Origin of the sequence: Agathobaculum hominis (assembly GCF_014288055.1) — a bacterium.
GTDB lineage: Bacteria > Bacillota > Clostridia > Oscillospirales > Butyricicoccaceae > Agathobaculum > Agathobaculum hominis.
In genome coordinates this window covers 1-56,063 of the sequence record NZ_JACOPK010000009.1, presented here as the reverse complement: position 1 = coordinate 56,063, position 56,063 = coordinate 1, and the positions used below count along the sequence as shown (strand labels likewise).

62 protein-coding genes and 5 pseudogenes (1 of these 67 running past the window's edge) are annotated in these 56,063 nt (G+C 49.6%); 42 read left to right on the top strand and 25 right to left on the bottom strand.

Annotated elements, in window-relative coordinates:
* From H8S02_RS10055 to H8S02_RS10035, 5 genes are all read right to left on the bottom strand, one after another.
* A protein-coding gene (locus tag H8S02_RS10055; RefSeq protein WP_456236876.1) for a tyrosine-type recombinase/integrase crosses the window boundary here: on the bottom strand, positions 1–1,154 show its 5' portion. The gene continues 259 nt to the left of window position 1, outside the view; the window shows 1,154 of its 1,413 coding nt (coding positions 1–1,154); it begins with the start codon at positions 1,152–1,154; its stop codon lies beyond the left edge, outside the window.
* Positions 1,144–1,941, bottom strand: a complete 798-nt coding sequence (locus H8S02_RS10050; RefSeq protein ID WP_186970393.1) for a helix-turn-helix domain-containing protein — start codon at positions 1,939–1,941, stop codon at positions 1,144–1,146. Before H8S02_RS10050 ends, H8S02_RS10055 begins: the two co-directional genes overlap by 11 nt.
* A 108-nt stretch (positions 1,942–2,049) precedes the next feature.
* Positions 2,050–2,250: a helix-turn-helix domain-containing protein gene (locus H8S02_RS10045; RefSeq protein ID WP_118648727.1), complete on the bottom strand. Its 201-nt coding sequence runs from the start codon at positions 2,248–2,250 to the stop codon at positions 2,050–2,052.
* A gap of 5 nt (positions 2,251–2,255) precedes the next feature.
* A complete protein-coding gene (locus H8S02_RS10040; protein ID WP_207722108.1) occupies positions 2,256–2,657 on the bottom strand; it encodes a type II toxin-antitoxin system PemK/MazF family toxin in 402 nt (133 codons plus the stop codon).
* Positions 2,658–3,105: 448 nt separating this feature from the next.
* Positions 3,106–3,342, bottom strand: coding sequence for a helix-turn-helix domain-containing protein (locus H8S02_RS10035; protein WP_118722885.1), 237 nt, complete (start codon positions 3,340–3,342; stop codon positions 3,106–3,108).
* Positions 3,343–3,437: 95 nt separating this feature from the next.
* On the opposite strand from H8S02_RS10035, the gene H8S02_RS10030 reads away from it, so the two are divergent.
* The 4 genes and pseudogenes from H8S02_RS10030 to H8S02_RS10015 all read left to right on the top strand — a co-directional run.
* On the top strand, positions 3,438–3,965 hold the full coding sequence (locus H8S02_RS10030) for a helix-turn-helix transcriptional regulator (protein ID WP_186970392.1): 528 nt from the start codon (positions 3,438–3,440) through the stop codon (positions 3,963–3,965).
* Positions 3,966–3,983: 18 nt separating this feature from the next.
* Positions 3,984–4,145, top strand: a complete 162-nt coding sequence (locus H8S02_RS12840) for a helix-turn-helix domain-containing protein (protein WP_407926406.1) — start codon at positions 3,984–3,986, stop codon at positions 4,143–4,145.
* A gap of 43 nt (positions 4,146–4,188) precedes the next feature.
* Entirely contained in the window at positions 4,189–4,392 is a 204-nt protein-coding gene (locus H8S02_RS10020) for a type II toxin-antitoxin system Phd/YefM family antitoxin (RefSeq protein ID WP_186970391.1), read from the top strand.
* Positions 4,393–4,410: 18 nt separating this feature from the next.
* Positions 4,411–4,698: pseudogene (locus H8S02_RS10015) on the top strand (type II toxin-antitoxin system RelE/ParE family toxin); the annotation flags it as partial.
* Between the two features lie 74 nt (positions 4,699–4,772).
* Here the strand turns inward: H8S02_RS10015 and H8S02_RS10010 are convergent.
* Both H8S02_RS10010 and H8S02_RS10005 read right to left on the bottom strand, forming a co-directional pair.
* The gene (locus H8S02_RS10010; protein ID WP_186970390.1) at positions 4,773–4,949 is read right to left on the bottom strand and encodes a hypothetical protein; all 177 of its coding nucleotides are present in this window, start codon (positions 4,947–4,949) and stop codon (positions 4,773–4,775) included.
* Between the two features lie 168 nt (positions 4,950–5,117).
* The gene (locus tag H8S02_RS10005; RefSeq protein ID WP_186970389.1) at positions 5,118–5,516 is read right to left on the bottom strand and encodes a sigma-70 family RNA polymerase sigma factor; all 399 of its coding nucleotides are present in this window, start codon (positions 5,514–5,516) and stop codon (positions 5,118–5,120) included.
* A gap of 229 nt (positions 5,517–5,745) precedes the next feature.
* On the opposite strand from H8S02_RS10005, the gene H8S02_RS10000 reads away from it, so the two are divergent.
* The 23 genes and pseudogenes from H8S02_RS10000 to H8S02_RS09895 all read left to right on the top strand — a co-directional run bounded on the left by H8S02_RS10000 (position 5,746) and on the right by H8S02_RS09895 (position 29,265).
* On the top strand, positions 5,746–7,161 hold the full coding sequence (locus tag H8S02_RS10000; RefSeq protein ID WP_186970388.1) for a ParB/RepB/Spo0J family partition protein: 1,416 nt from the start codon (positions 5,746–5,748) through the stop codon (positions 7,159–7,161).
* 88 nt (positions 7,162–7,249) lie between these two features.
* Positions 7,250–7,921, top strand: a complete 672-nt coding sequence (locus tag H8S02_RS09995; protein WP_186970387.1) for a transposase — start codon at positions 7,250–7,252, stop codon at positions 7,919–7,921.
* Between the two features lie 21 nt (positions 7,922–7,942).
* Positions 7,943–8,608: a transposase gene (locus H8S02_RS09990; RefSeq protein WP_186970386.1), complete on the top strand. Its 666-nt coding sequence runs from the start codon at positions 7,943–7,945 to the stop codon at positions 8,606–8,608.
* 201 nt (positions 8,609–8,809) lie between these two features.
* Complete coding sequence (locus tag H8S02_RS09985) at positions 8,810–10,171, top strand: relaxase/mobilization nuclease domain-containing protein (protein WP_243166498.1); 1,362 nt, start codon at positions 8,810–8,812, stop codon at positions 10,169–10,171.
* Positions 10,172–10,293: 122 nt separating this feature from the next.
* The gene (locus H8S02_RS12780; RefSeq protein WP_330601945.1) at positions 10,294–10,752 is read left to right on the top strand and encodes a hypothetical protein; all 459 of its coding nucleotides are present in this window, start codon (positions 10,294–10,296) and stop codon (positions 10,750–10,752) included.
* A complete protein-coding gene (locus tag H8S02_RS09980; RefSeq protein ID WP_253096183.1) occupies positions 10,649–11,263 on the top strand; it encodes a TetR/AcrR family transcriptional regulator in 615 nt (204 codons plus the stop codon). The genes H8S02_RS12780 and H8S02_RS09980 overlap by 104 nt, the downstream gene beginning before the upstream one ends.
* Before the next feature lie 127 nt (positions 11,264–11,390).
* Positions 11,391–15,296, top strand: a complete 3,906-nt coding sequence (locus H8S02_RS09975) for an S-layer homology domain-containing protein (protein WP_186970384.1) — start codon at positions 11,391–11,393, stop codon at positions 15,294–15,296.
* 177 nt (positions 15,297–15,473) lie between these two features.
* Positions 15,474–16,313, top strand: coding sequence for a class B sortase (locus H8S02_RS09970; RefSeq protein WP_186970383.1), 840 nt, complete (start codon positions 15,474–15,476; stop codon positions 16,311–16,313).
* Between the two features lie 427 nt (positions 16,314–16,740).
* Positions 16,741–17,163: a sigma-70 family RNA polymerase sigma factor gene (locus tag H8S02_RS09965; protein WP_186970382.1), complete on the top strand. Its 423-nt coding sequence runs from the start codon at positions 16,741–16,743 to the stop codon at positions 17,161–17,163.
* 289 nt (positions 17,164–17,452) lie between these two features.
* Entirely contained in the window at positions 17,453–17,710 is a 258-nt protein-coding gene (locus tag H8S02_RS09960) for a DUF6870 family protein (protein ID WP_186970381.1), read from the top strand.
* Between the two features lie 121 nt (positions 17,711–17,831).
* Positions 17,832–19,522: pseudogene (locus H8S02_RS09955) on the top strand (recombinase family protein).
* A gap of 206 nt (positions 19,523–19,728) precedes the next feature.
* Positions 19,729–20,250, top strand: a complete 522-nt coding sequence (locus tag H8S02_RS09950; RefSeq protein ID WP_186970380.1) for a HipA domain-containing protein — start codon at positions 19,729–19,731, stop codon at positions 20,248–20,250.
* A gap of 272 nt (positions 20,251–20,522) precedes the next feature.
* Complete coding sequence (locus tag H8S02_RS09945) at positions 20,523–21,881, top strand: MATE family efflux transporter (protein WP_186970379.1); 1,359 nt, start codon at positions 20,523–20,525, stop codon at positions 21,879–21,881.
* 3 nt (positions 21,882–21,884) lie between these two features.
* The gene (locus H8S02_RS09940) at positions 21,885–22,712 is read left to right on the top strand and encodes a MerR family transcriptional regulator (protein WP_186970378.1); all 828 of its coding nucleotides are present in this window, start codon (positions 21,885–21,887) and stop codon (positions 22,710–22,712) included.
* A 12-nt stretch (positions 22,713–22,724) separates the two neighbouring features.
* Positions 22,725–23,057 (top strand): hypothetical protein, encoded by a 333-nt coding sequence (locus H8S02_RS09935; protein WP_186970466.1) that lies wholly within the window; start codon positions 22,725–22,727, stop codon positions 23,055–23,057.
* A gap of 397 nt (positions 23,058–23,454) precedes the next feature.
* Entirely contained in the window at positions 23,455–24,795 is a 1,341-nt protein-coding gene (locus tag H8S02_RS09930) for an MATE family efflux transporter (protein WP_186970377.1), read from the top strand.
* Positions 24,796–24,817: 22 nt separating this feature from the next.
* Positions 24,818–26,170 (top strand): MATE family efflux transporter, encoded by a 1,353-nt coding sequence (locus H8S02_RS09925; RefSeq protein ID WP_186970458.1) that lies wholly within the window; start codon positions 24,818–24,820, stop codon positions 26,168–26,170.
* Entirely contained in the window at positions 26,167–26,304 is a 138-nt protein-coding gene (locus H8S02_RS09920) for a helix-turn-helix domain-containing protein (protein WP_186970376.1), read from the top strand. Before H8S02_RS09925 ends, H8S02_RS09920 begins: the two co-directional genes overlap by 4 nt.
* A gap of 67 nt (positions 26,305–26,371) precedes the next feature.
* Positions 26,372–26,812 (top strand): GNAT family N-acetyltransferase, encoded by a 441-nt coding sequence (locus H8S02_RS09915; RefSeq protein ID WP_186970375.1) that lies wholly within the window; start codon positions 26,372–26,374, stop codon positions 26,810–26,812.
* Between the two features lie 150 nt (positions 26,813–26,962).
* Positions 26,963–27,229, top strand: a complete 267-nt coding sequence (locus H8S02_RS09910; RefSeq protein WP_186970374.1) for a hypothetical protein — start codon at positions 26,963–26,965, stop codon at positions 27,227–27,229.
* Positions 27,230–27,397: 168 nt separating this feature from the next.
* Positions 27,398–27,793: pseudogene (locus tag H8S02_RS09905) on the top strand (plasmid mobilization protein); the annotation flags it as partial.
* Between the two features lie 269 nt (positions 27,794–28,062).
* Entirely contained in the window at positions 28,063–28,332 is a 270-nt protein-coding gene (locus H8S02_RS09900) for a hypothetical protein (protein ID WP_118753577.1), read from the top strand.
* A gap of 132 nt (positions 28,333–28,464) precedes the next feature.
* Positions 28,465–29,265 carry a DUF4866 family protein gene (locus tag H8S02_RS09895; RefSeq protein WP_118760356.1) on the top strand — a complete coding sequence of 267 codons (801 nt, stop codon included), beginning with the start codon at positions 28,465–28,467 and terminating at the stop codon, positions 29,263–29,265.
* A 66-nt stretch (positions 29,266–29,331) separates the two neighbouring features.
* Here the strand turns inward: H8S02_RS09895 and H8S02_RS09890 are convergent, their stop codons facing one another.
* Entirely contained in the window at positions 29,332–30,660 is a 1,329-nt protein-coding gene (locus tag H8S02_RS09890) for a threonine/serine exporter family protein (protein ID WP_110436406.1), read from the bottom strand.
* A gap of 512 nt (positions 30,661–31,172) precedes the next feature.
* Between H8S02_RS09890 and H8S02_RS09885 the strand changes: the two genes are divergently transcribed.
* The 9 genes from H8S02_RS09885 to H8S02_RS09845 all read left to right on the top strand — a co-directional run bounded on the left by H8S02_RS09885 (position 31,173) and on the right by H8S02_RS09845 (position 38,451).
* On the top strand, positions 31,173–31,532 hold the full coding sequence (locus H8S02_RS09885) for an ArsR/SmtB family transcription factor (RefSeq protein WP_005330964.1): 360 nt from the start codon (positions 31,173–31,175) through the stop codon (positions 31,530–31,532).
* Positions 31,533–31,810: 278 nt separating this feature from the next.
* Positions 31,811–32,101, top strand: coding sequence for a DUF4491 family protein (locus H8S02_RS09880; RefSeq protein ID WP_015552777.1), 291 nt, complete (start codon positions 31,811–31,813; stop codon positions 32,099–32,101).
* Between the two features lie 24 nt (positions 32,102–32,125).
* Complete coding sequence (locus H8S02_RS09875) at positions 32,126–32,332, top strand: hypothetical protein (protein ID WP_186970373.1); 207 nt, start codon at positions 32,126–32,128, stop codon at positions 32,330–32,332.
* Between the two features lie 134 nt (positions 32,333–32,466).
* Positions 32,467–34,821, top strand: coding sequence for a heavy metal translocating P-type ATPase (locus H8S02_RS09870; RefSeq protein ID WP_186970372.1), 2,355 nt, complete (start codon positions 32,467–32,469; stop codon positions 34,819–34,821).
* Positions 34,822–34,837: 16 nt separating this feature from the next.
* Positions 34,838–35,356 (top strand): DUF6921 family protein, encoded by a 519-nt coding sequence (locus H8S02_RS09865; protein WP_186970371.1) that lies wholly within the window; start codon positions 34,838–34,840, stop codon positions 35,354–35,356.
* 10 nt (positions 35,357–35,366) lie between these two features.
* Positions 35,367–35,906 (top strand): hypothetical protein, encoded by a 540-nt coding sequence (locus H8S02_RS09860; protein WP_008703787.1) that lies wholly within the window; start codon positions 35,367–35,369, stop codon positions 35,904–35,906.
* Positions 35,903–37,447: an FAD-dependent oxidoreductase gene (locus H8S02_RS09855; RefSeq protein ID WP_186970370.1), complete on the top strand. Its 1,545-nt coding sequence runs from the start codon at positions 35,903–35,905 to the stop codon at positions 37,445–37,447. The genes H8S02_RS09860 and H8S02_RS09855 overlap by 4 nt, the downstream gene beginning before the upstream one ends.
* Positions 37,444–38,157: a succinate dehydrogenase/fumarate reductase iron-sulfur subunit gene (locus H8S02_RS09850; RefSeq protein WP_442865562.1), complete on the top strand. Its 714-nt coding sequence runs from the start codon at positions 37,444–37,446 to the stop codon at positions 38,155–38,157. Before H8S02_RS09855 ends, H8S02_RS09850 begins: the two co-directional genes overlap by 4 nt.
* 42 nt (positions 38,158–38,199) lie before the next feature.
* A complete protein-coding gene (locus tag H8S02_RS09845; protein ID WP_118360377.1) occupies positions 38,200–38,451 on the top strand; it encodes an MptD family putative ECF transporter S component in 252 nt (83 codons plus the stop codon).
* A gap of 186 nt (positions 38,452–38,637) precedes the next feature.
* Here H8S02_RS09845 and H8S02_RS09840 read toward each other — a convergent pair.
* The 11 genes and pseudogenes from H8S02_RS09840 to H8S02_RS09790 form a co-directional block, all read right to left on the bottom strand.
* Positions 38,638–40,145, bottom strand: a pseudogene (locus tag H8S02_RS09840) (recombinase family protein).
* Between the two features lie 89 nt (positions 40,146–40,234).
* Positions 40,235–40,411: a hypothetical protein gene (locus tag H8S02_RS09835; protein ID WP_165483719.1), complete on the bottom strand. Its 177-nt coding sequence runs from the start codon at positions 40,409–40,411 to the stop codon at positions 40,235–40,237.
* Positions 40,412–40,544: 133 nt separating this feature from the next.
* A complete protein-coding gene (locus H8S02_RS09830) occupies positions 40,545–40,814 on the bottom strand; it encodes a hypothetical protein (RefSeq protein ID WP_004064267.1) in 270 nt (89 codons plus the stop codon).
* A 442-nt stretch (positions 40,815–41,256) separates the two neighbouring features.
* Entirely contained in the window at positions 41,257–41,679 is a 423-nt protein-coding gene (locus tag H8S02_RS09825; RefSeq protein WP_186970369.1) for an RNA polymerase sigma factor, read from the bottom strand.
* 440 nt (positions 41,680–42,119) lie between these two features.
* Positions 42,120–42,581, bottom strand: coding sequence for a hypothetical protein (locus H8S02_RS09820; protein WP_186970368.1), 462 nt, complete (start codon positions 42,579–42,581; stop codon positions 42,120–42,122).
* Between the two features lie 7 nt (positions 42,582–42,588).
* Complete coding sequence (locus H8S02_RS09815) at positions 42,589–43,368, bottom strand: ABC transporter permease (RefSeq protein ID WP_186970367.1); 780 nt, start codon at positions 43,366–43,368, stop codon at positions 42,589–42,591.
* 2 nt (positions 43,369–43,370) lie between these two features.
* Entirely contained in the window at positions 43,371–44,156 is a 786-nt protein-coding gene (locus tag H8S02_RS09810; protein WP_186970366.1) for an ABC transporter permease, read from the bottom strand.
* A complete protein-coding gene (locus H8S02_RS09805) occupies positions 44,149–45,075 on the bottom strand; it encodes an ABC transporter ATP-binding protein (protein WP_007860248.1) in 927 nt (308 codons plus the stop codon). The genes H8S02_RS09810 and H8S02_RS09805 overlap by 8 nt, the downstream gene beginning before the upstream one ends.
* A 134-nt stretch (positions 45,076–45,209) precedes the next feature.
* The gene (locus H8S02_RS09800) at positions 45,210–46,127 is read right to left on the bottom strand and encodes a sensor histidine kinase (RefSeq protein ID WP_186970365.1); all 918 of its coding nucleotides are present in this window, start codon (positions 46,125–46,127) and stop codon (positions 45,210–45,212) included.
* Between the two features lie 5 nt (positions 46,128–46,132).
* Positions 46,133–46,825, bottom strand: coding sequence for a response regulator transcription factor (locus tag H8S02_RS09795; RefSeq protein WP_008705950.1), 693 nt, complete (start codon positions 46,823–46,825; stop codon positions 46,133–46,135).
* Entirely contained in the window at positions 46,818–47,006 is a 189-nt protein-coding gene (locus H8S02_RS09790) for a helix-turn-helix domain-containing protein (protein WP_024738628.1), read from the bottom strand. Before H8S02_RS09790 ends, H8S02_RS09795 begins: the two co-directional genes overlap by 8 nt.
* 147 nt (positions 47,007–47,153) lie before the next feature.
* Here H8S02_RS09790 and H8S02_RS09785 point away from each other — a divergent pair, with 147 nt between their 5' ends.
* Positions 47,154–47,519, top strand: coding sequence for a helix-turn-helix transcriptional regulator (locus H8S02_RS09785; protein ID WP_173762803.1), 366 nt, complete (start codon positions 47,154–47,156; stop codon positions 47,517–47,519).
* A gap of 169 nt (positions 47,520–47,688) precedes the next feature.
* On the opposite strand, the gene H8S02_RS09780 is transcribed toward H8S02_RS09785, so the two are convergent.
* From H8S02_RS09780 to H8S02_RS09760, 5 genes are all read right to left on the bottom strand, one after another.
* The gene (locus H8S02_RS09780) at positions 47,689–49,104 is read right to left on the bottom strand and encodes a relaxase/mobilization nuclease domain-containing protein (RefSeq protein WP_008401432.1); all 1,416 of its coding nucleotides are present in this window, start codon (positions 49,102–49,104) and stop codon (positions 47,689–47,691) included.
* A 79-nt stretch (positions 49,105–49,183) separates the two neighbouring features.
* Positions 49,184–49,474, bottom strand: a complete 291-nt coding sequence (locus H8S02_RS09775; protein WP_118564839.1) for a CD1845 family protein — start codon at positions 49,472–49,474, stop codon at positions 49,184–49,186.
* A gap of 175 nt (positions 49,475–49,649) precedes the next feature.
* On the bottom strand, positions 49,650–49,991 hold the full coding sequence (locus H8S02_RS09770) for a plasmid mobilization protein (RefSeq protein WP_186970364.1): 342 nt from the start codon (positions 49,989–49,991) through the stop codon (positions 49,650–49,652).
* Positions 49,991–50,173 (bottom strand): DUF4316 domain-containing protein, encoded by a 183-nt coding sequence (locus H8S02_RS09765; RefSeq protein ID WP_003500078.1) that lies wholly within the window; start codon positions 50,171–50,173, stop codon positions 49,991–49,993. Before H8S02_RS09765 ends, H8S02_RS09770 begins: the two co-directional genes overlap by 1 nt.
* A gap of 12 nt (positions 50,174–50,185) precedes the next feature.
* Positions 50,186–50,677: a defense against restriction DarA-related protein gene (locus H8S02_RS09760; RefSeq protein ID WP_456236875.1), complete on the bottom strand. Its 492-nt coding sequence runs from the start codon at positions 50,675–50,677 to the stop codon at positions 50,186–50,188.
* Positions 50,678–50,760: 83 nt separating this feature from the next.
* Here H8S02_RS09760 and H8S02_RS09755 point away from each other — a divergent pair, with 83 nt between their 5' ends.
* On the top strand, positions 50,761–51,840 hold the full coding sequence (locus H8S02_RS09755) for a MobA/MobL family protein (protein ID WP_407926404.1): 1,080 nt from the start codon (positions 50,761–50,763) through the stop codon (positions 51,838–51,840).
* Positions 51,841–51,908: 68 nt separating this feature from the next.
* Here H8S02_RS09755 and H8S02_RS09750 read toward each other — a convergent pair whose 3' ends face one another.
* Entirely contained in the window at positions 51,909–52,448 is a 540-nt protein-coding gene (locus H8S02_RS09750) for a DUF3795 domain-containing protein (RefSeq protein WP_112090066.1), read from the bottom strand.
* Between the two features lie 89 nt (positions 52,449–52,537).
* Here H8S02_RS09750 and H8S02_RS09745 point away from each other — a divergent pair, with 89 nt between their 5' ends.
* From H8S02_RS09745 to H8S02_RS09730, 4 genes and pseudogenes are all read left to right on the top strand, one after another.
* A complete protein-coding gene (locus H8S02_RS09745; RefSeq protein ID WP_186970455.1) occupies positions 52,538–54,415 on the top strand; it encodes an AAA family ATPase in 1,878 nt (625 codons plus the stop codon).
* A 122-nt stretch (positions 54,416–54,537) separates the two neighbouring features.
* On the top strand, positions 54,538–54,738 hold the full coding sequence (locus tag H8S02_RS09740) for a transposon-encoded TnpW family protein (protein WP_186970363.1): 201 nt from the start codon (positions 54,538–54,540) through the stop codon (positions 54,736–54,738).
* Between the two features lie 10 nt (positions 54,739–54,748).
* Positions 54,749–55,447: pseudogene (locus H8S02_RS09735) on the top strand (DNA topoisomerase); the annotation flags it as partial.
* Positions 55,434–55,913, top strand: a complete 480-nt coding sequence (locus H8S02_RS09730) for a hypothetical protein (RefSeq protein WP_186970362.1) — start codon at positions 55,434–55,436, stop codon at positions 55,911–55,913. The pseudogene H8S02_RS09735 and the gene H8S02_RS09730, both read left to right, overlap by 14 nt.
* Positions 55,914–56,063: the final 150 nt, after the last annotated feature.

The following is a 56,063-nucleotide window of genomic DNA, read 5'->3' as shown; positions in this document are numbered from 1 at the left end:
TTGATATCTCCGCCGGTCAACTGCAGTTTGTAAGTGATGCTGGAGTGGCGCAAGGAGTGAAAAACCACCTTCGGCAGATCGTTTTTTTCAATCAACGCGTTCAAAAGTGCAGCGATGCGTGTCCGCTCCATCGGATGACCCAAGCCGTTGGCGAGGACTAGGTTGTAGTCGGTGTACTCACCCCCGAGAGCTTCCTTGGTGCGTTCCTGCTCGCGCTTCCATGATTCAAGCTGATGGGCAACGGTCGCCGGAATGAAAACCTTGCGGACGCTGGATTCGGTCTTGGGCTTTTTCAGAACGAGCATGCTCGTGTTGCGCTTTGAGCTCTGAGGGAAGATGAAGAGGACGTCCTTTTGCTCGAGGGACTTCATGGCCGTCTTGTCGACACGCTGGAGCTCTTTGGTGATCATGATAGACGCTGTTCCGTCTGCGATGCTTTTCGGCGAAAAATCGACGCAGTCCCAGGTCAGGCCGAGAATTTCGCCGATGCGCATGCTGCACGCGAAAGAAAGGTTGATAGCCAGTTTAAGGCGGGCATCATCGCAAACATCGAGTGCGAGAAAAATCGTCTCAGCATCCCATACCTCGCGTTTTTGGGGTACAGCCTTAGGAACAGTGGCATGGATAGCTGGATTTTTCTCCATAAGCTCCCACTTGACAGCTTGATTGAAGGCGCTCCGCAGCAAACTGTGGACTTTGCGGACTGTCGCCGGCTGGATGAAACCGGTATCCTTTGTTCCACGTTTTTGCGTGATGCGGGAAATGGCGGGTGTTTGTAGGAGTTTCTGATAGTATTTTTCGAGAATGCGCGGCGATATTTCACACAAATCCATCTTACCGATGACTGGATTGATGTAATTCCGTATCAAACGCGTGTTTGAGGAATAGACCGATAGCGACCATGTAGTTGTCCCGTAAAGGGAGACATACTCTTTAAGCAGATCGGCCACCGTTTTGCAGGTGGGAACGTTCATAACGCCAAGCTCCTGACGACGCTCGATCTCTGCCTTGCGGCGCTTTGCATCAGCCAGGGTTCGATACGTTTCCCATTTTTGCTTGCGCTTTCCGGATACTTCATCATACTCGTAATGCACGACGAGAAAACGATTGTTTCTATGAACAATTGATGCCATTATTTTCACCTCAAATTTCATGTTTATTTTTCTGTTGAAGTAAAATCCACTGGATTTCATCTCGCGAAATCAAATATTTTGCACCGCATTTCTCCGCGGCGAGTTCGCCGCTTTGAATCATTTGGCGGACATCATTATATGTAATGTGCAGGAGGACAGATGCTTCCTGCATCGAAAAAACCGACTTTGTTTTGTCGATTTCGGTGCAAAACCTGCTCTGATCGGCATGCCAGCGCTCGAAACTCTCTTTGGTCACGCGCCGACGGCCGGCGATAAAAACGAAGTCGAATTTGTCTCGATCCGGGCCATAAAGGAGGATGTGGTAAACAGCCTTGCGAGGGATGCCTAAAATCTGTGCTATTTCGGGCATCGTCAGCGTTTCTGCTTCAAGAGCAGCATCTCGTGCTCGGTCGGCTCGGGTACGGTATCTGGTTTGCGTTTTATACCAATCTAAAAAATCGCGCTTGGAAATGCGAAGCCAGCTATCAACTTTAAAAGTTTTAATGTTGTAACGTTGAATAATATCGTATATGGTACTGAAGCCTATGCCTAGCTCTTCGGCAAGCTCTTGCGGGGAATAGGATTCTGCATGGAGTACTTTGCCGGGCGGCGGCCCATGGACCTTTTTGTGCTTGACTTGTCGGGCATACCAATGCTCGAAACTGTCTATTATGATTCGAATCTTGCCGTTGATAATAGCGGTCTCGAAGCATTGCTTTTTAACAAGCCAATACGCATCGGTTTTACCTAAGCCGAGCAGGCGCTGCATCTCCGGGACGGACATTGTAGTCTTTTTCTTTTTTGTCATGGGGATTCTCCTTCGAAAATAGTAGCCAGGTCATTTGACCTGGCTATATTTTAGTTGATGTATAGCGACATTGTTAGGATGTCGAACAGTTGAGCGACATCCTTGACATCAGCAGGATTGGCCATTAAGCCATTCGTCAAAGCTTTGCTTGGAAATTCGGATTGCGGTGCCGATTTTAAACCAGTGGAACTGACCGGTTTTCAGCAGCTGATAGACGCTTCCACGGCTAATGCCCAGCATTTTCTGCAACTCAGCGACCGTATAGCAACGCTTGTCGGTGCTGATAGGGATACTATCGATATTTTGCATAAAAATTACTCCTTTTGCTCGTTAGGTGGTATGATGCGGATGATGTGCTGTGGCGGCAGGCCTATGCTCTCGCGAATGCCTAGGTCGATGCACGACATATGGATTGGTCGCACATGACCCAAATAGCGGATGATTTGCGATTTACGTATTGTCTGGATCTGTTCGGCCAAGGCCATGCATGGCTTGTCCAGACCGCGTTGATGCCGCAAGACGTAGTGTGTTGGCATGTCTGTTTTTTTGATTTCAGTCGTAAGAGGAACGACGATCAGGGTCGGTGCAAATCTGTTGCCGTAGTCGTTCTGAACGACAACAACAGGGCGAGCGCCTCCTTGAATGTGACCATGATGCTCGCCGAGGTCAGCAAGGTAAATGTCACCTCTGCGAAAACTCCAATTTTTGTTAATCATAGATTTCCACTCCTATTATGTAACGTGGGCGGAGAAGATCCCGCCCACGGTGAATTTCTATTGCTAAAGATTATGTTTCCCGAGAATTTGTCTCTGACGCCCCCTCAGGATCGCAGGCATTAAGCCTATAGGGAGTCAATCAAGCGGTCGGCTGCGATAACCGACCTCATGGGAATTTCACCCCTTCACTTTCGCGTGAAGCCTCGTACGGAAGTATCTTTAAAAAACGTGAAGGATCGTTGCTGAATATCGCTCGCTCCGATACTTGCAGCGAAGTCACGCTCTTGCCAGTTGGCAATCGTGGCGATCGGTCGCTGATGTAGCTCCCCAACACGGGTTGGACTTGATTGACTGATATTGACTTGTCAAAGAACATGTAAGGATTAATGATCCTTACATAATAATTGTATATTATTGCGAAGGAAGTAACAGGTACAGGGAGTACGGATTACCCGAGTTCAGTTGTTCTACAATTGGCAAGAAGAATATAATCTGTGCTTGTATGGAAGAACTTGGACATGGCAATAACCAGATCAAGAGATGGTGTACGCTTCCCACGTTCAATTTTTCCAATATGTTCGAGACTGATTCCTAAAGCTTCGGCTAGCTTTTCCTGGGTTAACCCTTTTTCCGTACGCAACATTTTGATGCGCAGCCCGAGTTCAATTTGAGCGAAATAGTCCATTTGTTAAACTCCTAATTGTTTATTTTAAGGCTGTTTTAGCCTTTCAGTTAAACAATTCAGTTTTGCGGTAAGAAAAGTGAATTTTTGGCGCAACTTTGCTGGTAGAAAATATGGTCGATATAAAATTGAACACTGAAGATCTGCTTCGCTTGCTATTTGTGCGGATGGATGGTAAATGCTATACTATCGTAGCGGAACAATCGGCGGTTGAGGTGGCGGAACGGGTGCCTTTTGAGGCAAAATGGCGCCTGCTGGCGAGAGTGGGAGCCAGCTGCTATATTCTGATTTCCAATGTATCGGGAGCAGTAAAAGTAGCCCCGCTGCAAATTCTTCAGTTTCCGGTGTTGCTGCCGCACAAGTTTCAGGACGTAGAAAAGTTCAATTTGCAGTTCCCGGACTTCTCCGAAATCACCGAAATGGCGGACAAGCTTCGCTGGCTTCGATACCAGAAAGGCCTGCGGCAGAGAGACGTAGCCGACTACGCTGGTATAGACCGGAGCACTTATGTCCACTACGAAGAATACGGCAAAGACCTCTACCCGCTGGAGCATATGGAACGAATTGCTCAGCTCTTTGAGGTTCCGGTCGAAAGCCTTCTGGATGACTACAATCTATTTCTGTGAAATGGTCAGGGCAAACAGATTAAGGCAATTCGAATGAAACTGGGGTTGACGCAGAAAGAATATGCGGACAAGCTGGACGTCAGCCTTGGCAGTCTCAATCAGTGGGAACAAAACCGCAAGCAGATATTCAAATCCACATGGGAGAAGTATTTCAAACATAGCCTTGAAAGTTGCGGATAATTCCGATAGAATTATTACAGAATCATTCAGGAGATACAGACCCATGATTATCAAATCTTCGACTGCACTGTGTAATGACTACAGCATGATCTCTGATCTGGCGCATGAAAAAGCCGAACAGCGTGAGGAAACCTTGAAGCTGCGGGCAAAGCTGGAAGCAGCAGAGGTCGCTCGGCTTTCCGGCGCACCTGACTACACATTGGAGGAATCCAGAAAACGGTTGGAAGTAATCTATCAGCGTGACTAACCTTGCGCTCAGCGGGAGCTTGAAGAAATCGCACAGCTTCACTTGAACCTTGTAGGAGCAAACTCAGCGAGAAACATTACCAATCTGATTTTAGACACGCTTTCCCGGCTGGAGCTGTTTCCGCTGTCCGGCCATATCCCGCAGGATAAAGAACTGCGAAACGGCGGATACCGATATGTGATCGCCGGAAAGTATATCTGCGTGTACCGGCTGATCGCTGAAACGGTTTATGTGTACCACATTGCCCACGGCGCAAGCAATTATCCCACGCTGTTCAAGAGGCTTCTGAAAGAAGAAAATCAATAACGATTCGCAAGGAATATCCGAAAAGCAGGCAGACCGGCTTTCAATGCCAGTCTGCCTGCTTGCTTGCATATGTATCACTGCTGCGCTTTCAGATGCTTCACTGATGCGTCCACCAGTTCCAGCTTCTGCTCGGTGCCGCAGGGCAGCTTTTGGATGTTTTTCATCGCCTGATCCGCCTGAAATTTTGCAAGCTGTTGCCCCAGCTCCTTTTGTGCCTGCTGTGACTTGGGGAAGATCAAAAATACGTCCATGGCTGCCCTCCGTTCCAGAGCGTTTCCTGCTTCAATTTATGCGTGTTTTTCGGTGCGTATGTAGACAGATAGAACCTGTTTTCTTTATTGTGTTCTCCTGTTCTATAATGAAAATAGTCCCTCTACTAACCAGTTGCTGAATTTTTCCGTGAATTGTTAGTAACTGCCTTAAACATTTTCACTCAGCATTTCTCTGAGCTTCTCTAACGCACTTACTTTGTAATAGTGGACCGTGCACCTCTTGACACAGAAAGCCTTTTCAAACTCGTGTTCGGTCATAGGATCATCTGATAAATACAGATGGGTGATTACTTTCTGCTCAATCTCCGACAAATGGCACATTGCATCGAGCATATTCTCCGTGAGAATGCTGCGAAGGACATCGTCCTCCACATGGCAATCAGGGTTCTCCAGCAAGGCATCTCCAGTTACTTCCCGATCCTCAGCGTTAGGAGAAACATTGTAGGAGATCACCTCGATACCCAATGCATTCATGGTTTTCTGTAAATAACAGGCCCTGTTGTTTTCACGCTTCCACTCTTTTGCGGTTTGACTGTCAACTTCCATATGATTAGTTCTTATTAGGAACGCTGTAATATCAAGGCTTTCCGGGGCCTGCAATACCGGAAGAAAATAAAACAGAGCTATCACATTACGCAGAAAGCCGTCCGTTGAGGAAAACGGGCGGCTTTTTTGCGTGGATGGCCCGAAAAGGAGGCGAAAATTTTCAAAAAATAATAGCAAAATTTTCGGAGAAAACTTTGTGCAAAACGATGAAATTTAAGGAGGTTAGCAAATGGCAGAAGAAAAGCGCCCTCTGGAGTCAGAGCCGCAGGCGGCACCGGAGGCCAGTACGCCTGACGTCCCCGGTGCCCCTGCCCCGGACTTGTCGGGCGATATTTCCCAGCCGGTGCATGACGGCCCTGCCCAGCCGGACCCCGGCGACGTGGTGATTTCTTTTGAAAAGATCGACGAGTTATTGAAGGAGCGCCGCGATGCCGCCCGTGAAAAGGTGGAACAGGAATCGCCGCCTGAACCATCGGCTGAAGGCGGCAAAGAGGAAAAAACCAAGCCAGAACCCGAGCAGCCCAAGCCCCGCCGGGGCCGTCTCCCGAAGGAAAAGGCTGTGTCCGAGGACAAGGACACGAAGGCGGCGACGCCCCGCAGGGGCCGCCCACCCAAGGCTGACAAGGCGGCCCCTGACAAGGCCACGCCGCCCAAACCTCGAGACAAAGTGTCCCGAAGCGGCAGCGAAAAAGCTACCGCAGATAAGGGCGGAAGCATTTCCGCCGCTGCTCCCGCGCAGGAGCAGGCTCCGGCAGCGCCGACGCCCCCGCCACGCCCTGTGGAGGAGGGCAAGGTCATCTATCTGAAGCTCTATACCTTCCGGGACCACCCGTTCAAGGTGGAGGACAACGCGGCCATGACCGATTTGGTCAGTACCATCAAGGAGCATGGCGTTATGACCCCCGCCACCGTCCGCCCGGAAAAGGACGGCAGCGGCTATGAGATCGTGGCGGGCCACCGCCGCCATCGCGGCAGTGAGCTGGCCGGTCTGGACGAGCTGCCCTGTATCGTGCGGGACATGACCGACATTGAGGCCGTCCGCGAGATGAAAAACAGCAACAAGCAGCGCGGCGATCCCCTGCCCAGCGAACTGGCAAAGCTGCTGGATCTGGAAGTGGAGGCCATCAAGCACCAGGGCGGGCGGCTGGACAATGTAGCCCCCGGCGACATCGGCAAACGCTCCGTTGAGATCGTGGGAGAAAATAACGGCATGAACTATAAAAAGGTCATGCGTTATATCCGGCTCAACTCCCTTGTCCCGGAGCTGCTGAACAAGGTGGATGATAAAAAGCTGGGCTTCATGCCCGCTGTGGAGATCTCCTACATCAAGCCGAAAAACCAGCGGCTTATCGCCGTCTCCATTGACGGCGAGCAGTCCTCGCCCTCCCACGCACAGGCGAAAAGGCTGCGGAAACTGGACCAGGCGGGCAAGCTCAACGGCGACATTATCGACGGAATCTTATCTGAAAAGAAAAAGGAGGATCGCGGCGTGATCATTTCTACTGCGGAATTGGAAAAGTATTTTGGCAAGGAGGTCACTCCCGCCAAGATGAAAGAGCAGATCATCTCTCTGCTGGATGACTGGAAGGCCAAGCAGCCGCCCGAGCTGGGCAAGCCTGAAAAGAAAGCGGATCTGGAGAAGTAAACCTCGAGACAGATTGGGGCTGTTGACAAAGCCCACTTATCACTGGAAATATGATATAATGAGAAAAAGAGCGGAGAGGGGGATGGGAATGCAACTGAAACTGCAAATGGTAACGATAGAAGATTTGGTAACAGAAGGACATTTCCTGCGAAAATTGGAAGACACGCTGGACTTGTCCTTCGTCCGTGAAGAAACAGCCCATCTGTACAACCGCAGGTATGGCCGCCCGGCAATTGACCCTGTTGTGCTGGTAAAATATCTGCTGGTAGGATACCTGTACGGGATCCCATCGGAACGGCAGATCGAACAGCGTATCCAGACGGATGTGGCTCTGCGGTGGTATCTGGGTCTGGATCTGTTTGACCGGGTACCGGACCACAGCACCATCTCTCAACTGCGCCGGCGCAAGCCTTCTTTCCGCAAGGTTTTCCGTCGGCTGTTTGAGGAAGTGGTGCGTCAGTGCATTGAGAAAGGTCTGGTCAGCGGGCGGCTGGCAGCCACCGACTCTACCCATGTAAAGGCCAATGCCTCCCGGGCGTCGGAGCATCTGGTGGAAATGCGGTCGGAACCGGGCGCATACTGGGAACGGCTGGACAGCTACGAGGAAGAAGGACTGCAGGCACTGGAGAAAAGGACTGGACACCGCCGGAAGAAGCGGACAAAGCAGGTCAAGCGGGACAGCCGCCGCAGCCAAAAGCGAGTGAGCCGGACTGATCCGGAGGCAGGCCACATGAAACGGCCGGGGCAACCGGAGGGCTAGCACTACCTGAGCCACCAGACCTTGGACACGGACCACGGTGTGATCCTGGGCGTGACAGTGACACCGGGAGATGTGCATGATTCCGTGCCATACCTGGACCACCTGGAGCAGATCCATCGGAATGTCTTCCCCATTCAAGCAGCCACAGCGGACGCCGCTTACGATTTTCCTCTGGCCCATCGTGTACTGGAGGAGCAGGGAATCTCTTTTTGTGTCCGGCCGCAGCCTTCTGCTGACAGCACCAAGGCGGAATTCAAGCGGGATGCCTTTTCTTATGATGCGGAGAAAGATGTTTACCATTGCCCCAATGGGAAAGAGCTTCGAGTGAAGGGGCTGTACCGCAGCGCCAGTGGTGTGTACTGGGAGTATTGGGCGGACCGCGGAGACTGCCAAAGCTGTCCTTCCCGGGAGAAATGTTTGAGCGAAAATGATAAACGCGGTGCGCGAAAGTTGCTGGACACCTACTTCCGTCCCACAGTCCGACGGCATCTCGCCCGGCAAAACGAGCCGGACTATCTGGCTGCGCTGCGCAAGCGGCAGATCTGGTGCGAGGGCACGTTTGCCGCTCAGAAGTGGGGACATAACTTAACACGCGTCTTGCGACGGGGGTTAGAGGCAGCGGAGGACCACTGCCTCCTCTCGGCGACCGCTTTGAACTTAAAAAGGATGATAAGATGTATGGGATGACGCCGATGGGCGTCTTTTTTACTGCCATTTTTCCACTTGTAATAAATGATCAGGCACTTTGTCAACAGCCCCAAAGTGTCCCAAAGCTGCGGCGGCTGCTTCGGCAGCCGCCTTTCCTTTTGCCGTGGAGGAGGTGATCTTACGGCGACCACATTTCTCAAAGCCCATCATATCAGCAGAGGCGAAACCATAGCGCAGTCTCTGAAAGACCGTTTCGACTATGGACAAAGCCCGGAGAAAACCGGAAACGGGGAACTGATCTCCGCCTATGAGTGCGACCCGCAGACCGCTGATGCGGAGTTCCTGCTTGCCAAGGCCAGATACAAAGCCATCACGGGCCGGGAGCAGCGCCGGGACGCCGACGTGCTGTGTTATCAGATCCGGCAGTCCTTCAAGCCGGGAGAGATTACGGCGGAGGAGGCAAACCGCGTGGGCTATGAGACGGCCATGCGCTGGACGAAGGGGAAACACGCCTTTTTCGTTGTCACCCACACCGACAGGGCGCACATTCATAATCACATTTATTACAACTCCACCACGCTGGACTGCACCCGGAAATACAAGGATTTCTGGCGCTCGGCCAGCGCCCTGCGTCGGCTCTCCGACCGTGTATGTCTGGAAAACGATCTCTCCGTCATCACCGATCCCAAGCTCCACAGCAAGGGCCGCTTTCTGCATTATGGTCAATGGCTGGGGCCGGAGCGCCCGCCCTCTGCCAAGGTGCGGCTCAAGGCTGCCATTGGAGAAGCCCTTGCAAAGCGCCCCGCCGATTTTGCCGACTTCCTGCGGCTCATGGAGGAGGCAGGCTATGCGGTCAGGCGGGGACGGGGCGGCGCGATCTCCTTTCTTGTGCCGGGACAGGAGAAACCGATCCGGCTCCGGGCATCCACCCTCGGGGACGGTTACGATCCCGAGGACATCCGGGCGGTCATCGCCGGGGAGCGTTCGATCCCGGCTGCGGAGGATGCCGCCCCAGCGTCCCGGCGCGTGGGCCTGATCGTGGACATTGAGCAGCGGCTTCGGGAGGGAAAAGGCCCGGCCTATGAGCGATGGGCCAAGGTCTACAACATCAAGCAGATGGCCGCCGCGCTGCAATTCCTCCGGGAGCGGCAGCTTACGGACTATGCCGCGCTGAGTGCAAAAACGGATGGAGCGGTGGACCGCTTTCACCGGCTCTCTGATAAATTGCGGGCCACCGAGACGGAGCTGGCGCACACCTCCGAACGGATGGGCGCGGTGGTGCGGTACGCCAAAACTCGCCCCGTATTCGATGGGTACAAGGCGGCCCGGTACAGCAGGAAGTATCTGGCCGAGCATGAGGCGGAGCTGGCCGATTACCGGGCGGCGAAGGCTGCCATGAACGAACTGCTGGGCGGGGCAAAGCTGCCGAAAATGGACGCGCTGAAAGAAAAGCGCCGCGCTCTGGCAGCACGGAAAAAGAAACTGTACGCCGAGTACCGGAAAGCGCAGCGGGAAATGCGGGAGGCCGTGGCGGTCAAGACAAACATTGACCATCTGCTGGGCCTGACGGACGGGCAGAAAAATAAGGAACAGGAGCGATAAGCAACGGTGACGCAGATATAAGGCGCTTGCGCCGCTGACTTCGGGACAAAGTGTCCCGAAATGCCGGGTTTGGGGAGGCTCCCCAACAAGCATTTTTGCCGCCCCCTGCGGGCGAAAAAATCGTGAGTGTCTATACACTCACCCTGCTTGCCGAATCGCCCACCCCCGGAAATCCGGCCGTTTTCACAGGCGGCGCTTTCCTCCGAAACCGTATCGTAAAATGGAATCATGGGAAACTTATGACAAACGATATGGATGAGAAAACCATGATTTTGCAGGCATTAAAAGAAAAGATGCAAGTCGTTTTCTTTTTGTTATTGCATCCAGCCCTTTTCTGTGCTATACTAATGGTGTATACACCACAAGAGAAAGGAAGTGATCCTCATAGCCATCACAAGCGCAAGTTTGCCCACGAAAAAGCGGATTCTGACCGTTTGCGTGAAGCTGTTTTTGGAAAAGGGCTACAAGCAGACCACGCTGGCGGAAATCAACGAAAAGGCCGGTGTGTCTTTCAGCCAGTTCCAGAACATTTTTCGCGCCAAGGACGGCGTATTGACGGAGCTGGTGGAGTTCATGTTTGAAAACCAGTTCGCCATGGCGCGAAGCGCGGCGGGTGCGAAGCTGCCGCCGATCTATGTCTACGCGGTCGAAACGGCGATCCAGATGACGCTGACGGAGCTGAACGAAAACCTGCGGGAGATCTACATTGAAGCCTACACGCAGAAGGAAGCGTCTGAATTTATCTTCCGGGAAACGGCGAAGGAGCTGTATCAGATCTTCGGTCCGTATCAGCCGGAGTTGACTGCCCGCGATTTTTATGACATGGAGATCGGCTCAGCCAGCATCATGCGCGGCTACATGACCCACCCCTGCGACGAGGAGCTGACGCTGGAAAAGAAGCTGCGGCTGTTTCTCACCATGAGTCTGCGGGCGTACAACGTCCCGAAGGAGGAAACGGAACAGGCGATCCGGTTCGTGGAAGGGCTGGATATCCGCACGATCTCCGAACAGGTGATGCAGGCGCTGTTCCGTGCGCTGGCGATGCGCTTTGAGTTTTCCCTCGCGGGGATCACGCTGCCAGCACAAAAATAGAAGCCAATATGTATTGCAAGGGAGTACTCCCTTGCATCGGGATATATCCCGATGCAATCCCCTCTTGCTCCCAAACGCGCTTCCCACGGGGGACGGGAGGTGCGCGAGAAGAAAGTGAGGAATGACTATGAAAAAACGACTGCTCAGCGTCCTGCTCATGTGCTGTATGGTGCTGACACTGCTGCCAACAGCGGCCTTTGCTGAGGGCAGCGAGGAAGAACCGCCTGTTTGCAGCTGTGAAACAGCCTGCACGGCAGAAGCAATGAACGCAGATTGTCCCATCTGCGGCGCAGAGGGTGCTTCGGCGGAGAATTGCGCAAAATACATCAAGCCCGCAGACGATGCGGCAGTGCAGCCGGAGGGGGAAGTGTCCGACCCCCAGCCGAAGACAGCCTTGACGGCGTTAATTGGCGGGAGCGAGACGGCAACAGAAGTCAGCACCGCGGAAGAACTGACTGCAGCTATTGCTGATGTTAATTTCGACACCGTCAAGCTGGCGGCGGACATTAACATTGACACCACGCTGACGGTCAACCGCACTGTGACGCTGGACTTGAACGGCAAGGTGCTGCAAATGACCGGCAGCGGCAGTGTTATCAAGGTGGAGAGCAGCGGCAATCTGACGCTGACCGACAGCAACACCGCCGCCGAGCACAAATTCATGCCGAATGGCAAACTGTGGGTGCTGGACGAGGCAAACGGCAAGGAAACCGTCACCGGCGGCGTCATCACCGGCGGTAAAGGCTATCCGTTTCATCTCATCAGCAGCACAGTAAATTGTGGCGGCGGTGTGTATATCGCACCCAGCGGGCAGTTGACCATGACCGGCGGCAATATTATCGGCTGCTCCGCAGAGTTCGGCGGCGGTGTATGTATTTATCCGAGGCAAAACGGCGAACAGATTCAGTTCTCTATGTCCGGCGGCAGCATCGCCGGATGTGTCGCCTCCGACATCGGCGGCGGTGTTTGTGCTTACGGCACGTTCAAAATGTCAGGTCCGGCGGTCATTCGCAGCTCCGCCGTCGAAAGCGCGGACAATTTTGTTTGCGGCGGAGGCGTATATGTCGACGGTAGCTTTGAAATGTCTGGCGAGGCAACAATCAAAGGCTGTCAGGCAATCTCCGATTCTGCCAACGGCGGAGGCGTATTTGTCAACAGCAGCCGTAGCTTTGTGATGTCTGAGAAGGCAAAAATCGAAAACTGTCAGGCAATCTCCAATTCTTCCAGGGGCAGGGGCGAGGGCGGGGGCGTCTATCTCGCAAACAATACGAAGTTCACCCTGTCGGGCAGCGCCGTGATTCAAAATTGCACGGCAACAAATTCCGCCAACCACGGCGAAGCCTATGGCGGCGGCGTAAGCGCCGATTGTGTGAAGGAGATCACCTTGGCGGACAGTGCGCGCATCGTTGGCTGTACTGCGGCAAACGGAAGCGGACTATACATCACCGGCTCTCAGCAATCTGGCTATGGGATTCTTTATGCCAACAGCGGCTCGGTTGACGGCGACGTCGTGCTGGGAGATACAGAAGACGGTCCCTGTACCATTACAGGCTCCGGCGGGACTGTGTTCAATGGCAAAGTGACCGTTACCCCCGGCAGCACCATCGAAAGCGGCACATTCAACGGTGAGGTGACCAACAACGGAACCATCACCGGCGGCGTCTTTAACAACACAGTCTCCGGCAGCGGTATCATCAAAGGCGGCACATTTAACACCCCGATGACCGGCAGCGGCACGGAGACAGACCCCTATCAAATTGGCACCGCCGACCAGTTGAAGCTGTTCCGGGATATTGTCAATGGTACGGGTGGCCAGACGCAGAACCGTGGCGCGTGGGCTGTGCTGATGAACGACATCGTTCTCAACGATGGTACCTTTGCCGAGGACGGCAGCTACACCCCCGGCCCCAGCGGCAAGACCGCTGAGGAATGGACACCCATCGGCAAGTATACGGACGACGGCAATAATACCCCCTATACCGGCACCTTTGACGGAAAGCATTATGCCATTAAGGGTCTGTATGTTGTCAATTTGCCCGATGTCGCCGTCGGCCTGTTTGGTGGTCTGAAGGGCGCTGCCGTCCGGAATCTGACGGTAGATGGCTATGTACAGGGCTGCGACTTTGTCAGCGGTATCGCGGGCGATGCCAGCGCGAACTCAACCATTGAGAATTGCCGGAATGACTGCCATGTTGTAAGTGAATACGGCGTCGACAGCGGCAGCTTCCTGTACGCTGGTGGTATCGTAGGGAGTGCCGCAGACACCACCATTGCGGGCTGCGTCAATACCGGCGTTGTCGAGGCGAGAGGCAGCAACAACTTCGGCAGTGTGGCTGCCGGTATTGTAGGCATCCTGTATGGAAATGCGACCGTCATAAACTGTTACAACACTGGCGAGATCAATGTTACCGGCGACAAACTGAGAGAGGGCACCGCCGGTGGTATTGCGGGCAAAGACCTCTCTGCGCACAATACCGTATCTGACTGCTACAATGTGGGCGCAGTAACGGTCGAGTATACCGGCAACAGCGATAGCTATATCGCCATGGTAGGCGGTATCATGGGCAAAATCTACTATTCCGACACCACTGTATCCAACTGCTACAGCGTAGGCACGCTGACGTCGACGACAGGGACAGGAACAAGCTATATCGGCGGTGTTGTCGGCATAACCAAAGGCACCGTAGGAAACTGCTATTATCTGGATTCCACAGCCACAAAGGCCGTCTGGAACGATGGCGGCACAGTGGATGAAGCCACCGGCCCCAAGACTGCCGCACAGCTTGGCGACGGCACGGTGCTGGCGCTACTCATCAATAACCGCGGCGACAGCGAACACCCATGGAACAGCCAGTGTCAGTATCTGGCCGCAGCGCGTAAGACCCTGCCGGCGTTCAAGACCCAGACCGGCGACGAACATACCCACGATTGGAGTGCGTGGACATCGAATGGCGACGGCACCCACAGCCGCCACTGCACCTGCAACGCCGTGGAAACACAAAACTGCTCCGGCGGCAAAGCAACCTGCAAGGCAAAGGCCAAGTGTGCCGATTGTGGTGCGAAATACGGCGATACCAATCCCAATCATCATGGCGACAAGCTGAAACATGTGGTGGCCAAGGACGCTACCACCAGAGAAGAGGGCAACATCGAATACTGGCACTGCGAAGCCTGCGGCAAGTATTTTTCCGACAACGCCGCCACGAAAGAAATTACCCAAGCCGAGACGGTGATTCCAAAGCGGCAATCTTCCGGCAGCAATTACAGCTATTACACCATCAAGGCGACAGCAGGGACGGGCGGGGCTATCTCGCCGAGCGGGAATGTCAGCGTCCGCGAGGGCCGGGATCAGACCTTCACCATCACTCCGGATAAGGGCTATGCTGTTGCCAATGTCAAGATCGACGGCAAGAGCATCGGCGCGGTGAAGTCCTACACCTTTGAGAATGTCCGCAGAACCCATACCATCGAGGTCATCTTTGTGAAGGCCAACGGCAACCCCCAGACCGGCGTGTTTGTGGATGTAGCCACCGGCAGCTATTATGAGGACGCCGTGGATTGGGCAGTGGAAAACGGCATTACGCAGGGAACCGATGATACCCATTTCTCCCCGGATGGCATCTGCACCCGTGCGCAGGCCGCGACCTTCCTGTGGCGTGCCGCTGGCAGTCCAAAACCCGAAACCCGCACCATGCCGTTTACCGACGTTCCCGTGGGCAGCTACTATTACGACGCTGTGCTGTGGGCGGTAGAAAACGGCATCACCAAGGGCACCAGCAACACCACGTTCAGCCCCGACGCCACCTGCTCCCGCGCCCAGATCGTCGCGTTCCTGTGGCGCTCTGAGAAGTCTCCGGCAGTGGGTACGGCCAATCCCTTTGCCGATGTGAAGTCCACCGTCTACTATGCCGACGCGGTACTGTGGGCGGTCAAGGAGGACATCACCAAGGGAACCACCAACACCACATTCAGTCCCGACGCGGATTGCACCAGAGCGCAGATCGTGACCTTCCTCTGGCGCTGCAAGAAGTGATCGGCTGACATACGGCCAAGCAGCAAGACCGCTGACATGACCACATAAGCGAACATCGGACAGCGCAGCGGACGGGCATCTCGCCCCGAAGCTGCGCTGTTCTCTTTTCGCTACAAGAAACAAATCAATGACATTTTGAGCTGCGCCGCTATCCCAGCGCGGCAAGGAGACATCATTATGAAAAGAATCACAAGAATCATTCGTCCGATCATGTGCATGGCCGTCCTTCTCTTTGCTATGACCACGGCGGTCATGGGCTGCTATCAGAAAGAGACGGGGCCTATCGATATTCCCGGCAGAACGCCTTCCGGCACATCTGCGCCTCAGCCATCAGCGACTCCCGCAGGTGAAGTCATCCCCTCGGTGGACAGGCAGGCAGAGTTGGCGGAAGCCAGAGCGAAGAATCCCGACACCGTGGCATGGCTGTATATTCCCGGTGCGGAGGTAGACGATCCTGTGATGCAGGCGGAGGACAACGGCTATTACCTGAAGCTGGATGAAAACGGCGAGTACGCCATGTGGGGCTGCTATTATGCCCATTGTGAAAACGAAATCGGCGGCAGGGATAAGCTGGACAAAAACACCACCATTTTCGGCCACTCCGCCAGCAACTGCGACCCGGACGGTGTGCGGTTCACCAAACTCTACCGTTATATGGACGCAGACTTTGTAAAGGAGCATCCGTATATCTATCTCTCTGTGGATGGCGAGGACATGATTTTCCAGATCACCGCGCTATTCGTCACGGATATTGGCTTTGACTATATTGCGCCTGATCCCACGGGAGATGATCTGACCAGCTTCTTTGAGACGGTTGCGCGGAAAAACTGGCTTGACTTTGACGGCGTGACCTTCTCCGAGGAAGATACCGTCCTGACCCTCTCCACCTGTTGCCGAAAGTATGACAAGACCAACAGCGGCAATCAGCGGCTTGTGGTCATGGCAAAGCTGCTGCCGGAGGGCGCTGCGGCGCAGGAGTTCACAGTGTCCCTTGCGGAGAATCCCGAACTGCCCTGATAGGGCATCATCCGAAAACATCACGCCGTTTACTCATGCATCCGTGCGGACGACAGCAAACGAAGCAAATGTTTTCAAATAGCGCAGCCTTTCTTGCAAGCGTCTCCGCACGTCCAGAAGGGAGTGCGAAAATGCTAACGGATAGAACATCAATATCAAAATGCTGGACCGCCCGAACCGAGGTTATCACCCCGATTCGGGCGGTTTGCTGTTCCATGCGAATTTTGCCGATTCCTGCAAGAGAAACGGGATTTAAGGAGAAAAACAGACAAGGGGACCTAAAGAGGTGCTGCTAACAAGGTTATAACCCCTGCGCAGGTCCTCTGCTTCGAGACACTTTGTCCCGAAGTTGGCAGCCCCGGCTGCCGATCTCCGCTATTCCTCCATTCAGACCGCAGACACAAAAATCTGAATGGAGGATATACAAATGACTACCATCAATCTGAAGGACTTTTATCCGTGGTACACCCATGATGAGTACATCGAAGTTTCTGATGAAGTGGCCGCCGCGCTGAAGGCGGACAAGCTTTATGAGGCAGCCTATCAGCGGAAGGTAATGCGTAACAAAGCGCAGTATTCCCTCGACTGCGACGATGGGATCGAATATTCCGCCTGTCAGCATGAACCGTCCCCGCAGGAGTTGCTGGAGCGCAAGGAGCTGTTCTACCATCTCTGGAACGTGCTGAACTCTCTGCCGGAGGTGCAGGGCGTCCGGGTGGAGGCCTATCTCATTCTCGGTAAGAGCTACACCCGGATTGCGAAGGAACAGGGCGCGGACCGGAGTGCTGTCCGGCGCTCCGTAAAACGCGGGAAAACGGCTATGAAAAAATATTTGAAAAAAGTTTTGTGATTAGGGTCTCCTTTTGGCCGGTTTTTGTCCTTGGTATATGAGAGGAACTTTTTTAACCTCTCCGCAGCAAAGCAGCAGCGTGGCCCGCCCACTGTGCAGGCTGCCGCCGCCTGCTGTGCGGGAGCGCCGGGCTATGAATTGCTGTCTTATGACGGGCCGAAAAAATGAGCGCGGCGCTCCCACAATACCATAGGACTTCGAGACACTTTGTCCCGAAGCAGGTCAAGCGCGAAGAGCGCCGCCAGCGGCGGCGCTCTTTTGCGTCTTAACTACATGAGGAGGTTTCGCTATGAGGCTCACTATCCGCGAATTGGACAGGCTGCAAAGTGTAGATATTGGCGCGGTAGATCCGGCCATGCTGCCGGACGCGGGTAGCGTGGCGCTCAACGCTGCCCTGCCCCAAAGAGACCGCGTGTCCTGTTTGGTACAGGCAGGAATCAATCCCTACTGCTTCTGCGTCGGCGTTAAGATTGAATTTTCAGAGGATGGGCCATCCCTACAGGACACATTGGCAGCGTTTCTTCTCCGTATTAAAAGCGGGCGATAATATCGTTCCTGCCTGCCGCTTCGAGACACTTTGTCCCGAGGCGGGACTTTCAAAGGCATCGTTGTTGTCCCACCCGAACAGAGGTATAATATAGGTGTAATGTGATAGGGAAGGAGGAACAATGGCACGCACAAAAAACAGAGAGTATCAGCAGGTTCTTTCCCCGGCTTACACCTTTTCCCGCCGCTGGAAAATGGGCGGTTACATCCGTCTTTCCAAGGAAGATCTGAAAAAGCCCTCAATGGCAAGGATGACAGCAACAGCGTCAAAAACCAGCGGGACCTGCTCAATGACTTCTACCGCAAATATCAGGAGGAATTTGAAAGCATCACTGAATATGTGGATGACGGCCACACCGGGACAGATTCGGACCGGGAGGCGTTCCAACAACTTCTGGCCGACATAATGAGCCGCAAGATAGACTGTGTTGTGGTAAAAGACCTTTCCCGCTTTGCCCGCAACTACAGCGACGCGGGTAGTCTGATCGACAACCTGTTTGTGCAGATGGGTGTCCGATTTATCAGCCTCGCGGAAAACGTAGACAGTTACAAGGACCCGGACAGCGTTTCCAGTATCATCGTTCCCATTACCAACGTAATGAACGATCAATACTGCTATCAGACCTCAAAGAAGATCCGGCAGGTGTTTGACTACAAGCGGCGCAACGGCCAGTATATCGGCTCCAACCCACCTTTTGGGTATGTCAAAGATGCAAAAGACCGTCACCACCTTGTTATCGACCCCGGTGCCGCCGAGATTGTCCGGCTCATTTTCTCTTTGCTACTCAAGGGAACATCGAAACGGGGTATCAGTTTCTATCTGAACGAGCACGGTATTCCCAGCCCCTCGGTCTACAAGTTGGAAAAGGGCATGACGGTTTCCAACAAGCCGGACGGCAACACCCTTTGGTCGGGACGCATGATCCATACGATTCTCACCAATCCCATGTATACCGGTGATCTGGTGCAGGGGCGGTTTCGTGTAAAAAGCTACAAGGTACATCAGATCGAGACGGTGCCTGAAGAGGAATGGGTACGGGTAGCTGATATCCACGAGGCCATTATCGACAAGGCCACTTTTGAGAAGGTGCAGGAATTGCTGCTTCGGGATACCCGAACATCGCCACAGGGGCGCACCGTCCACCTGTTCAGCGGTTTTCTCAAATGTGCCGACTGCGGCAGAGCCGTTACCCGCTGTTCCGGCAAGAACAACGTGTATTACGCCTGCGCTACCTATAAGAGCCGTTCAAGAAATGCCTGCACAATGCACTCTATCAGTCATGCCCGGTTGGAGGCCGCCGTGTTGTACGCCATCCGGCAGCAGGTGCATCTTGCTGTCTCCTATTCAGAAGTCATCGCCCAAATCAATTCAGCCCCTATCAAAAAAAAACAGTCTTTCCGACTGGACGATACGATTCATGCAAAAGAACGTGAGCTTTCCAAAGTGACCCGTTATAAACAGTCTCTTTATCAGGACTGGAAAGACGGGGAGATCACGCAGCAGGAATACCGGGATATGAAGGCCACTTATGACCGCCAAATCAATGAGGTGTCCGATGTGCTGGCCAGACTAACCGCTGAACGTGCGGAGCTGGCAAACGGCGTTGACAAGGAACCCCCTGCGCTGGTCGCTTTCAAAAAGTATCAGAATATCGATGCCCTGTCCCGTGAGTTGCTGATCGAGCTGGTGGATCATATCAAGGTCTATGAAAATGGCAATATCAGCGTCAAGTTCAAGTTTGCCGATCAGCTTCGCCGCATCGCGGAGTACATCGACGTCAATACCGCTGAATCCCCTGCATGGGCGGTTTGATTTCGCACTACATTCCCTGTGTCAGCGTGTTTTCCTAATAGGACGTGAACATATAGATGATCGGTTCACCGGACTCGCCGCCGGGAACCCTAGCGATATTCTCCTTGCGGGACTTTCCATCTGCCGTTTCCATAAAACGAGCAAATTCATAGCTGCTCATCTGGGGCTGCGGACGAAAAGTTGGACCTCTGCAAGGAGGTAAACATATGTACTCTTATGAAGAACGGCTTTCAAACTTTGATAAAGCACGCGGCATCATTGGGCATGAGTGTATGAATGAGTTGATTGTTGATCGTTTGCTGACGATACTGGGAATTCCGCACTTAGCGTACCAGCTGATTCATGCAGACGTGACCGTAGACGGCAAGACGCATGAAGTATATCTCTGCGCTTCGGAGGATTTTAAGGCAAAGAGCGAATCGAAGATTGCCTTGGATGCCTACAAGGAGCTGGAGGCTTTGCCGGATGAATCTGCGCTGGAGTTTTGCACTCGCATGGGCTGGGAAGACTATATTTATCAGATGCTTGTCGTGGATTATTTGATTCTGAACCAGGATCGTCACGGCGCCAACATTGAGGTGCTGCGCAACAGCCGAAAGAAGACGATTCGTCTGGCTCCCCTGTTTGACCACGGACTTTCGCTTCTTTGCAGCTGCCCGGATGATGCTGCGGCGGCTGGGTTCGATGTGATGGCTGACAAGCCCTGCAACAATGCTCATGTGCCATAAAGAAACACGCAAGAATTTGATAGCATCCACTATTCCATAGCAACAGCGAGTTGCTTGTTAAAATAAGGTTTGCAGTTTTATAATAAACAATAACATATTCCTTAGGAGGGACAGACATGGAAACACGAGATATTCTCAAGAATTTGCGTGAAAAAAATAAACTTACAAAAAGTCATTTGAACGGTACTACAAAATGAAAAAAACGCTTGACTCTACATCTGTTGTAGATATTATAATATTGGTAGTTTAACAAAAAAGAAGGATTAGGCAATATGGAAAAGAACCTTACTACCGGCAGTGTGTTCAAAAATGTTGTATTATTCTCATTGCCGTATCTGCTCTCGTATTTTCTTCAAACGCTCTATGGCATGGCTGACCTATTTATCATCGGACAGTTCGAGGGTGTAGCCAGTACTACCGCTGTTTCTATCGGCTCACAAGTGATGCACATGCTTACGGTTATGATTGTAGGGTTATCGATGGGAACAACCGTCAGCATCGGCCAGGCGGTGGGGGCAGGAGATCGAAAACAGGCAGCGCATAACATCGGGAATACGGTAATATTGTTTCTGGTGGTTTCCATTGCACTTACGGCCATCCTGTTATCCCTTGTTCATCCCATTGTCGTTGCCATGTCTACGCCAGCGGATGCGGTGAGCGGTACGGTCACCTATTTGACCATCTGCTTTATCGGGATTCCGTTTATTACATCCTACAACATTATCAGTTCTATTTTTCGAGGGTTGGGCGACAGCAAAAGCCCGATGTGCTTTATTGCCACAGCCTGTGCTGCCAACATCGCTTTAGACTATCTTTTTATGGGTGTGCTGCACCTTGGGCCTGCGGGCGCAGCCCTTGGTACAACTCTCTCTCAGGCAATCAGTGTAGTTGTTTCCCTGACCGTTATTTTGAAACGCAGGAGCATCGTTCTGAAAAAAAGCGACTTCAAGCCTTGCCGTGCGGTCATGGGGAAAATTTTGGGGATCGGCATCCCGATTGCGTTCCAGGACGGCCTGATTCAAGTTGCTTTTATTATTATCACGATTATTGCCAATCAGCGTGGACTGAATGACGCAGCGGCAGTCGGGATTGTGGAGAAAGTGATCAGTTTTCTCTTTTTGGTCCCCTCCTCTATGCTGTCTACCGTTTCTGCCTTGGGAGCGCAAAATATCGGTGCGGGCAAACCGGAGCGGGCCATTCAAACGCTGCGCTATGCGGTGATGCTCGCCGCAGGCTTTGGTGTGCTTGCTTCTATCGCGATCCAGTTTACAGCGGAAGGCATCGTTTCGCTGTTCACTGATCCCAGCACTGCGGACGGAGCGGCGGTGGTCCGTTTCGGCGGCCAGTATCTGCGTGGTTACATTTTTGACTGTATTTTTGCTGGCATTCATTTTAGCTTTAGCGGCTTTTTTTGCGCATGCAGGAAATCCGGCCTGTCGTTTTTACACAATATTCTCGCCATTGTATTGATGCGTGTGCCTGGCGTTTATGTGACCTCAAAATTATTCCCGGCAACGCTTCTCCCGATGGGACTGGCTACCGCGGCAGGCTCACTGCTATCGGTCGTGATCTGCCTAATCGCCTTTGGAGTCATACGGCGCAAATCAACGCTTGTTCTGGTGGAGGAGTAAGATATGGATCGGAAAAATCTCTTTCCAATAGGTGAAGTGTCAAAATTGTTTCATATCAGTGTTAGTAGTTTGCGGCACTATGAACATATCGGTTTGCTTACACCAGAATACATTTCCTCAGATTCTGGCTATCGTTACTATGGCACCGAACAATTTGAAGTACTCAACACAATCAGGTATTTGCGGGCATTGGATATGCCTTTGGCCGAGATTGAGGACTTTCTCAAAAATAAGGATATCAGCCGTATTGAAGAAAAGTTGTTACAGCAAAAGCATGCGGTCCTGAAAAAGCAACAAGAATTACAACGTATAGAACAAAAGATTAACCACCGCTTAAATTGGCTGCGAGACGCACAAAGTGTGCCTTTGGATACCGTTTCCTTAATAGAGCTTCCGTCCTGTCGCATTGTTTGGGTAGACGCTCCACTGAAAATAGATGGCTCTCTTGATATGGAAGTGCCGATTAGAAAGCTGGATCAATCTGATGCCGAAGCCGTTGTATTTCTTGGAAAGGTCGGACGTGGCATTTCCGCGGAACATTTGCAGCAATCAATAGTAAATCGTTATGACAGCATTTTTCTAATACTGGATCAAGAGGACATTTATACAGGTGAAACCATTACTCTTCCCAAAACACTTTGTGTACGGCTGCGTTTTCGAGGCAGTTATATAGAAGCTCCAGCGCACTATGAAAAGCTCCTTGACTACATCACAAAAGAACAGCTACAGATTGTTGGTTTTTCGCGAGAAATCACGCTCATAGACTATGGCATTACTAATGACAGTGAAAAATTTGTGACTGAAATATGTATTCCGGTCAAGTGCAGATAAGAAGGGCATAAAATGAGATTTGTTGTTAAAAAAGAAATTTTTGAAGAACTGCCGAGTGCCTGTTTTGGTGTTGTTATGGCAAAAGGCATTGATAATAATAACGCATACCCAGAGATTGAACAATTTTTAGATGAAAGTATCCAAGCTGCAATGCAGCGTTTTGAGGGAAGAAAAGTCAAGGAAGATCCGGATATTTTACCATATCGAGAAACATTCCGAGCCTTGAATATCCTATCCAATATCGTACTGAATGAATTGGACTGGTGGGTGGCCTCCCAATGGGAGAACATACCCATTCGCTACGAGTACAAAACCAGACAGAATTTCTCATGTGCCATAAAGTAACACAAAAACAACAGACAGCCGCCACAATTCCGTAATGATTGATGCTTGACAGACTCCTTCAAGTTCGCTATAATAATAGACGCAAAACTTTAGTGGACTTTTCCGGATTCGGTCATCTTTTTGCCACACAGCTATCTTGTGATAGTTGTGTGGCTTTTTTGTTGCCTGTATCTCGGAAGTATTAGCAGAATGGAGTACTATATCTGTATGGGAAAAAATTTTTTGTCTCTTATCAAGACGTGCCGTAGTGTACGGGCTTATAAATCGGAATCTGTCCCTTCCAAGGCTTTGGACGCTGTACTGGAAGCAGGGACTTATCCGGCCCAGGAAGCCGGTCAGCCCGCAGCACGCAAACAAAACTATATTGTTCGGACAATTTGTGGAGAGGAGGGAAAGCATGCAGACCAATAATAAAATGGCGGTCGCTCCTGTTGGAAAGCTCATCTGGCAAATGTCGATACCGCCGCTGATTTCCATGTTCCTGCAATATTCCTATAACCTGATAGACAGCGCGTTTGTGGCACGGTTGAGTGAGAATGCACTGATCGCTGTTTCTCTGGCATTCCCGATTACAACATTGATGAATGCAGCGTCTATCTGGATCGGTGTCGGCGTGAATGTGCTGATAGCAGGATATCTTGGACAGAAAAAGCAGGATGATGCAAATACAACCGTCACACATGGATTGTTGCTGGCCTTTGGAATTGGTGCTTTGCTCAATCTTCTGGCATTACTGATTATGAAACCCTATTTTCGGGCATTCACCAATAATGAAGAAATTTATCAGCTGAGCATCGCCTATATGAGTGTGTGCTCCTTCATGCAAATTCCCAATATGGTGCATATCGCCATCCAGAAGATGATACAGGCCACCGGGAACATGGTCGCTCCCATGTGGTTCCAGATTGCGGGCGTGGTCGTCAACTTCGTGCTCGACCCCATTCTGATTTTTGGTATTGGTGTTTTCCCAGCTATGGGCATCCGCGGCGCCGCGGTAGCTACCGTTGCAGGCTATCTGATATCCATGATTTTGGCATTTGCTTTACTGCTGGGCAAAAAGCAGAAAGTGCAGGTAAAAATCAAAGGCTTTCATTTGAAAAAGCAGATGATCCACCGTATTTTTGCCTTTGGCCTGCCATCTTTTATCATGAACGCCCTCAGTTCGTTTATGGTGACCTTTGTCAATCTGTTTTTGGTGGCGTATTCCGATACGGCGATCGCTTTCTTCGGCGCATATTTTAAGGTGCAGCAGCTGATTGTTATGACGGTAAACGGCTTGATCCAGGGCTGTTTGCCTATTATGCGGTTTAACTACGGCGCAGGCAACAGCGAAAGGCTGCATTCCGCTTTCCGATACGGAACCGCTTTGGTCACTGGTATGATGATACTGGGGACATTGGCCGTCATCCTTTTTCCAGCACAGATTTTGGGATTGTTTACGGCGTCGGAAGCCATGCGCTCCTTTGGAATATCCGCTATGCGGATGATGGCGGCAAGCTATCTGTTTTGCGGTCTCTCTACTATGATTTCCACCTATTTTCAGGCTACGGAAAAAGTAGGTTCCAGCATGGCAATCCAATTATGCAGGCAGATGCTTTTCCTTGTTCCCGCCTTATGGTGTCTGGACAAATTGTTCCATCTGAACGGAATCTGGCTTGCATTTCCGGTTGCCGAAACTGCCACTTTGCTCGTTGCTCTTGTGATGATGGCATGGCATCGCCGCAAAAATATCTCATAACGTGTTCCAGGGAGGAAAAATGATGAACGACACTTTCATGAAAGAGAAACCGGTATTACCGCTGATTTTATCCATGTCATTGCCTATGGTGTTATCCATGCTGGTCAATTCCCTCTACAACATTGTGGACAGTTTTTTCGTCGCGCAGATCAGCGAGGAGGCTATGACGGCATTATCGTTGGTTTACCCGGTTCAAAATTTTATCAATGCTGTTGGAATTGGATTTGGCGTTGGAATCAACGCCGTAATCGCCTTTCATTTGGGCGCTGGGGATCACAGAAAAGCGGATCAGGCAGCCACGCAGGGACTTGTGCTTGCCGTGATTCATGGCATTGTTATGACAGTCTGCTGTATTACAATCATGCCGGTTTTTCTGCGGATGTTCACTTCATCCGAAGCGGTCATTGAACTTGGCGTCCGCTATTCTGTTATTGCGTTCGCTTTTACACTCGTTGTTACCGTCAGCATGGCGTTTGAGAAATTGTTCCAGGCAGTAGGAAACATGAAAACGACCATGATAAGCCTGATGTGTGGGTGCATCACAAACATTGTCTTAGATCCCGTTCTGATTTTTGGCTATGGCCCATTCCCGGAAATGGGAATCAAAGGCGCTGCGCTGGCGACCGGCATCGGACAGGTTCTGACGCTGACGATTTACCTTGTAGTCTATCTTGTGCGGCCAATTCGCGTGCATATCCGCAGGCAGTACATTCTCCCCAGCAAAAAGATGGTAATAAAGCTGTACTCCATTGGCATTCCCGCAACCCTGAATCTCGCGCTTCCGTCTCTTTTGATTTCGGCGCTCAATGCGATTTTGGCGGCATATTCCGAAGTGTATATTCTGGTTTTGGGAATCTATTACAAATTGCAGACATTTGTCTATCTTCCAGCGAATGGCATTGTGCAGGGGATGCGCCCCCTGATCGGCTATAACTACGGCGCGGGGGAACACCAACGGGTCAGCCAGATCTTTAAGATCGTTTTGTGCATGAGTGGTATCATTATGGTGCTTGGGACAGTGATATGTTTGCTGATCCCCGGCCAGCTTATGGGGCTGTTTACCCACACAGAAGCGACGATTCAGGCCGGGGAAACCGCCTTACGCATCATCGGGGCCGGGTTTATCGTCTCGGCGGTTTCCGTTACATCTTCCGGCGCATTGGAGGGACTTGGGAAAGGAACTCCCTCCTTACTGATTTCCCTTTGCCGGTATGTAGTGGTCATCATCCCGGCTGCGTTTTTACTCAGCAGGTTTTTCGGAGCGGTTGGCGTCTGGAATGCGTTTTGGATCACGGAAGCGATTACTGCGATCATTTCCCTTGTCATTTACCGCAAGGCGATTGCAAAACCTGTGACGGCGGCCCGAAAGGAATGAACGCTGTCCTGCTCCACTACGCCGGATATATCCGCTCTTTCTCCAAGGTGAACGGACAGGTCAATGCCGAGGCAGAGGACTATGTGAAGCAGCAGCCAATCGCTGCACAGTTCAAGTTTCGCTATGACCGTTGAGCATAGACTTCACATTGTAAATGTGGTAAATTGGTTTTGATAAATTCCTGAACACATTGAGGCGGATATGAAGATATTAGAAGTGGCGGACAGGACGCCGGATTTAATAAATCAACTGTTGGAAGTATGGGAAAAGTCTGTAAGGGCTACCCACCTGTTTCTGTCAGATAGAGAAATCAAAAATATCAAAGAGTATGTCCCGCAGGCGTTGAATGGGATTGCACATTTGATGATTGCCGCAGGTGAAGCGGGCCGCGCCGTGGCCTTTATGGGGATTGAGGACGGCACGCTGGAGATGCTGTTTATCTCCCCGGAAGAGCGGGGAAAAGGGCTCGGCAAACGCCTAATCGAATATGGGATTGAAAGCTATTCTGTTGAACGGTTGGCGGTCAATGAGCAGAACCCGCAGGCTAAGGGATTTTATGAACACATGGGCTTCCATGTTTACAAGAGGACAGGCCTTGATGAACAGGGGAACCCCTATCCTCTGCTGTATATGAGCCTTTAAATAATCTATCAAAAGTGAATACCGGCCATCCATCGGCAGTCATCGAAAGCAGTAAGTCTTGAAAAAGATTTACTGCTTTTTTGTTGTCTGGCCCCGCTCCCGGCCATTTTGCCCCCTGCCGATTGTAGTTGTAAGTGAGGGCGGACTTTTTTGGCATTGGTGTTTGGCATTTTTGGCGTTTTATCCGTAGTGGAGAGCAAAGAGAAGAATCCCTGCTTCATTTGGCAAATTTCAAAAAATGGTGTTGTAGGGAGTGAACGAGGAAAATTGCCCGCCATCTCTCGCTGCAAACAGCGGGCAGAAATCATCTTCCCCGAATTGTTAGTAGTGCAGTGGGTAGAAAACCTAATGCCCAGAGTAACTTTGGTGAAAGCGGGCAGGAAAGCCCTTTTCGAGCGTTATATTAGCGGAAAATGAGAAACCCGATACACGCCGGAGTTTGCAGTCACGGAGAGCAAGATTCTACCACGGCGCCAAAATCCGCATATCTGCGGTTTTGCCCCCTTTGGTAAATCTTGTTGGGGAGTGCCTTCCCCAAACCCTGCTCATGCTCCCTGTCGGGCGAGAAAGGAGGTCAACGCTTGAAGAAAAAAATACAACACGCCCCACCGCTGCCATGTGGTCAAAACCCGCATGACCGAGGAAGAATACGGCGACTTTACCGAGCGGCTGAAACACTATGACATGAGCCAAGCCGAATTTATCCGGCAAGCCATTACACGGGCGACCATTCGCCCCATCGTTACCGTTTCCCCGGTCAATGATGAACTGTTGTCCGCCGTTGGCAGGCTGACCGCCGAATACGGAAAAATCGGTGGCAACCTCAATCAGATTGCCCGCGCCCTCAACGAGTACGGCACACCATACAACGCCCTGTCCGTTGAAGTCCGCGCCGCCATTTCTGACCTTGCTGCCTTGAAGTTTGAAGTCCTGCGAAAGGTAGGCGACGCTGTTGGCAACATTCAAGCATATCAGCTCTAAAAATGCCGACGATGAAGCCTTTGGACTAAAAAGTTCGAAAGTTTGCCGTGTTTGCAGGGTTTTCTGCATGATTATGATACAGAAAAGCTGGGCTGTATGCCAACGTGTGCCAAGCATATGCCAATCTGTGTCGAAGTCTGCAGAATGCCCCAAAAATCACACATTTGCAAAAGTTTTACCGCCGCATCAGAGTAATCTGGTGCGGCGGTTTTTGTGTTTATAACTGATTTTGGGTGCCGAAAAGTAATACGGGAAAGCGGGAAATCCCCATGCTGACAGAAGTGAGGGACACGCTGCTGGCGCTGTATGAAAGAAGAAATGATTTCAATGCAGATAATCAGATTGTCGTTGATGGCTATACGAATTTCGTCTTTCGTGATCTGTATGGTCGCGTTTACTCGAATCATCGCATCAACCGTCAGCTTAAAAGAATTACGGCGAAATACAATCAGGAGGAACACGCCGAGGCAGAACAAGAAGGCCGAGAGGAAAATCCCCTTTCCCCGATCACATGTCATATGTTACGGCATACATTATAGTTGGCCACAGGAGATGCGGGAGGTTTGACGGTTACGTGATAATTTGAAAAATACGATTGACATACGAGATAAACAGGGCTATGCTTGTATTGCAAAAAGCAAGCTCTTGACAGTGCATAAGGAGGAATTATCATGGCATCACTTTTTCCAAGAGAGGAACACGCCGAGGCACTGTTCCACAGAATTCTGAGCAATCCGGGTGCAGAGCAGCAGTTGTACGAAACCTTCTGCATGGAGCAGGAGAATGCATCGTTTGAGGATGGCGGCGGTGCAGAGTGCAGCTTTGCGAAAGCGCTTTTGCAGGCTTACGAGAACCGCGATATTTCCGCGCTGACGATTGCGCTATGCAATAACACGATGTTCGATCTGCTGCGCACAGCCTATCTTATTCCGTATCGCTTTCATGGCAAAAACGGCGGGAATCCCAGACTGCTGACCGATGCGAACGGTGAGGTGCGCGAGGAATACCGCAATGCCGTCTCGGCACGAGAGCTGCGCAAGTTCCACGATATTTACCGTCAGCACCTGTCTGTGCCGCGTGCGGCGCTCTACCTGGCCGATGGCAGTCATCTGCGCCACAAGTACACCAAGGACATGCAGGTGCGGGAGATGTATTCGCCGTCCCGCCGCGGCGTGCTGACGCTGTACGCGCTGCCGGATACGGTCGAGCAGGGTCTGACCGAAGCACAGGCGTACAACATCGTCTGGGACGCATTCAATGAAATCCAGCAGAAGTGTCCGACCGCGATGGTATTCTACGGTCAGGACACCGGCTACAAGTTGCAGAAAAGCCATGATGAACTGGGCGTTCTGCTGCCGCTTAAGGAGTTTGAACATAACATCCTGCACCATCTCGAGCAGGTGGACGGCATTGTGCTGCGCTGTCGTGAGGAGATGATCCATCAGGCTGGCAAGGACTCGCTGCCGCTGTAAAAAGCATAACAAAACCGCTGCTATGAGAAAAACTCACAGCAGCGGTTTTGGCTTGTCTGCAGAAAATCAGGTGCAGTAACGGAACATCTTATCCGTCATAATGCGGGCGAAGATCAGTCCGAGCGGAAGCGCGAGAATGATCAATGTGGCAGACGCGAACCACGAAGCGGAAATGCTCAGGTTCATCATACCGAGATTGTAAATTGCGCGGTAGAGATACAGGCCGGGCACCATAATCACAATAGACGGCACTGTAATCGCGATGCGCGGAAAACCGGAGTGCTTTTTGTACGCAGAAGCCAGCAGTCCGGCGATCATGGCCGCGAAAAATGCGGCAGCCGCAGGCGGCAAAGATGCAAGGTCAACCAGCTCCAGACGCAGCGTGTTGGATATTGCGCCGATAACCGCGGCGGACATCGCCAGTGGTACCGGGCTGTTGAACATGATCGAAAAGCCGAACACACCGCAGAAGCTGGTGAGCAGGCGGAATACGATATACTGCAGCATGCTGAGGTTCAGCGGCAGAAAATCTACCGGTTTGAGGTGCAGCGCGAGCGCCATCAGCCATGCGGCCATCGTGGCAATCAATACGATCATTACCGCGTAGCTGAGCCGTTCGAGACCTGACCGCATATCCAGCTTGGCCATGTCAATGCCGCTGGTGATGAACGGAAATCCGGGAATGATGAACAGCATGGAGCAGATGTAGCCGGCTTCGTGCTGGACATTGATGCCGCAGGTCATCTCGGCAATCTTGAGACAGCCCGCGTACACCAGACAGGCTGCTGCGACCGAAACAGTCGTGCAGAGCACAAGCGTCAGATGGTGCTTAGACAGCTTGCAGCGCACGGCGTTGCCGATACCCGCGCCAAAGAATGCGAGTATCATCTCGACCCAGCCGCCGCCGAGCAGAAACGTAAATGCACCGCAGGCGAGGGCAGCCGCCAGACCGAGCATCAGTGGCGAATACAGTCCGTGCACCTGCTCGATTTCGTCAAGATGGGTGTGCAGCTGCTCGCCGGTCATACGGGAGCAGATGTCGGCAAACTCAGCGACGAACTGCTCGAGTCGGTTGAGCTTTGAGGTGTTGACGCCTGTGCTGGTCAGCGTGAGCGTTTGCGAAAATGCCTGTTCACCGTCAAAGCAGGTGTATTCAATCGAGGTCAGGCCAATGTCGGCTGCACAGACCAGCCCCAGCTCCTCCGCGAGCGTGTTCATCGAACTGCGGACACGCCATGCACCGGTGCCGCATGAGAGCAGCATCAAGCCGGTGCGGCCGATGACGGAGGCCTTCTCGCGCAAGGGCGCGGCAGAGATCGGTAGAGTAGCATCATGTGATGTGTAATCGTGCCACGCAATGTGCATGTGGTTGGGGCGAAAAGCAGTTTGCGGCATAGTAATACACTTCCTTATATGGCTGTATTGTAGCCGTTCTGTGCAGTAAAGTCAATAGATGAATGTAGAAAACGTCTGTTCAATTATTTGTAAAAGTAAATTCCTGTTGGGTGTGGAATTTAGCCTTACAAACTTATTCGCTGTTCACCTGTAGTGGTAAAAATCACATATTTTGCAGAGTCGCCGTATTCTGAGCACTTTGCCTGTGAAGCTTTCAGCAGTTTTGCTTTTTCAACTTCTTTATTAATCTCATATATCTGCTTCTTGGCCAGTTTGGGATTAAAAGTAACAATCCTTTTTTCTGTTATCTTGAACTTTTTAATTTTTCCTGTTTTGGAGTCCTTGAATTTATATTCAAACTCATCTACACATTCTTTGATGCGGTATAAAAGTATTAAGCAGTTAAAAACAAAAATCCAAGAAGATATTTACTAATCTTATTGACATAGAAAAATAAATGAATATAATCATAGTTGAACAACTATTCAACTAAAATTATACGAGGTAAGTGTATGCCTAAAACGTCTTATATTTGTAATTGCGATGTAATTCATGAGGATATTGTGAATGATGTGAAATCCAAGATGCAACCCAAAGATGATTATATCCAGTTGGCATCTTTATTTAAGCTATTTGGAGATGGTACCAGAGTACAAATCTTACACGCTCTGGAACAGAGTGAGATGTGTGTATGTGATCTTGCTGTGCTACTGGGGGTAACGAAATCCGCAATCTCACACCAGTTAAAGGCATTGCGTCTTGCGAATCTGGTAAAATTCCGTAAAGAAGCACAGATAGTTTACTACTCGCTGGCAGATGATCATGTGAAAGAGATTATTGACAAGGGATTTGAGCATCTTTGGCAGAAATAATATTTTTTAATATTATAGTTGAGTAATTGAACAATTAAACAAATTATAGAGTAGGGATGCGCTGATTGCTGCAGGTTATGATCCGTATAAAAAATGCAATCCATAAAAATGTGTCAGATATTTAAAAAATATGGAAGAGGAAGGCTGTAGTTCTATATTGCAATACTTCTTCTTTGCGCATATTGGATATGTTGTTGAGGGCGACTGTTGCACGCAGAAGATAAGTTGCGCCGGTCTGCGATAATGTGCTGTTTGTATAAGGAAAAGGACAAGGAGTTATGATGAATTTTAGTGGTATATTGATTGGTGTGCTTACCTTTTTTCTGATTGGATTGTTCCATCCTATTGTTATATATGCGGAGTATTACTTTGGAAGCCGCTGTTGGCCGGTATTTTTGCTGGTGGGCATTTTGTGTATGATTCTATCCGTAAGAATGCAGGAAATACTTTGGTCGGTTTCCCTGGGTGTTTTGGGTGTCAGTTGCTTTTGGAGCATTAAGGAACTGAAAGAACAGGAAAAAAGAGTGGCAAAAGGATGGTTCCCGAAGCGGAAGGTGGATAAGCACTAAAGAAGAAAGCGGGGAGATGAGAAGATGGCGGTATGGAGATTACAGGTGAATACTGGAGGAGCGAACGTTGCGGATTATTGCTTGCAAAACCATGTTGCAGCACTTGGGGGCTGGCAAGGTACTTGCTATGGAGCGTTTATCAAGGCAATCTTACACGTTTCTGACGAGCTGATTGAAAAAATCTATATCGACTTCTTCAACAGACTGCCAGAATTCATGCGAACGCCCTAAGTGAAGACTTCCGGGTGGCGTAAGTGGTATTTTTAGGATCTGAAATATAGAGTTTTCAAGGTACAAATCCCACTATTTATGTGGGAAGTTTAAGTGAGTGATTGAACAATTAAACAAATTATAAGGAGATTATCATGAAACGCATATTTCTATTAAAAGGGTTGGACTGTCCAAATTGTTCCGCAAAAATTGAAAAAGAAGTCGGAGAATTGGATGGAGTACAATCCTCAGTTGTAAATTTGATGAAGCAGACGCTTACAATCAATGTTGCTCCAGTTGCCGCAAATACAATAGCCAGTCAGATTGAAACGATTGTCCACAGCCATGAGCCGGGTGTGGAGGTTCAGGAAGAAACAATTATCCCCGTTACAAAGAGTTATTTGTTAAAGGGCTTGGACTGTCCGAACTGCTCCGCAAAAATTGAAAAAGAAGTCGGAGAATTGGATGGAGTACAATCCTCAGTTGTAAATTTGATGAAGCAGACGCTTACAATCAATGTTGCTCCAGTTGCCGCAAATACAATAGCCAGTCAGATTGAAACGATTGTTCATAGTCATGAGCCCGATGTGGAAGTTTCTGAAATTGTACAGGAATCTTATATACCGGAAAAAAAGCAGGAGGCCAATGAATCCTATAACAATGAGGACAAGAAGTTGACGATTCGTTTAGCGATTGGCGCAGCAATCTATGCTATTGGTATGGCATTGACTGTTTTTGCGAAAATGCCACTGCCTATCGAGTTAGCTTTTCTCATTGTTTCTTATGTTATTCTTGGTGGAGATGTTGTATGGCAAGCTGTGAGGAATATTTCAAAGGGACGTGTGTTTGATGAACATTTCCTAATGAGCGTTTCTACGATTGGTGCTTTTGTCATTGGTGAATATCCGGAAGCAGTTGCTGTTATGCTGTTCTATCAAGTTGGTGAATTTTTCCAGTCATTGGCTGTTAAGCGTTCCAGAAAATCTATATCAGATTTAATGGATATACGTCCGGATTGTGCTACAGTCAGAAGGAACGGAGAATTGATTACCATATCTCCTGAAAGTGTTGCCATTGGTGAGATTATTATTGTAAAGCCTGGTGAAAAAATCCCATTAGACGGTGTGGTATTGGATGGAGATTCTATGCTGGATACAAGCGCCTTAACAGGAGAATCAGTTCCGAGAAGTGTTCATAAAGGAGACGAAGCACTTTCCGGTTGTATGAATCAGACGGGTGTCTTAACGATTAAGACAACAAAAGCATTTGGTGAATCTACGGCTTCAAAGATTATTGATCTTGTGGAGAATGCGTCCAGTAGAAAAGCACCAACAGAAAATTTCATTACTACATTTGCACGTTATTACACACCTGTGGTTGTAATCTTAGCAGCTTTTCTGGCGATTCTGCCACCGATCATTCTTGGCGGAGGCTGGACAGAGTGGATTCGCAGAGGATTTGTTTTCCTTGTGGTATCTTGCCCATGTGCATTGGTCATTTCAATCCCGCTGACTTTCTTTGGAGGCATTGGTGCGGCATCTAAACGAGGTGTTCTTGTAAAAGGAAGTAATTATTTAGAGGCGCTTAATAATATCAGCATTATTGTGTTCGATAAAACTGGAACACTTACAAAGGGTGTTTTCAATGTGACTGATATTCTGCCTGCAAATGGATTTTCAAAAGAACAGGTTCTGGAGTATGCGGCCCAGGCAGAGAGCTTTTCTAACCATCCTATTGCAAAATCCATTCTCTCTGCTTATGGAAAAGAAATTGACCAATCAGTTAGCTCTGATTACAAGGAAATTTCCGGATATGGAATCAGTGCCATGGCAGGAAAGAAGAAAGTTTATGCTGGCAATACGAAACTTATGGATTCAGAGCATGTGGAGTACACAGCCTGTGAAAAAGTTGGTACAAAGGTTTATATAGCAGTAGATGGTCAATATGCCGGATGCATTTTGATAACAGATGAAGTAAAGCCGGACAGCAAAAAAGCAATTTCTGACCTGAAACATATCGGCGTGGAAAAAACAGTCATGCTTACCGGTGATGATGAAAAAATTGGGAAGTCTGTTGCAGAAGAATTGCAGTTGGATGAATATTATGCACAGCTGCTTCCTGACCAAAAAGTGGAAAAGGTTGAGCTTTTAGATGGTAAAAAGAGACCGGGAAGCAAATTGGCTTTTGTTGGTGATGGTATCAATGACGCTCCTGTCCTTGCCCGTGCAGATGTTGGTATTGCAATGGGTGGGCTTGGTTCGGATGCGGCCATTGAAGCAGCAGATGTAGTTCTGATGACAGATGAACCGTCTAAGCTGGTGGACGCGATTGAAGTAGCAAAAGCGACAAAACAGATTGTCATGCAGAATATAGTGATTGCTCTTGGGATTAAGAGTGTGTTCCTGATTCTTGGCGCTCTTGGTATTGCGGGAATGTGGGAAGCTGTATTTGGTGATGTAGGCGTTACCATAATTGCTGTTTTGAACGCAATGAGAATTTTGAAAAAATAGGAAATGAGGTGGGAATGTGAAACGAAAACTGATTCTGTTAGCAGTTACAATTGTTTTTCTTGCAGGTTTCGGTGCACTTTTGCACTCACCGCTCTCTATGATTGATGCAATCACAGGAGCAACACCGAAAGCAAAAAAAGCTGCCCAAGCCTCCGCACAGTTGGAAGGCTCTTATGTTCTCGGTATTAATATGATGTCAGATGGTCTCGACAACGAGAACACCCGGAATAAATTAAAAGAATTGGCACTGGACGATTCGGAAACAAATGAAACAGATCTCATGAAAACGGACATTAGTTTTCGGTTATATGTATCTGAGACGGATTATCCGCTTGTCAGTTATGCTAAGAAACTCTGTGACAGGTTGAAACAGGCCGGTTTCTCCGTAGATCTGAAAGAGTACAGTAACACAATGATGCTATCAAGAGTGGTAAGTGGAAAGTATGATGTATTCCTGGCATCGGATGATTTTATTGACGTTACAACGCTAACACAGATGGACTATATGATCATGGACAGCGAAGAAATGAGGTGAGCGGGAATTTATGAGAAAATGGAATACGATTTTGTCTGTTTTAATGCTTCTCATTTTTATGATTCATGGAATCATGGGCAGCTTTATGCTGAACGGAGTTGGAAGTAGCGCAGGGAAACTTCTTGCATGGATTGGTGTTGGTATTCTTGTTGTGCATACGGTGATTGGTGTCATCCTGACAGTTCAGAGTTTACAGACAGCGAAGCAATCCGGAAAAATGTATCTGAAACAGAACGCCATATTCTGGGCGAGACGAGCCAGTGGGCTGGCAATATTGATCCTGCTGTTCTTCCACATCGGCTTGTTTGGAAAAGTGCAGAACGGAACATATATTCTGTTCCCTTTTACAACTGTAAAGATGGTAACTCAGCTTTTGTTCGTAGCGGCAATCTTTGTTCATATTTTTATCAATATCCGCCCATTGCTCGTATCGCTGGGAATCATCAGTTATAAAGAACGAAGGGGGGATATTTATTTGATTCTTTCGGTGCTCCTTCTGTTTATAGCGGGCGCAGTTATTTTCTATTATATTGGGTGGCAATATCTATGAGTAAGACAATTATTATTATAGGTGCTGGACTGGCAGGACTTTCAGCGGCTTTGCAGGCAGCGGAAAATGGATGCGATGTAAAACTGGTTTCCTCCTTTCCATCAGAGCGGGCGCAGTCTGTTATGGCGGAGGGCGGTATCAACGCAGCTTTGAATACAAAAGATGAAAACGACAGTCCCGAAGAACATTTCACAGATACAATAAAGGCGGCTTGCGGTCTGGCAGACCCAAATGCAGTTTGGGGAATGACACAGGCAGCACCGGAGCTGGTGCACTGGCTGTTAAAACTTGGAGTTCAATTTAACATGAGCGGCTATGATGATGTGGAACTGCGGAATTTTGGCGGGCAGAAAAAGAAAAGGACTGCTTTTGCGCAGAGCGATACCGGGAAGCAGATCATGACAGCTATGATAGACGCTGTTCGCAGGAAAGAAGCATCTGGTATGGTAGAACGGTTCAGCCATCATTCTTTCCTAACACTTCGTCTTTGTGACAATATTTGTTGTGGCTGCGTAATCAGGGATGAATACAGTCAGGAGACTGTGGAATTACCGGGGGATGCGGTTATTGTTGCCACCGGTGGTATGCACGGATTGTTTGGAAATACAACGGGTTCGCTGAGTAATACAGGAGAAGTCACCGCAGAATTGTTCAGGCTTGGTGTTCCTCTGGCAAATGGCGAGATGATCCAGTATCATCCGACAACTGTGAAATGTGGTGGAAAACGCATGCTCATCAGCGAGGCGGCCAGAGGGGAAGGTGGCAGGTTGTTTGCTATGAAAGATGGAAAACAATGGTATTTCATGGAGGAAAAATACCCGGAGCTTGGAAATCTGATGCCACGAGATATTACCGCCAGAGAGATATGGAAGGTCAGCCATGAATCAGAGGTATTTCTTGACATGACGGAAATATCGGACGAGATTATTTCAAATAAGCTATCTGGTCTGGCAGACGATTGTATGACCTATCTGCATAAAGATATACGAAAGGAACCGGTGTCTGTTTTACCGGGAATTCACTATTTTATGGGAGGCATTCTGGTGGATGAGCAGCACAGAACGCCGATTCAGAATCTTTACGCTGCCGGGGAATGCTGTGCCCAATATCATGGTGCCAACCGTCTTGGTGGAAATTCTCTGTTAGGAGCGTTATACGGAGGACGTGTTGCGGCAAAATCAGCATGCGAACAGGCAGATGTAGTAGATCTATCTTGTGCGACACAGATAGATTTTCCACCAGCGTCCCAAATTTCAGAAATAAAGCAATTAAACAAAGTGATGCAGGAGACTATGGGCGTTGTCAGAAATGAGAATACGTTGTTAAATGGGATTCAAACGGTACAAGCGCTGACAGGAAATCTTCCATTGCTTGGCATGGCAGTTCTAAAGAGTGCTCTTGCAAGAAAAGAAAGCCGTGGTGCACACTGGCGGGAGGATTATCCGAAGAGCAATGACGATGATTACCTTAAAACAACGGTAGCCAGATTTGATGGAAAGCAGATACAGATTTCCTTTGTACCTGTTCCAGAAAGGCGGTGATTCACTTGGTATATAAAATAAGAATCAGGCGGCAGGAGAGTCAGAAAGCAGACAGTTATTGGCAGGAATTTGAGTTTGACGGAAGCAGAAACAGCTCTGTTGCTACTGTTCTAAAGGAATTGAACAGTAGAACCCCTTTGAAAGATAACTCAGGGAATATAGTTACTCCCATCAGCTGGGAATGTAGCTGTATGGTGCGAAAATGTGGGGCTTGCGCCATGCTGATTAACGAACGTCCGAGGCTGGCATGCTCTACATTCCTACATACGTTAAAAGGTTCTACAATTACCTTGGAACCTTTAAGCAAATTTCCGCTTGTAAGAGATTTGATCGTTGACCGGTCAAATCTGTTTGAAAATTTGAAAAAACTGAACCTTTGGCTTGAAAGTGAAGCTTATATGAGTTCGTGGACACATGAACCGAGATACCAGTCGGCACGCTGTCTGATGTGCGGGTGCTGCCTTGAGGTTTGTCCAAACTTTTCTTCAAAGGGTACTTTTGCTGGAGCGGTTGCAGCGGTCAACGCTTTTCGGATTCTGAATGAAGAACAGGAAATAAGCCATCGAAACGATGTTTCAACTCAATATAAGGAAAATTATTTTGAGGGATGCGGGAAATCATTAGCTTGCCATAACATTTGCCCGATTGGTCTACCTGTCGAAGAATTGATCGTGAGGTCAAATTCGGTAGCTATTTGGGGAAGACAGTGAGTATCAAAATGCTGATTAAAAAAACATGATTAACCTACATCTATGGTTTTACCAAAAATAGAGACATATCCTTTGTTTCGGTGTGTTAGCGGTTTTATTATGGACTGGATTCCGTATATGTATACTGTGGCAAAGATACCAAAAACAGGAGTAGTTCTTGTAATGAACCTGTTTGTTGCAGTCGCTTTTCTGGCTTTTGGGGAACTTGCAAATCTGCTGCTTGTCAGTTTGAGTGTTTGCTCTATTTTAGGGGGAATTGTTCGGAAATGGGTCGAATATAAGAATTATAAGTAATCAGCGATTTTGGGAAAAGCAGGCTGAGGCGTTCGGGAAGCGGTTTTTGAATTTTGAGCGAATGGGTACAGTTGAAATTTCAAGTAGCAGAGCGCCGAAAAAGTGGTATAATGAACGAGTAAAACATCGGTGTACAAGGGGTACAAACAAGATAAAATAGAAATGAGGGGCGATAGAGCGGAAATGTCAGATTTTCCACTCTATCTGAACACGGTCGCTGGTGGCCTTGATCGTAGAGATCAAACCATCGGCGGCTTTTCTTTTGTCGTCAAAATCTATGCTGTCCCAGTTGTCGAGATAATAGGATAACTTCTTTATCTGCTGGGGCGATATGGTTTCAACACTCAATTCGGCGATTGCCTTTGAAATGGTCTGGCGTCGGGTGTCCAGTTCTTCAATTTTTTTGTTAGCGTAGGCAAGCAAGGTCGCATTGGCTCCGGTCAGCGTGTCCAGCAGCTTTTCAATTTCTGCCTCCACCTGTGCCAGCTCCACTTGATAGGCTGTCAGTTTCGGATTGACTTTTTCCTCCCTGCCGTGGAGTATCTGAAAGTCTTTGAATTTCTCCTGCATGGCCGAGAAAATGAATTGCTCAAATTCTTCTTTGCGGATTTTCCCACAGCCCGGACAACCTTTGTTTTCCGTCCGTTTGGTACAGCGGAAATACCCGGTGCTGTTTGGCACATGGGTGGCTTTCAGCGCATACCCACAATGACCGCATTTGATTTTTCCGGCCAGCCAAGTGTTCTTCGGTTTCCGTCCCTGCTGGAAGGTGGTATTTGCCATAAGTTTTTCCGGCATTTCAGCCATGTGTCAGAGGAAATGAGTGCTTCATGGGGAGCAATAACAAGTATCTGGTCTTTTAAGCACCTGTCCTTGTCCTCCTTCACATCCCGCCCCTGATAGAGATAGCAGCCGTTTGTTCCGGCAAAGTCAGAAGCGTCATTGACAATCGCTGCACCCTGACTCTTGAAAAATTCGTACAGCTCCAAGTCGGCCTGTGCATAAACGGGGTTTCGCAAAAGCTGGGAAAGAAAACTCCGAACCATTGACTTCTCGTAAATCTTGATACCCTGTTCCTCGAAGTATCGGGTAATATCTCCGAAGGAGGTTTCCGGTTCAGCGTACATTTCAAACATCAGCCGTACATGGTCGGCGGCTATGGGGTCGGCAACCATTTTCTTTGTACGGATACCCTCTACCACAGTAGGCTCTAACTGATAACCGTATGGTGCCTGTCCGCTCATGTGGAAACCTTTCAGACACCGGGAATAGTAGGCGTCTGTGACACGCTTCTGAATTGTCTCCCGTTCAAGCTGGGCGAATACAATGCAGATATTCAGCATGGCCCGGCCCATCGGGGTCGAAGTATCAAACTTTTCTGTGGATGATACAAACTCCACATCATACTCTTGAAACAGCTCCATCATCGTTGCAAAGTCCAGAATAGAGCGGCTTATACGGTCCAGTTTATACACGATGACCCGCCTGACCTTTCCCTTGCGGATCTCGCCCAACAGCTTTTGAAACTCCGGCCTATCCGTATTTTTACCGGAATAGCCTTTGTCCTTGAATACCCGGCAGCTCCCACCTTTCAATTCATACTTGCAAAAGTCAATCTGACTTTCAATGCTGATACTGTCCTTGCGGTCTACTGACTGTCTTGCGTAAATACAATCTTCTCTGATAAATTCCATATTGGGCTCCTTTCCTTGTTGGAATGGAGCTACCAACCTTACAACTATATTATACCATCAGCAGCCCCGGACAACAATGTTGCGAATGATTAGGGAAATCTGTCCCCATATTTTCTGAACACCTCATAAAGACAACGCTCAATTTCTTTTTTGCGCTGTGCTTTCTCCTTCGGGGGAAGTACCGGCGTGAGGCTTTCCAGCACAATGATCTTCCCTTGAAATGCGACAGACTTTGTTTCTCGTTCATAAGTGACAGCTTGCGTCATTGAAAACCTCCTTTGCGAAAGTGCGTGTATATGCCTGCCTTTCCCGCTTGTCCTGTGGGGAAATGTCAAAAGGCGACACCCAGCAGGTGCCGCCCTTTGAGCTTTCTCCACTTCGGGTCGATATGGCCCGAGGTCAGTAAGGACTGGAATGGTACTTTTCTTTGGCGTCCTCCACGCTGTTGAGGTCAAATACTTCATAAAGCTGCCCCACAACACGCCGTATATCCTTCTTTGAAAATCCGCAGTCCTCCATTGCCATAATGACATAACCGCGGCAGGCGTCATTGCTCCATTCGTCCGTTTCCAAGCCGGGGATCATTCCAAACGCATTTCCCATAAAATGCTCCTTTTTTGAAAAGATGGGGAGCCACGCCGGATCGGTTGGCCTATCATCAGACAGCATTGCCGGGGACTCCCCATAGGTTTTCACTTCATTTCAGACACATCGGACGGACATAGGCTTCATGCCCCATAGTATTTCAACTCTCCCCATTCTGATGGCAAGGCGTTCTCATTGCCTGCGACGGCTCACGGCTTGCAAGGCCGCTTCAACGCTCGGACTGTGACTAAACGCAAGTATCCGGGTTCTGCGCCTGTTCCGGTGGAGCCAGCCTTGCCCCCACCTATGGCATGAACCTGTTCGCTCGCTCAGTTTTACAAAGACTGTATTCTCTGAAATCCGAGGTCATGGCGGGTCTGTCACACAGCGCGTTCCCCTTCGTATCCGGGTGTCTTTTTATTCAATTTTCAATCTGCATGAGGCTTGTCTGAACCTCGGGTCATTGTGACCCGAAGTGTTTTACCTCTCATAAGCCATTTCATTTTCCGGCCTAAATCGGTACACCTTACAAAGAATTTTTCAAAATTTTTTCTAAGCGCCGCAGACCTCGCTCGATTGCGACACGAACCACTTTTTCATGGACGCCCTCTGCCCGGGCAATATCCTGTTTGGTCATGCCGAGAATGAAATGAGCGTAAATCCGTTTTGCCTGTTTGTTCGGCAGACTGCCAATCGCTGCATGAAGCTCCTGCATGGTCACTTTCCGCTCATACAGTTCATGGGGAGATAAGGCGACAAAGAGAGCTTCATGCTCCAGCCCGTCATCCCGATCAAGGGAATAGTAGGCTTTGTGGCGGTATGTACGCAGCCGGTACGCAGCCTCTTTACGATCAAACTCTTTGAACATTTCTGCAACTTCTTCCGATACTTCCATGAAGCAATCCGATGTATAGAATGGGTAATAGTCCCGCAAATTGATAATAGCCATATTGACCTCCGTTTCGGTTGTTGGTTGACGAGTGACCGAAACGAAGGCGGCGGGGAGCGGCACCGGGGAATGGCTTCGGGCCAACATGACCCGAAGCAGCCCCATAAGAACGCAAAAGCGCCCGGGCGGCATGAAGCCACACGGACGCATGAAATTACATATTCATTTATGTGTTGTCTAATTTCACATTCATAACCAGACTGTCCCGGAGGGGGAGCTACGCTTTTTTTAACTGGTGCAGATCATGGATACTGCGAAATAAAAAGAAGGACACGGTAAATCAACCTCCAATCGGCTACCGTGTCCCTGCAAGTCGTCATTGGTTTGTGCAAACGCAAAGAAACGGCGGCTCTGAAAATCAAAGCCGCCGTTTCAAATGGGCGTGTCAAATTGTCTGCTCTACGACGGCTTTTTTTCTTTTGCCGTCGTCCGGCAGAATGTTATTCAATATTTAATTCAATGCTTCCTGTGAAACTCTCGCATTCAATTCCGATATAATTTCCACCATCAGGAAGTGTAATTGTGTCACTATAAGTTCCGGTTGCTTCAATCAACGTGACTGCTTCATCAGATCCAGAAATCCAAAATACTTTTGCAGTACCTTCCGTAACCTCCAAAGTGCAGTCAATAGACAGTTCCTTACCGGCTTCTCTTTTTATGGAAGTTCCTCCGAACAAATACTCTGTATCTGAAAAATCCTCATAATCAGCCGTATAAGTTCCCGTATAATCATCGATCCCTTTTTCTTTTGTTCCTTCCAAAGATGACTTTCCTGTAAGCTCTATGGCTCCAGCCGACTGAACGATATTATTATAATGATCGAGAATTTCATCTTTTGAACAGCCAGAAAGCATAAAACTTCCTAAAAGAACGAATGTTAATGCTAAAACTATTTTCTTCATAAAATCATCACCAGCCTTTCTTTGGAGCTACCTTTTTGGCCCTTTTCTTTGTTTGGGTTGCTTCTCGTTCTTTCATGCACAAAATCAAGATGGCAGAAATAACGACAGCAAGCGCAAGACTGCAAGAACAGGTTCCGATATTCCAGTTGACTGCGGTATCATAGCTACGGTAGCCTACCATTCCAAGACTTGCGGTAATCGGATAAAGGTTTGCTAATGTCATATTTCCTGCGGCAAACATCCCTCCATATCCATAGACAAAAGCAATGATTACACCGACTAAAAAGCTGCCTGCCCTCCGACAAGTAAGAGCGATAATCGGCAGAACCGCAAGATATAAAAAGAAATTAACCGCAGTAATCTGCAAGGCTGCTTTTAGAGCTAAGGAAATCTCAAAGCCGGGAAATCCCACAATCATTTCTGCTATGATTGTAAACAGACTGCATATCAACCCGAAAATAATAGACAATACGCCGCACACAATCAATTTTCCGGTCAGCAGTTTCTTAAAAGAGATCGGCACAGTCAGAATATTTTTCAATGTGTCATCCGTCTGCTCACGAGAAATCATATATCCAGCAATTAGGCTGATACACATCGGAAAAATCATGGACATATTGTTTTTGATGACCTGTTCTGTAAGATAGGCAAAATCCCAAACGGAACCATCATTCGCCATAGAGGTAAACAAGGTCAGCAGGACGGATAGGAGCATGAGTGCAACGCCCGCCCAAAGGATATGATACCTTTTCAATTTATAAAATTCTGTTTTTACAATGCGAACCATGTTTATTCCCCCCTCTGCTTATATAATCTGTCAATCAGTAAGAACGAAACGAATGCCATGATCCCAAGAATGAATACAACTTGAAATGTTGAGGGAATTAGCCCTGTCATTTGCTCCAAGTCCATTTTTATTCCATGAGCCGCCATATCTCCCGCACTCCAAAATGTAGTCAGTGGCGTGGGCAGAAGCCATAACATAGTTTTAGGCAGTGTGTCAAACAATGCCGTAGCACTCATGTTCAGAACGCTGTAAAAGACACACAACAAAATGGAAAAAACATAGGTCTTACTGAAAAAGACAACAAGAACAATCAACGGGAGTGTTCCTGCCGTAATGAAAATTCCTGTTTCAACCGATAAAAACAATTTATAGCCTATTCCATAAACTTCTAATGTTCCAAATCCGCAAAGAATTGTTGCAATGGTAGAAGCCACACAAAAAACAATTCCAAAAAGAAAGAGGACAATAATCTTTGCAAGCACCATTTGCGTGCTGGTTACGGGAATTGTACGCAGATTTTTGAATGTATCGTTGTCGCGTTCCATAAAGAACAGGATAGCGGCAATCACTCCAATAATGCAGGGCAGTAAAAACTGGATACCATATCCCAACACCATGTTAAATAGTCCGTCAAAAGCATCTGCCCGATCTGTATATCGCTCCATCATAGAGGGCGTTGTCATCAGATAAGTCAGCGGGATTGGAAACAGGAAAGCAGCCAGAATAATAAGCGGAATAAATTTCTTCCGTTTCAATTTCAAAAATTCGCATTTGATTAGTTTAAGCAATTCCTTCTCCCCCTGTCACACGCTTGAAGTAATCTTCAAGACTTTCTTCACAAGTATGCGCCTCCGATACCTCCAATCCGTTTTCTACAAAGGCAGTTACAATTTTCCCCACAGGCAGATCAAGGTTGTGCAGGCGCAGATTGTGGTCGTCCTGTATGGAGAAATGGTTTTCATGGAAATTGCGTTCCAAAATTCTTGCCGCCTGTGCAGTATCAGAGAGCGTAAAACGGATATGCTTACTGCTTTTTTGCTCCAGCTCAGCAAGGCTTTCTTCTTCCAGCAACGCGCCGTGGTCGATAATTCCAATATCGTCAGCCAGCAAAGAAATCTCCGAAAGAATGTGACTGGAAATCAAAATAGTTTTTCCTCTTGCGTCGCAAAGCTCCCGAATAAAGGAGCGTACTTCTGCAATACCGATGGGATCGAGGCCGTTGATCGGCTCATCCAAAATCAAAAGCTCCGGATCGTGCATAACGGCAAGGGCGATGGCAAGCCGCTGCTTCATACCAAGAGAATACTGTGAAAAGAGCTTTTTATCTTTGTAGGGCAGTCCTACCAGATCCAGAGCATCTTTGATAGCATGATTGTTTGGTACGCCCCGCAGAGTAGCAAAGATACGCAGGTTCTCTGTGCCGGTCAGATTGGGATAAAAACCAGGGGACTCAATCAAACTGCCAATGCGGGGCAGCAACTTCTTTTCATTTCCTTGCAAAGACTTTCCCCAGATTTTGACCTCACCGGAAGTAGGCTTCGTTAAACCCAACAGCATTTTCATGGTAGTGGTTTTTCCGGCTCCGTTTCTACCCAACAGACCATAAATTCTCCCACGCTTGACATGGATATTTAAGTCAGCCACACTCTTTTGTGAGCCGTATTGCTTCGTCAGATTTTTTGTTTCAATGATATAATTTGTATCCATATTCAAAACCTCCTGTTCTGTAAGGTATTCTATCATGCCAACCTTGCATTAACCTTGCCGCAACCTTGCATTAACCTTGCAATTTGAAATCCAGTAAAATGACAAAGGCTCCCGCCATAAAGACGGGAACCCGCTTAACTCTCCAAAGGAAAAAGCAACATAAATTCAGTTCCTTTTCCCGGTACACTTTCAACTGTTATACTTCCCCCCATCTTTTCTACAAGCTGATGGACAATAGAAAGACCAAGACCGCTTCCTTTTTCAGACCGTCCTTTGTCACACTTATAGAGCCGTTCAAAAATGTGTTTCAAATCTTCCTTCTCAATTCCCACTCCATTATCCGCCAGCAGCAGCTCCATGTTATTTTCCTTCTTTGACAGGGCAATTTTGATTTTGTCTGCATGGCTGTGAGCGATTACATTTTGAATGAGATTATTGACAATCCTCATATAGCTGTCCATATCCAATCTTACCCGGACAGGATGTTCGGGAATATCAATGTCATAATCAACCTGTTTATCCTCAAAAATCGGTATCCAGTCAATGAGGATATTTCTTGTCAGCTCTGCGGCCTCAACACTCTGGATCTCCAAAGCAAACTCGTTAGAATTTAACTTGAACCAGTCAAATAGTACATCAATATATTCTTTTAGATCATGGGCTTTCCGGCGGGCGGTTTCAATATAATCATCCCGGTCTTTTCCTGTGACCAGTCCTTTGTGTGCAGCGTCAAGATACCCAATCAGAGTAGTAAGGGGCGTTCGCACATCATGGGAAAGGCTCGTCATAAGCTGGCGGTTGGTTTCTTCTGTCTGCCGTACAGTTGAAAGTCTGCTTTCATAGGCCACAACGATCTCATTGATTTCATAGGCAAGAGGTGCTGTCAGTTCATTTGTTGCAGATAGAATACGCCGGTTGCCATTTCCGTTTTTCACATCAACCAGCACATCGGTCATTTCTGCTATTTGTTTTTTTACACGCCGAACGAGAACGATGGAAGTCAATACAGCCACAACAGCAATCACAATGGACAAGAATACGATAATTTCCATGCTGACTACACCTCCTTATTAAACCGGTAGCCAATCCCTTTGACCGTTTGTATATACTTTGGGCTTGAAGGATTGACTTCTAATTTTTTACGAAGCCGACTGATAATCGCCATAATGTTACTGTCATCATAGAAATATTCTTCGCCCCAAACTTCCTCATAAATCTGCTGTTTGGTCAAAATTTTCCCTTGATGTTTTGCACAGTACAGGAGCAAATCAAATTCCTTTGGGGGCAGTTCAAAAGTGCCGTTTGATGTAGTAACAGAACGATTTTCAAGATCAATCTGCAATCCGTCAAAATTTAGCTTTTGTATGGCTCCAGCTTGCTGATTAAAGCGAGTGTAGCGGCGAATAAGAGACGCAATACGGGCAATCAGTTCATCCATATCAAACGGTTTTGTAAGATAATCGTCCGCTCCGGCCCGTAAGCCCCGTACTTTAGAAATGCTGTCATTTTTAGATGTGAACATCAAAATCGGCAGACTGTTCTCTTTGCGGATTTCTTCCAGCGTTTCAAAGCCATCCATACCAGGCATCATCACATCCAGCACCACAAGCTGATACTCCTGCTCTCTTAATTTTTGTAAGCCCTCTTTTCCGGTATTACAAAAATCAGCTTCTATGTTTTCTGCTTGTACGCTACGTTTAATCAAAGCGCACAGTTCTCTGTCATCATCTATAATCAGGATTTTATTCATGGTGCAACCCCTTCCCTTGTTTTGTCCTTCCGTCAATCGGCTTTTCTGCGTTCTTTGGGATCAGCCAAACACCAGCCATCTTCACAGCGCCGGGGATACGCCCACCAGCACAATAATAATTTACCCTACGAGGTGTCACGCCCCACTTTTCGGCGGCCTCTTTCAATGTCATATAGTCCATTTCGCACCTCCACAGAGTACATTATAGTTCTTTATCTCGAATAGTACAAGTTGGAGGCTGCATATTGATGAAATGAAATACTACTTTATGTAAAATTCCATTACATTCTCATAATCCAACCCGAAATGTACAATGATATAGGGTGATATGAGAATGAACCAAAATGAAAGAAGGTTTGACTTTCACGGCCTCGGGGCGGCTCTCAAACGGGCCAGAGAAGAAAAGGGCTGGACACAAGCCTATGTTGCGGAATTAGTAGACCGTGACTCCCGTACCATTATGAATATTGAGAACAAAGGTCAGTATCCCAGCTTCGACCTTTTTGTTAAACTCATTACCATGTTTGACGTTTCAGTTGACCAGTTTATTCATGCGGACGGAGGGGCAAGGTCAAGCTCTTGCAGAAAGCATATTGATGTGCTTCTAAACTCCATGAATGAAAAAGAGCTTGTCGTGATAGAAGCCACAGCCGAGGGCATTAAGAAAGCCAGAGAAACGGAGGTTCCAGAATAAGGGCCTCTGTTTTTTTGCGCCATTTTAGGGACTGCCGCTAAGTGGCAAGCAATGCCTCTGTGGCCACAAGTGGCACAAAGGCGGCTTGTTGGGGCTCGCCCCAAACCCGTATCTTCGGGCCAACATGGCCCGAAGTGTCAGCGTCGCTTTGCTCCTTATTTTCATAACCTTAACGCTCCTTTTCCTGCTTTCTTCCCGGCTCGGTGTAGCCCATCAGAGTGTCAATGTTCGCCTTGATCGTGACGATCTCCTGCATATCCCGTCGTGCCTTCTGGTATTCTCCATAGAGCTGTTTTTTCTTTGCTGTGAGCTTGCGGCCTTCCTCCTTCAGCACATCCATTTTAGGGAGCTTCGCCCCGCCCAGCAGAGAGCGCATTTCCGCTTGTGCAGCCCGGTACAGTTCAAGGTCGGCCTCATGCTCCGCAAGGAATTTCCGGCTGTACTTCGTCGCCTTATACTGCTCAAAGACTGGGCGGGTTTTGGCATACTGAACCGTTGCGGCCTTTAGCCCGGCATTGGTTTTCATGGCCTGCTCCGTCTGCTTGACCTGTTCGGAAATAACATGGAAACGGTCTGCCGCCTCGGTGGCTTTCTTCGCCAACTGCTCATAATCGGTCAGGTTATTGTCCTGTATATAGGCAAGAGCGGCGGCCATCTGCTTAATGTTAAATACCTTCGCCCAGCGTTCATATCCCGGCCCCTTACCGGCAGCCAGCTTTGCTTGAATATCCACCGCCAGACTGATTTTCCGCTCCGAGCGCCCGGGGCGTTTTTCTTTGCCCTCAATGGCGGACAGAACATCTTGCAAGTCGTAGCCGTCCCCCAGCGTGGAGGCACGCAGACGGGTGAAGCGTTCCTGTCCCTGCCCGGTCAGCCGGAAGCTGATACCGCCGCCCCGAACCGTCTTGACCTCATACCCGGCCCGCTTCATCAAATTGAGAAATTCGTCCAAATCAGCGGGGCGTTCCGCCAACGCAGTATCAATGGCAAGGCGCAGCCTGTCCTGATAGGAAAGCGGCCCTTTCCGGTCTTTCTGCCACTCTCCATAGTTCCGATACTTGCCCTTGCTCCGGGGCTTCGGGTTCTCCACGATGGATAGCCCGTTTTCAAGGCACAGCCTGTCAGAGAGCCGCCGAAGGGCGAAGCTGGAGCCCCAAAAATTTCGGAATTTCCGGGTGCAGTCAAGGGTGGTGGAGTTGTAATAAATGTGACAATGGATGTGCTGCTTATCGGTGTGCGTGGTAACGATAAAAGCGTGCCGCCCCTTTGTCCAGCGCATAGCCAGCTCATAGCCGATACGGTTCGCCTCCTTCGGGGTGATCTCGCCCGGATAGAAGGATTGTCGTATCTGATAGCACAGCACATTATTTTCTTTCTTCTGTTCCCGGCCCGTCATAGCGGCATAGCTGGCCTTTGCCAAAAGGAACTCGTCCGCCACGGTGGCCGGATCACATTCATAAGCGGAGATATACTTTCCGCTTTCTGTTTTCTCCGGGTCCTTGCCATAGTCCAGACAATCCCGGATAGCCTCAGCAATCGTTTCGCCTTCGCCCGCATGGCGCTGTAACAAAGTTGTGGTAGCCAAAAATCATTCCTCCTTTCCATGAGAAAGGGGCGGCCCATTCAGACCGCCCCGACTTCGGGCCAGTATGGCCCGAGGCTGCTTAACTTGCCAGAAACCGGTACAGAGCGGATTTGCCTCCGTCCAGCGCCCAAAGAAGGGAGCCCGCCGCCGCTTGCAGTCCATACGGCGAAAGAAGGAAGGCAAGAAACAGAAATACAATCCCGCCTATGGGCGTCGGCGTGAAAAAGAGAGCGACACCCAGCACCGCCAGGATTACAGAGGCAATCGTCAGCAGGACGGCACAAATCTCAAACAGAAACACCAGCAGAGCCGCCAGAAGGGACAACGCTAAAGCAAAGGGAGCAACCAATATTTTCAGCAGTATCTTCATCTTCAAAACCTCCTTTATCTATCCTTCCTACCTCTATTTTATCATGCCTGCCCGGGGACATAAATGTTGCGAAAGATTAGTAAATCCTGTCCCAAACCTTCTGGTCATACTGGCCCGAAGTGGTAAAAAAAGAGCAGGGCGGCAAGCCCCGCAACGGAAGCCTGCCGCCCTCGTCTTACTTTGCCACCAGCTCGGAGAGCTCCCGCAACACCTTTGACACCTCGCTCCACAGTTTTTCATAGTCCCGCTTCAATCCGTCGATTTCCTCCGGGTACACACCATAGGTATGTGCGTGTACGGCGACCTGATTGAGATTGTTGGAACAGCGCCGTTGCAGAGAGATCAGCTCTTTTACGGGCGTAAGGTCGATGTGCAGGATATACCCGTTCAGAGCCATTTTCCGTACATAAGCCCCGGCGTTGGAAATGCCTGCCTCGGTCATCCGCTCATGGATGGCCGCCAGCTCGTCCGGCGTTACCATAACGTGCAGATGGACATTCCGCTTGCGGTTCTCCATCAGCGTTCCAGCTCCCGGCCTTTCCGGCGCTCTTTGGGCTCCTTTACCTTGTCCAGCGGCTTTGCGTCCAGCTCCGGGGGCGTGGGTGGGATGGGCGTATTGTTGGGTACGCCGTCGATCATGTTGCAGTTCTGCTCCGTGGAGAGCTCGGCGGTTTTCAGATAGTTGTCTTTTTCGTGCATGACGATCCTCCTTTATCGTTCCTCATGGTTTTTATGGTTTCGCTTCTGGCCGGGTTCCTTCGGGGGTTCTTGCCCTCTGGTTTCATCTTTGAGCCAGGCAGTAATGGATGGGCGCACCCGGTCAGGATTGCCCGGTGCTGGTTTCAGCTCATAATCCTCCATCTGCTTTTCGGTCAGCGGCTTTGCGTAGGTCAGTTCGCCCCATGCCATCAGCCTGCCGTCTGCCACAGGACGCCGCCTGTCATCATCGTAGTTGACGATGGAAAGAGGCTGGTTATCCGGCGGCTTCGGGTAAGTTCCTATGTCCACGGGCCGCTGGGTGGAATAATAGCGGTAAACGCCCTCCGGTCCCAGCTCGGTATGCTTGACCGCCGCATGGTAAAGCTGCTGATAGTTGTCCACCCGGCGGTCAAAGTCCCTCTGCGCCCACGCCTGACTGGTTCCATAGCGACCCCAGTAGTAATCCCGATGGCCGTTTTCCCCCTCGGTAAACTGCCAGGTCACAAAGGGGCTCGGCGCTCCCGGATTATGCCCCAGCGCAAAGCCGTGTCCGGTTTCAAAGGTGGCAGCTTTCAAAATCACATACCATGCGCCCCCTTGACGAGCGCGGCGCGTGGGCGGCGAAGTCAAAAAAGGAATATGACCTTGATGAAAACGGCGAGCGTATCCGCTTGCCAAGCGGCAGATATAAGACGCACAAAGTTGACCTCACGGGCTGGAACAGCCAAGAGAACGCGCTTGTTTGGCGCAAGGCATGGGCTGATATTTCAAACTACTATCTTGAGCGTGCCGGAAGCCCGGAGCGTATCGACCACCGCAGCAACGCCGAGAGAGGAATTGACGAGATACCCACCGTCCACATGGGCGTGGCGGCTTGCCAGATGGAGAAGAAAGGTATCGCCACCGAGAAAGGCGAACTGAACCGCAATATCCAAAAGGCAAACCGCCTTATCCGGGAAATCCGGGCGCAGATTGGGAAGCTCAAAGAATGGATTGCCGACCTATTCAAAGCGCGGGAAAACGCCCCGGAGCAGACGCAACAATCTCCCAACCTTGCAAATCTGCTGATGAAATATTTGAGCGTTCAGAGAGAAAAGAGCCGGAAATATTCACAGAGTTGGCAACGGCAGCACGCAGCCGATGAACTGAAAACCATAGCGGCAGCGGTCAACTATCTTTCCGAGCGTGGTATCTCTAATCTTGACGAGCTGGACGCTTCTCTTTCCTCTGTCAGTGATAGAGCCTATTCAATCCGGGAGGGAATGAAAACCGCCGAGCAGCGCATGAAAGAACTGCAAAAACTCTTGGAGCACGGCAGAAATTATCAGACCTACAAGCCCATACAGGACGAGTATCGGCAAATCCGCTGGAAAGGAAAACAGGAGAAGTTTGCGGAAGCCCACCGCGCCGAGCTGACCCTATGGAACGCAGCAAGCCGCTATCTCCATGCAAATCTGACGGATACAAAGACGCTGCCTATCTCCAAATGGAAACAGGAATACGCCGACCTCAAAGAGCAAAGAGATACTGACTACACCAAACTGAAAGCTACCCGCGCCGAAGTTGCCGAGCTTCAGAAGATACGCAAGTGCGTTGATATTGCACTGAAAGCCGAGCAGCCGGAGCAGACACAGAACCGCGCCAAGCGGCACGAACAGGAGCGATAAAGAAAAGGACGGGCAAGCTGCTTTGCCTGTCCGTCCTAAATGCTTTCTGATAAACTGAAATTTACAAACTACTTTTTAACAAGTTTTAGCTCTATATTTCTTCTATCAGCAATTTTTTGAAGTATATCAACTATATATGAACATTGTTCTTTGACGGACAAGACAGACAATTCATCATTTTGTTGTATTTGTTTCATAGCTTCTTGTAATTCTGAAAGCTCTAATAAATTGACTGCTACACAGAAGAAATTTTTTCTGCGACCGTCATTATAGTTAGCAAGTAAATGAGAAAGAATTTGCATTTTTTCCCGTTGTTGAAGATTATACTGTTCAACACCAATGTCCTGTATCATTTTCAAGTCTGCTTTTTGGCGTTTATGAGTTATAAAAGAATCATATTTATCAATATACCGATATTTTTCACATGGATAACTTTCACATTCATAACAATATTCAATTTTACCATGTTCAAGGCTACACTTAGCAATTCCGCACGATTGATTACCATTCCCGCAACCGCCACAGTGCTTTCCTAAAAACATAGGGCATAACCCACAATTCAATCCGCAAAGGGAAAATAATTGATTTTTTCGCTCAAATCCTTTCATATTATCAGTTCCTTATAAATTCAAGTTTGTTAGCTTTATTTTACTTCAAAACTATGAACAATTCAACCACAGAAAGAGAGGTATCAACTATGTATTACACCCAAGAACAAATAGACCGCGCCAACCAAGCCGACCTTGTTTCTTTTCTGCAAGGACAGGGCGAGCAGCTTACCCGCGCCGGACAGGAATACCGATGGAAACGGCACGACAGCCTGACCGTCCGGGGAAACAAATGGTATCGCCACAGCCAAAGCAAAGGCGGCGGCCCCGTTGATTTTGTCATGGAGTTTTACGGAAAGAGCTTTACCGAAGCCGTTGAAATGCTGACAGGAGAAAAAGGCGCAGCCCCGCCGCCGGATAGACCAAGCCCCGCGTTCCTATCCGACTTCCGGCTACCGCCCCCAAACAGCGACAATAGAACAGCGAGGAACTACCTCACAGCCGCCCGCCGCATTGATGAAGATGTGACGGGCTTTTTCTTTTCCACCGGGGATATTTACGAGGAAGCCGCCCACCATAACGCCGTATTCGTAGGGCGGGACGAGGACGGAGTACCACGCTACGCCCACCAGCGCGGCACAGCCGGGAGCTTCCGGCTTGATGTGAAAGGCAGCGACAAAGCCTTTAACTTCTGCTACCGGGGCGAAGGCGAAAGGCTTTTCGTTTTTGAAGCCCCCGTTGACCTGCTCTCTTTCCTCTGCCTGTTCAAAAAAGAATGGCAGAAGCAAAGCTATCTGGCGTTGGGCGGCGTTGGCGAAAAAGCCCTGCTGCGTTTCCTCTCTGACCGTCCGAACATCAAGACCGTTTACCTCTGCCTTGACAGCGACCAAGCCGGAAGCGACGCTTGCAGCCGCCTTGCGGAGCTTGTGCCGGAGGGCTTGACCGTCCACCGCCTTGTGCCGCTTTACAAGGACTGGAACGAGGTATTGCAGCACCGGGCAGAAATCACAGACGGGAAGTATATCCGGGAAGCGATTTACGGCTTGAAAGAGCCGCCGCAGGAAGAAACCGTTGAGATTATCCGCATGAGCGAGGTGGACACACAGACCGTTGAATGGCTATGGGAGCCGTATATCCCCTTTGGGAAAGTAACCATTGTGCAAGGCAATCCCGGCGAGGGCAAGACCACTTTTGCCCTACGCCTTGCCGCCGCCTGCACCACCGGGGGAACGCTGCCGGGAATGAAGCCCTTGCCGCCATTCCAAGTGATTTACCAGACCGCCGAGGACGGGCTGGGCGATACCGTCAAGCCCCGCTTGATGGAAGCAGAAGCCGACCTTGACCGGGTGCTTGTGATTGATGAAGCCAAACGGGAGCTTACCCTGTCCGATGAGCGCATAGAAAAGGCAATCACGCAGAACGGGGCGCGGCTGATTATCCTTGACCCCATACAGGCGTACATGGGTGAAAAAACCGACATGAACCGGGCAAACGAAGTGCGCCCCATGTTCCGCCGCCTTGCCGATGTTGCCGAGCGTACCGGGTGCGCCGTTATCCTTATCGGACATCTCAACAAAGCTGCCGGAGGGCAGAGCGCATACCGGGGCTTAGGTTCTATCGACTTCCGCGCCGCAGCAAGGAGCGTCCTGCTGATCGGGCGCGTGAAGCGAGAACCGAATGTGCGCGTTATCGTCCATGACAAATCTTCCCTTGCGCCGGAGGGCAAGCCCGTTGCCTTTTGCCTTGACCCGGAAACGGGCTTTTCGTGGATAGGCGAATATGATATAACCGCCGACGAGCTGCTGTCCGGCGCGGGCGGCAACACCGCCACCAAGACCGAACAGGCGGAACGGCTGATACTGGATTTACTGGCAGGCGGTAAAGAGCTTGCCAGCGAGGACATAGAGAAAGCCGCCACAGAAGCGGGCATATCCGCCCGTACCGTCCGGGCGGCAAAGAGAAACCTTGACGGGCGCATTACCTCAAAGCGCATTGGCGCGGCATGGTATCACGCTCTTAAAAAGTGAAACGGCAAAATCCAAGTGGCAAAACCCAGATACCTTGCCACTTTGCCACTTCGCCACTTCAACCTCAAAACCACCGCCCCATGTATGACCGCATGGGGCTTTTCTCATGGAAAGGAGAGCCTATGAACAACGACACCAGCAACCGCAGCACCCTCGCAACCGCTTCCCCTCTGACCGTAAAGGAAGACGCGCCACCTGTAATGATAAAGAAAATCGGAAAGACCACCTACCGCGTCAAAATCCATTTCAGTGAAACGAGCAAAGAAACCATGAGCGACAAAATCAAGCGTCTGATTTTGAATGACAGCGAAAAAAGTTCTTAAACACCCTTGACAAAACGTATCAGAAGATACCCTTCTGTCCGCTATGGAGAACGCGGGCAAGGACGATATCCCCGACGAGGCAGAGCGAAAAGGTCTTGGCACGCCTGCGACCAGGGCGGCTATCATCGAAAAGCTGGTGGCAGCCGGATTTGTGGAGCGCAAGGGCAAGAGCCTGATCCCCACAAAAGCCGGTATCAACCTTGTCACGGTCCTGCCGGAGCCGCTGACCTCTCCCATGCTTACCGCAGAATGGGAACAGAAATTGACGGAGATCGCAAAGGGCAATGCTGACCCGGATACCTTCATGGACGGTATCCGCACGATGATCCAGGAGATTGTGTCCACCTATTCCTGCATTTCCGAGGATGGCAAAAAGCTGTTTGCCCCGGAGAAGGAAGTGATCGGTACCTGCCCCCGCTGCGGCCAGCCGGTTTATGAGGGCAAGAAGAACTTTGCGTGTTCGGATCGGTCCTGCGGTTTCGTCCTCTGGAAAAATGACCGCTTCTGGACGAGCCGCAAGAAGGAGCTGACAAAGAAGATGGCAACGGACCTTCTGAAAAAGGGACGTACCAATGTCAAAGGAATGTGGTCTGAAAAGAAACAGGCTGCTTATGACGCTGCGGTGATCCTGGATGACACAGGCGGCAAGTATATCAATTTCAAGCTGGAATTTCCGAAAAGAAAGGAAGGTGTCAATGGCAGAAAATAAGACTTTAGAACATTTACCCGAAGTGAGGGCGGCGGTGGCTGCCCTCTCCCCGGAGGACCGGGAGTTGCTGGCGGCGGTGCAGGCCTCGCCCTTCAAGCTGACAGCGCCGGAGCAGTTCAAGGAGTTTGCGGCCAACATCGACTATTTCGTATTTGAGCCCAATATCCACGATCTGAACGATCTGGGGTGGCGGTATCTGGCACAGCACATGGATATGCTGCTGCCCCCAGAACTTCTGAAAGCAATCGACCCTGTTCCGTTTGGCAAGTACGCCATGCAGGAGGAACAGGGCCATTTTTCGGAACACGGATATATTTCTCTTTCCGGCGACGAGTGGGTGCATGAACGCCCTGCGGAGCCGGAGAAAAAGCCTTCCATCCGGGAACGGCTGGAACAGGGCAAGAAGGAATGTGCGGAGAAATGCAAGGCGCAGCCCCATAAAGAAAAATCTGCGCCGGAACTGTAAGTCCAATGGTACGAAGTCAAGTAGATGATGCAAAAAAATTTGAAGAAAAACAGTGCAACTACACCGTACCGGCCGTAAAAAGGCAACACCTACCCAAGCCCTGCCTCTTCCAATTTTGAAACAGGGCCTGTTCATCAGAGCGGCAGGCGG

Excerpts from the sequence above, each read along its gene's own strand:
- H8S02_RS10050 (WP_186970393.1), bottom strand. The coding sequence starts at position 1,941 with ATGACAAAAAAGAAAAAGACTACAATGTCCGTCCCGGAGATGCAGCGC.
- H8S02_RS10045 (WP_118648727.1), bottom strand. The coding sequence starts at position 2,250 with ATGCAAAATATCGATAGTATCCCTATCAGCACCGACAAGCGTTGCTAT.
- H8S02_RS10040 (WP_207722108.1), bottom strand. The coding sequence starts at position 2,657 with ATGATTAACAAAAATTGGAGTTTTCGCAGAGGTGACATTTACCTTGCT.
- H8S02_RS10035 (WP_118722885.1), bottom strand. The coding sequence starts at position 3,342 with ATGGACTATTTCGCTCAAATTGAACTCGGGCTGCGCATCAAAATGTTG.
- H8S02_RS10020 (WP_186970391.1), top strand. The coding sequence starts at position 4,189 with ATGATTATCAAATCTTCGACTGCACTGTGTAATGACTACAGCATGATC.
- H8S02_RS10010 (WP_186970390.1), bottom strand. The coding sequence starts at position 4,949 with ATGGACGTATTTTTGATCTTCCCCAAGTCACAGCAGGCACAAAAGGAG.
- H8S02_RS10005 (WP_186970389.1), bottom strand. The coding sequence starts at position 5,516 with ATGGAAGTTGACAGTCAAACCGCAAAAGAGTGGAAGCGTGAAAACAAC.
- H8S02_RS10000 (WP_186970388.1), top strand. The coding sequence starts at position 5,746 with ATGGCAGAAGAAAAGCGCCCTCTGGAGTCAGAGCCGCAGGCGGCACCG.
- H8S02_RS09995 (WP_186970387.1), top strand. The coding sequence starts at position 7,250 with ATGCAACTGAAACTGCAAATGGTAACGATAGAAGATTTGGTAACAGAA.
- H8S02_RS09975 (WP_186970384.1), top strand. The coding sequence starts at position 11,391 with ATGAAAAAACGACTGCTCAGCGTCCTGCTCATGTGCTGTATGGTGCTG.
- H8S02_RS09970 (WP_186970383.1), top strand. The coding sequence starts at position 15,474 with ATGAAAAGAATCACAAGAATCATTCGTCCGATCATGTGCATGGCCGTC.
- H8S02_RS09965 (WP_186970382.1), top strand. The coding sequence starts at position 16,741 with ATGACTACCATCAATCTGAAGGACTTTTATCCGTGGTACACCCATGAT.
- H8S02_RS09960 (WP_186970381.1), top strand. The coding sequence starts at position 17,453 with ATGAGGCTCACTATCCGCGAATTGGACAGGCTGCAAAGTGTAGATATT.
- H8S02_RS09950 (WP_186970380.1), top strand. The coding sequence starts at position 19,729 with ATGTACTCTTATGAAGAACGGCTTTCAAACTTTGATAAAGCACGCGGC.
- H8S02_RS09945 (WP_186970379.1), top strand. The coding sequence starts at position 20,523 with ATGGAAAAGAACCTTACTACCGGCAGTGTGTTCAAAAATGTTGTATTA.
- H8S02_RS09940 (WP_186970378.1), top strand. The coding sequence starts at position 21,885 with ATGGATCGGAAAAATCTCTTTCCAATAGGTGAAGTGTCAAAATTGTTT.
- H8S02_RS09935 (WP_186970466.1), top strand. The coding sequence starts at position 22,725 with ATGAGATTTGTTGTTAAAAAAGAAATTTTTGAAGAACTGCCGAGTGCC.
- H8S02_RS09930 (WP_186970377.1), top strand. The coding sequence starts at position 23,455 with ATGCAGACCAATAATAAAATGGCGGTCGCTCCTGTTGGAAAGCTCATC.
- H8S02_RS09925 (WP_186970458.1), top strand. The coding sequence starts at position 24,818 with ATGAACGACACTTTCATGAAAGAGAAACCGGTATTACCGCTGATTTTA.
- H8S02_RS09920 (WP_186970376.1), top strand. The coding sequence starts at position 26,167 with ATGAACGCTGTCCTGCTCCACTACGCCGGATATATCCGCTCTTTCTCC.
- H8S02_RS09915 (WP_186970375.1), top strand. The coding sequence starts at position 26,372 with ATGAAGATATTAGAAGTGGCGGACAGGACGCCGGATTTAATAAATCAA.
- H8S02_RS09900 (WP_118753577.1), top strand. The coding sequence starts at position 28,063 with ATGCTGACAGAAGTGAGGGACACGCTGCTGGCGCTGTATGAAAGAAGA.
- H8S02_RS09895 (WP_118760356.1), top strand. The coding sequence starts at position 28,465 with ATGGCATCACTTTTTCCAAGAGAGGAACACGCCGAGGCACTGTTCCAC.
- H8S02_RS09890 (WP_110436406.1), bottom strand. The coding sequence starts at position 30,660 with ATGCCGCAAACTGCTTTTCGCCCCAACCACATGCACATTGCGTGGCAC.
- H8S02_RS09885 (WP_005330964.1), top strand. The coding sequence starts at position 31,173 with ATGCCTAAAACGTCTTATATTTGTAATTGCGATGTAATTCATGAGGAT.
- H8S02_RS09880 (WP_015552777.1), top strand. The coding sequence starts at position 31,811 with ATGATGAATTTTAGTGGTATATTGATTGGTGTGCTTACCTTTTTTCTG.
- H8S02_RS09875 (WP_186970373.1), top strand. The coding sequence starts at position 32,126 with ATGGCGGTATGGAGATTACAGGTGAATACTGGAGGAGCGAACGTTGCG.
- H8S02_RS09870 (WP_186970372.1), top strand. The coding sequence starts at position 32,467 with ATGAAACGCATATTTCTATTAAAAGGGTTGGACTGTCCAAATTGTTCC.
- H8S02_RS09860 (WP_008703787.1), top strand. The coding sequence starts at position 35,367 with ATGAGAAAATGGAATACGATTTTGTCTGTTTTAATGCTTCTCATTTTT.
- H8S02_RS09855 (WP_186970370.1), top strand. The coding sequence starts at position 35,903 with ATGAGTAAGACAATTATTATTATAGGTGCTGGACTGGCAGGACTTTCA.
- H8S02_RS09845 (WP_118360377.1), top strand. The coding sequence starts at position 38,200 with ATGGTTTTACCAAAAATAGAGACATATCCTTTGTTTCGGTGTGTTAGC.
- H8S02_RS09835 (WP_165483719.1), bottom strand. The coding sequence starts at position 40,411 with ATGACGCAAGCTGTCACTTATGAACGAGAAACAAAGTCTGTCGCATTT.
- H8S02_RS09830 (WP_004064267.1), bottom strand. The coding sequence starts at position 40,814 with ATGCTGTCTGATGATAGGCCAACCGATCCGGCGTGGCTCCCCATCTTT.
- H8S02_RS09825 (WP_186970369.1), bottom strand. The coding sequence starts at position 41,679 with ATGGCTATTATCAATTTGCGGGACTATTACCCATTCTATACATCGGAT.
- H8S02_RS09820 (WP_186970368.1), bottom strand. The coding sequence starts at position 42,581 with ATGAAGAAAATAGTTTTAGCATTAACATTCGTTCTTTTAGGAAGTTTT.
- H8S02_RS09815 (WP_186970367.1), bottom strand. The coding sequence starts at position 43,368 with ATGGTTCGCATTGTAAAAACAGAATTTTATAAATTGAAAAGGTATCAT.
- H8S02_RS09805 (WP_007860248.1), bottom strand. The coding sequence starts at position 45,075 with ATGGATACAAATTATATCATTGAAACAAAAAATCTGACGAAGCAATAC.
- H8S02_RS09800 (WP_186970365.1), bottom strand. The coding sequence starts at position 46,127 with ATGGAAATTATCGTATTCTTGTCCATTGTGATTGCTGTTGTGGCTGTA.
- H8S02_RS09795 (WP_008705950.1), bottom strand. The coding sequence starts at position 46,825 with ATGAATAAAATCCTGATTATAGATGATGACAGAGAACTGTGCGCTTTG.
- H8S02_RS09790 (WP_024738628.1), bottom strand. The coding sequence starts at position 47,006 with ATGGACTATATGACATTGAAAGAGGCCGCCGAAAAGTGGGGCGTGACA.
- H8S02_RS09785 (WP_173762803.1), top strand. The coding sequence starts at position 47,154 with ATGAGAATGAACCAAAATGAAAGAAGGTTTGACTTTCACGGCCTCGGG.
- H8S02_RS09775 (WP_118564839.1), bottom strand. The coding sequence starts at position 49,474 with ATGAAGATACTGCTGAAAATATTGGTTGCTCCCTTTGCTTTAGCGTTG.
- H8S02_RS09770 (WP_186970364.1), bottom strand. The coding sequence starts at position 49,991 with ATGGAGAACCGCAAGCGGAATGTCCATCTGCACGTTATGGTAACGCCG.
- H8S02_RS09765 (WP_003500078.1), bottom strand. The coding sequence starts at position 50,173 with ATGCACGAAAAAGACAACTATCTGAAAACCGCCGAGCTCTCCACGGAG.
- H8S02_RS09755 (WP_407926404.1), top strand. The coding sequence starts at position 50,761 with ATGCGCCCCCTTGACGAGCGCGGCGCGTGGGCGGCGAAGTCAAAAAAG.
- H8S02_RS09750 (WP_112090066.1), bottom strand. The coding sequence starts at position 52,448 with ATGAAAGGATTTGAGCGAAAAAATCAATTATTTTCCCTTTGCGGATTG.
- H8S02_RS09745 (WP_186970455.1), top strand. The coding sequence starts at position 52,538 with ATGTATTACACCCAAGAACAAATAGACCGCGCCAACCAAGCCGACCTT.
- H8S02_RS09740 (WP_186970363.1), top strand. The coding sequence starts at position 54,538 with ATGAACAACGACACCAGCAACCGCAGCACCCTCGCAACCGCTTCCCCT.
- H8S02_RS09730 (WP_186970362.1), top strand. The coding sequence starts at position 55,434 with ATGGCAGAAAATAAGACTTTAGAACATTTACCCGAAGTGAGGGCGGCG.